The organism is Phaeobacter gallaeciensis, from assembly GCF_001678945.1.
Classification (GTDB): Bacteria; Pseudomonadota; Alphaproteobacteria; order Rhodobacterales; family Rhodobacteraceae; genus Phycobacter; species Phycobacter gallaeciensis_A.
Window position 1 is genome coordinate 1547501 of record NZ_CP015124.1, and the last position, 54730, is coordinate 1602230.

Consider the following 54730-nt stretch of genomic DNA (forward strand, 5'->3'; position numbering starts at 1 on the left):
TGCGCCATCGCGATCATCGGGGTGACGCCGATGCCGCCGCCCATCAGGAAGGACTTCGCAGCGCCCTCCTCCAACGGGAAATGGTTGATCGGCTTTGAAATGAAGATCCGGCGCCCTTCGGTAAAGATCCTGTGCAGCAGTTTAGAGCCGCCCCGCCCGGCATCCTCGCGCAGAACACCGATCTGATACTTTGACCGGTCGGCGGGATCGCCCGACATGGAGTATTGCCGCAGGAATTCCGGCGCCACGACGATGTCGAGATGCGCTCCGGCGGTCCATTCCGGCAGGTCGCTGCCATCGGGGCTGCGGAATTCATACTTGTTGACATCGGCGCTCATATCTTCGACCTTGGAGACGATCACCTGCAGCACGGGACTGTCCGCGTCGTTGGAATAGATGTGATCCCAGGCCCCGGTTTCCCCGCGCGCCCGGCGGGATCGATATTCTTCGGCGGTGACCATCGCCTGATAGGCCTCGATCCCGGCCTCCCGGTCCATCGGGAACGGATAGGGCCAGGGGTGCGGCGCCAGCGGCGCGGGATAGACCGCAAGAGTCTGATCCTCGTACTTCAGATCGAGATCCTTTTGCAGACCGCGGGCATTGACCGGGTGACGAGTCGGGCGATAGCCACCGTCCTCTTCCAGCTCCAGATCCCACCACCATTTCTTGGCCGGGTTCATCTCGCCATTGCCGAGCGCATCGTCCAGTTTCGCCAGCGCAGGCGCCGCCTTGGGCAGCTTCATCGCCGCCCAGCGGAAGGGTTTTTCGGCAAAGATCCCCTCAAGATTCCACGGACAGGTCTTCATGCAGCGCCCGCACATGGCGCCGCCCGGCGTGGTGATCCGATATGTGGTGCATTTCTGGCTGTCGCTTTTCCAGATCTCATAGCCGTTGAACATCAGCTTGGGTCCGGCCGTGATCGCCCCCGAGGGGCATTCGCGGGCGCATTTGTTGCAGCTCTCGCAAAAGGACTGCAGGCCAAAGTCGATCGGCTTGTCATGCGCCAGCGGCATATCGGTGGTCACCACCCCGGATTTCAGGCGCGGGCCAAGGAAGGGATTCAGGATCACCTCGCCAATGCGACTGACTTCCCCCAGCCCCGACAGCAGCAAAAGCGGCGGTTGCAGGACTTCGCCATCCATCACGGTGTGTGCCTTGGCCTTGTAGCCAAGGTTGCGGATCTGCCGCGCGATCACCCCGCCCAGCAGGGAAAACCGCAGATAGGCCCGCATGGATTGCGCCACCGCGATCCAGTCATCACCCGATGTGCCCTCGGTGGTGTCAAAGCCCTGATCGACGATCATGCTGATCGCCTGATCGTGGTCGGGCACGATGGGCGTGCCGGTCGCGTCATGGCTGTACCAGGTCCAGTCGGGGCAGCGGCTGATGCCGACCGCGTCGATCCCCAGCCAGTAACTGGCCGCCTTTACGTTGGCGGCGTTGCGCTCTGCATCCACGGGGCGCGGTCCTCGCGCGGGTTCACCATCCTGCAAAAGGACAAAGGCCCCCAGCATCCGCCGCTGTGCCATCGATGGCGCCGCCTTGCGCGCATAGAGCCCACCGGTCGCGGCCTTCTGATTTGCCTTGCCCATGTCGCCGAACTGGCTGCGGGCAAACATGTCGGCGCGTTTGGGAACGCGGGCGACGCGCGCCTCGTCGATATAGGTGGTCGGCGTATCGACCCGCTTCAGGGTTTCAAAGGGATGCGGCCCATCCTTGAAATCCCGCGCCGCAAAGGGATCGCCATTCAGCGCCGAACGTTCCGAACCAACGCCCAGCCACCATTTCGGCCCCTTGGTAGAAAGGCCCGGCTGCTGGTCTTCTGGCGCCAGCGGACGATCCATCGCAAGATCGAAATCGGTGGTCACCACCGCAAGGCCAAAGCGATCCCCCAGATAGGGATTCTGCAAACGGGAGCCCTTCACCGTTGCCAGCCCCGCAGACACAGCCAACTGATTGAGATCAACATCTGCAGAAGTGCCGGTATGCGCCTTGGCGTCCCAGCCCAGAAGGCGAATGTAATTGGCCAGCACCACGGCGGTTTCGCTGGCCCGCAGGCAGGCGCGGTGATGTTCCGCATCGTGCAGCCAGTCGCAGCCATCCTCACCCGGATGCGGGTCGCGCGGCATCTCGTAAAGGAAGGTGATCGCACGGGTATGCCCGCCGATCCCACTGGGCGGCGCCTGCATGGCATCGCGCAGATCCGCCATGATCATATCAATGCCCGAAGCCAGCGTCTTGGTCTGCTTGGTCTTCAGATCATGGGCCAGCCGGTCGATATCCGGATTGCGATAGGGTTGCTGCAGATGCGCCGACTGTGGCACCGGGCCGATCCCGACCATCGCAGCATCAGCAAAATAGCCAAACGCCTTGATATGATCTGCCCGCACCTGGGGATCCTCCGGGCAGCCTGCCTGCACCTTGTTGACCAGTCCATCCCGGATGGCGTCCATCATCGCCTGATAATCGCCCATGGCGTTGACGATCGACCCCGGCAGATCCGGGCGGCTGAAGGTCAGCGGCTGAAACGGAGGCACCGCAGTGAGATCCGGCATCCTGCCCCGCGCCAGCCGCTCAAGCGGGAAAGGCCCCAGATGAACGGGCCGGTCACGAGTAGAGAAGAAACGCATCGCCATAACACCGGATCCTGCTGTGAATGAAAAAGCTGCGCAGTCTATACCGCAGGTACAGGCCTATCGGTAGCAGCCAATATCCAATTTCACATAAAATCCACTTAAGTCACTGAATAATTTAAGAACAATAATGAGAGACGCGCTAGGTAACGCAGCTCTCCACTTCTTATCAGGCCGACAGCCAAGCGACGGATCAGCCCGTGCGGCCGTCGAAACGGCGGACATCCACTCCGCCTTCGGTCAAGCTGGCGCGCACCGCGCGGGCCAGAGACACCGCCGTCGGTGTGTCCCCGTGCAGGCAGATCGTGTCGATGGCGGTCGGGATACGCTTGCCGCTTTCGGTGATGATCGCGCCTTCCGTGACCATCTGCAGCATGCGCGGACCGGCCAGTTCCGGATCATGGATCACCGCACCCGGCTGACTGCGATCAACCAGGGTGCCATCGTCGTTATAGGCGCGGTCCGCGAAGATCTCGCCACACCAGTTGCAGCCCAGATCCCGCACCACCTCTTCCATGGCCGTGGCCGCTAGCACCATGACGATGATGTCCGGATCCACCTCCAGTGCCGCCTGATAGCAAGCCCGCGCCATATCGTAGTCGGTGCAGGCCATGTTGGACAGGGCGCCGTGCAGTTTCAGGTGCCGCACTTCGGTGCCCAGCGCCGCCGCCATGCCGCGCGCTGCACCCAGCTGATAGCGTACCAGATTGGCCAGCGTTTCATGCGGCACATGCATCCGGCGGCGGCCAAAACCCTGCAGATCCGGAAAACCGGGGTGCGCGCCGATTCCGACGCCATTGTCGCGGGCCAGCCCCATGGTACGCGCCATCACATCCGGATCGCCGGCATGGAACCCACAGGCAATATTGGCAGAGGACACCACGTCCAGCAGCGCTTGGTCATCACCCATATTCCACGGGCCAAAGCTTTCGCCCATATCCGCGTTCAGATCGACAGTTTTGCTCATGTATCGCCTCCAGTGGCAAAGGGGTCGGCCAAAGCAGAGACCGCACCGCTGACAAGTTGATAGGACAGAAGGTCCTGAATATCTGCGGGATCCCGCAGCAGAGGATGGCAATCGCCCGGCAAGGCGCGCAGCGCCCGGTCATATGCGTCCTGAATCTGCAACCCCTCCTCCAGCGAGACCCAGCGGAACCGTATCGACGCGCCCGCCTGTGCCTGGGCCACCTTGGGCAGATCGCAAGGCAGGACTGTCCCGATCCGGGGATATCCGCCAGTGGTCTGGGCCTCACGCAGCAGCACGAAGGGTTTACCGTCGCCGGTCATCTGCACATCACCGGGCACGATCACTTCGGACAGGATGTTGAGCTGCCCGGCAGCCGCAAAGCCCTCCCCGTCCGACAGCATCTCAACCCCCATCCGGTTGGCCCGGCTGCCGCGAGTGAACTCTGTCTCCGCGAAGCGGTTGCGCACATCGGGTGGGAACAGCGCGCTCTGGAAACTCTCCACGATGCGTAGCTCGCCGCCCTGAAACCGGTCTTCTGCAGCAAGGGTCAGCCCCGTTTCGCCCGGTGCATCCGGTCCGGCAGGCAACAGATCACCCACGGCGACTGCCCGGCCCAGCCCCGCCGCCACATGGGCGGAGCGGGAGCCAAGCACCGGCTCCGTATCGATACCGCCCCCTAGGTGCAGATAGCCATAAACACCGCGCCGGGCCGGGCCGATGTCCAGCCGCTGTCCAGCCTCAATCCGGTGGCTGGCGTTCCACGCCAACGCCGCCCCATCCAGCGTCGCGGCCATCGGTGCCCCGGTCAGGGCAATGCGCAGGGGCGCTGTTGCTTCGAAAGTGCCGCCCATGCCGCCCATTTCCAGCGCGGCCAGCCCCGGATCCTGCCGCAGCAAGGCAGCGCCCTCAGCCAACGCCAGCACATCCGCAGCGCCGCCGCGCGACACACCTTGATCCAGTAGACCCGGACGCCCGCCGTCCTGCACCGAGGCCGCCGGGCCGATTTTCAGCACTTTCAGCGCGTTCATGCCGGGATCTCCTCTGCGATGGCGCCGCCCATGGCTGCATCACTCTCTCGCAATTTCAGGAAATCAGCGCGCGAGACCGGTTCGAACTGCAACTCATCGCCCGCCTGCAGCGCAAAGGGTGCTTCGGATTCGGGGCGGAAGATCATGAAACCCGTCTGCCCGACATGGCGCCAACCCGTCGGTGTGGCAGAAGAAAACAACACGAACTGACGGATCGCCAGAACCAGCGCGCCGCGCGGCACCATCGGCGTCAGCTCGGTCTGGCGCGGTAGATCCCATTCAGGACCCAGCGGACCCAGATAAGGCTGCCCCGGCGCAAAGCCGATGGTCAGAACCCGCACCCGCGCCGATCCCAGACTGTCGATGGCCTGCGCCTCGCTCATCCCCGCAGCATCGGCGGCCTCTGCCAGTTGCGGCGCCAGATCGGTGCCATAGACGGTGGGGACCCGCCAGAACCTGCGCCCGGGCGGCAGCGCCTGCTGATACCAATCCCGGGTACTCAGCTCTTCCTCAAGCCGGGCCTGTAGCCTGTGATGATCAAGGATCGCGGGATCGAAACGGATATAGACCGAGGCCAGCGAGGTTGCCGTTTCAAGCACGCCATCAAGGCCCAGCGCCTCAAGTCGCTGACGAAAGGCAAGTGTCGCCCGGTTCGAAGGCTCACTCAATGCATCGGCAAAGGTCACCAGCATACCCGTCAGGCCGACCGTGCGGATCATTGGGAAATCCGAAGCTACGTGCGAAGTCATTCATGCCCCCTGTTTTGCGCGCAAACGTTGCGGCGCAGGGCGGGAGTGTCAACACAGCAGTTTCAATCCTCGCCGGGGATCAGGCCCCCGCGAGGGCACCCCCGCCCCCATAACAGGAGACATCTCCGTACCAGCCAAGACAAGGCGGCGCGTGTCGATCAGAGGGTTCAGAAATCTTCCCAGCGCACAGCCTCAGCCGTGGCGGCGTTCCCGACCGCAACCGGCGCGGCTGGCCTTGGCCGGGGGGCGGAAGCCTTGGCCGAGGGGCCTTTCCCAGAGCTCTCACCCTTGGTTTCCATGCCGATATCAGGACGCGTCTTGAAGGACTGCACCTCTTGCATCAGATGCGACGCATCGTTGGACAGAATCTGTGTCGCGGCCGTCGTCTGCTCCACCATGGCCGCGTTCTGCTGGGTCACCTGATCCAGCTGCGAAACGCCGGCGCTGATCTCGACCAGAGTGGTGGACTGCTCTGAAGCGCCGGTGGCGATCTCGGAAATGTGACCGGAGATCGTCCCCACCGCATCGACGATTCGCTTCAGTTCCTCGCCGCTGCGGCCAACCAGATCGACGCCAGTGCCGACGTTGTCCTTGCTCTCGTCGATCAGTTGTTTGATTTCACCCGCCGCCGTCGCCGACCTTTGCGCCAGCGCCCGGACCTCTGCGGCAACAACAGCAAACCCACGCCCTGCGTCTCCGGCACGGGCGGCCTCAACCCCCGCATTCAGCGCCAGAAGGTTGGTCTGGAAGGCGATCTCGTCAATCACAGTGATGATCTTGGCGATCCGCTCGGATGAGTTTTCGATCGCGGACATGGCGCCAATGGCATCGGATACAACCCGCTCACTCTGCACGGCGACAGACTGCGTGTTGCCAACAATTTCCTCGACCTTGCGCGCGCCTTCAGCAGCAGCGCGCACGGTCGATGTCAGCTGTTCCAAAGCCGCCGCCGTCTGCTCCAGCGTGGCTGCCTGGCTTTCGGTGCGATGCGACAGATCGGTGGACGACTGACTGATCTCGGATGCGGTCTGCTCCACCGCGAAGGACACATTCTTGACCGTGTTAACGGCCTTTTCCAGCTGTTCCATGGAGCGATTGAAGGCCTTGGCGATTACCACCGTGTCTTCCGAGCTGCGCACATTGACCCGCTGACGCAGATCTCCCTCGCTCAACGCCTGAAGTCCGGCGGCAACCTCCTGGAGGGCACGGCGGCGGGCGGTGACATCGGTTGCAACCTTGATGACCTTTTCGGTCACACCATCGGCACCAACCACAGGTGCATAGGTCGCCTGGATCCACACCACCGACCCATCCTTGGCAAGCCGGGGATATTGATCCGACATATTGCGCCCGGCTCGCAGCGCCGTCCAGAACTGTGCATAGTCCCCGCTTGCTGCAAATTTCGAATCCACGAACATGGCATGGTTTTTGCCGACAATCTCGTCGAGCTGGTATCCCAGCAACGAAAGAAAATTCTCGTTCGCAGAGATGATGGTTCCGTCAGCTTTGAACTGGATAACCGCCTGAGTTCGCTCGATCATATCCACGAGCACGCGATCCATTTCCGATCTTTCGGGCGCTGCCCGCGTCCTACCTTTAAAAAACACTCCAGCGCTCCGCGATGAGTTGGATTGGTTGTGTACTGAAAGCTCAAACTATCCGGAAATCTCTATCTAAACTTTAACGCTTGCAGAAAATCCGCGGTGCAAAAGAATAGCTCACGCTTCGACGGGATAGATGCCGACGGGAAAATGCGGCATGCCCGCTCCACTGCGACAGGACGTCTCTGCCACACCGGAACAAAGTAAAGGGGAGAAGAGAAGCAGTGGCGGACCGAGGAGGATTCGAACCCCCGACCCCTTGATTCGTAGTCAAGTACTCTATCCAGCTGAGCTATCGGTCCACTGCTGCGGGATTTAAGGCTCCCAGACGAATGCGGATTTACCATTCGTCTAACCTGCGCCGTCCACACCATTTTCAGTGTTTCAGGTAGTGGCGGACCGAGGAGGATTCGAACCCCCGACCCCTTGATTCGTAGTCAAGTACTCTATCCAGCTGAGCTATCGGTCCACTGGTGGCGGGGTTTAATGTGACCCGCAGATAGGCGCAACCCCAAAAACGAAATTAGTTTCAGCGCACCCGCACGGGCGCGTGAGCGACTTAAAACGCTCCGTCTCCTTTGGGCAGGCAGATCTCAAAAACCGTGCCCTCCGGGCCAGTCTGACGCATGTAAACGGCGCCGCCATGGCCCCGCGCCAATTCCTGCGCGATGGCAAGGCCAAGGCCACTGCCCCCCTTGCGCGCGCCACCCTGGAACGGGGTGAACAGGTTGTCCTGCGCCTTTTTTGGCAGCCCCGGCCCGGTATCGGTGATCCGGATTATCCAGGCGTCATCCTCTTCGCTGGCGGTGATTTTGACCTGCCCCGGCTTTCCGGTCGCGGCAATGGCCTGGCGGGCGTTGCGCACCAGGTTCATCACGATCCGGTAGAGCTGCTCCTGATCTGCCCGCACAGTCAGTCCAGCCGGGACCGAGGCCACGATCTCGACCTCTCCACCGCTGGCCGCCAGGGTCTCGCTTTCGGCGACGTCACAGGCGATCTCATGCAAGGAGACGAAAGCAAATGTTGGCGCGGGTTCTTCGGCACGGCCAAAGGCCAGCGTGCCTTCGCACAGCGAAACGGCCCTTGTGATGGAATTCACCAGCTTGGGCGCCAGCCTGCGCACCAGTGGATCCTCGCTGGTTTCGATGCGGTCGGTGAACAGCTGCGCCGAGGTCAGGATATTGCGCAGATCGTGGCTGACCTTGGCCACCGCTCCGCCCAGCTGCGCCAGCCGTTCTTTCTGCTTCAGCGCGTGGGTCAGCTCGGTCTGCAGCTTCATCAGCGCCTCTTCGGCTTCGCGCAGTTCAGTTACGCCTGCGTTTGGCTGGATGATTCCCCGCGCATCCTCGGGCGCGGCTGCATAGCGCTGCATATAGCCCACAACGCCCTTGATCGGGCGCACCAGGAACACCCGCACCGCCATGAACAGCAAAAGCGCCGTAAAGACCGAGATCACCGCCGACAGGATCAGAATACGAACGCCATAATCGATCATCGCCGACCGCAGGGGCGCGGTCTCCATGGTGATTTCGATCAGCAGCCCGGCATCTCGCACCGGCGCGCCAATGACCCGGATAATGCGGTTTCCGGGCGTCACCATACGCGTCATCGCATCGGAAATCAGTGTGAACGGCCCGGCCATGCGCAGATCAAAGGTACCTTCGATCGGCTGCGGAATCGGCGAGGACAGCACCAGCTGGCGCATCTCGTCCCGGCGCAGGACCACGTTGAAGACTCCCGCATTCGCCAGAAGCTCCTTCTCCAGCTCCGAATCCAGCATGTCGTCCGCCAGAAGCGCCAGCGAGGCGAGCTGCGCCCGCTCCAGACGGTCCGACAGGTAATCCAGCCGAAACCGGGAAATGGAGGGCACGAAGATCAGCACCTCGGCCAGCATTACAAAGACCGTGGTCAGAACCAGAAATCTGCCCGACAGCGTATTCAGCATTTCGCCCCTTCCGGCTTAGGGGATCCAGCGCTGTACGAACCGGACCACGCGTTCAACCTTGGGATTATCAAATAGACGAGGAGAGAAATAGGCCCCCGCGACCCGTTTGTTAACCTCACCAATCGTCGGATAGGGCGAGACCATGGCCGCGACCTGGCTCATCTTCATATTATTGGCCAGAACAAGCGACCAGAGGTTGATCAGTTCGCCTGCCTGATGGCCGACAATCGTGACCCCCACCGGACGGCCCTTGACCACCATCGCCTTGATGAAACCCTTCGCCTTGCGCTCGGCAAGGGCGCGGTCGTTGTGGCTGAAATCAAACCGCGCGATCTCCAGCTGGCTGCCGTGTTTCTTCCGCGCCTCTGCTTCGGTCAGGCCGACCTGCGCCAGTTCCGGGTCCGTATAGGTGGCCCAGGGAATATGGGCGGTCTTTGCCTTTGACGGCAGCCCGAACAGGACAGAGCGGATGATCACCCCGGCATGATATCCCGCCACATGGGTAAACTGCAGCCCCCCGGCCACGTCACCGATGGCATAGACGCGGCGATTGGTAGTGCGCAGGCTGTCATCGACCTTGATCCCCGAGCGCGTGGTCTCGATCCCCGCTACGTCCAGGTTTAGCCGCTCCGTATTGGTCTTGCGCCCGACCGCCACCAACAGATGCGTACCTTTGAAGATGCGGCCATCCTTTGCTTCAACTTCAATAGCCCCCGCCGCGCCGCGAATCTCACTGGCCAGGGCCTGTTCGGCAATCTCAACGCCTTCGGCGCGCAGATGATCCAGCACCAGGGTTGCGGCCTCGGGATCATCCTTTGCCAGCGCGGTGTCACCTTCGATCACCGTCACCTTGCTGCCCAAACGCACATGCGCCTGCGCCATTTCCAGACCGATGGGGCCACCGCCGATGATCAGCAGATGATCTGGGCGCTCGCGCAGATCAAACAGGGTCTCGTTGGTCTCATAAGGCACCTGATCCAGCCCGGGGATTGGCGGCACCAGCGGCGACGATCCCGTGGCGATGACAATCCGCCGCGCGGTGATGACGTGATCGCCCGCCTCCACCTCGCGCGGAGAAATAAACCGCCCGAGCGCACGGATCACCCGCACCCCGAACCCTTCGAACCGCTCCTGACTGTCGACCGGTGCAATGGTGTCGATCACATCCTGAACATGATCCTTGGCCGCCGCGTAATCCGCCTGCGGCACCTGATCAGCCACCCCGAAGGCCGCGGAATGCGCGGCGCCATAGGCCGCCTTGGCGCTGGCCAGCAGCGCCTTTGAAGGTACGCAACCGTAGTTGAGGCAATCGCCGCCCATCTTGTGCCCCTCCAGAAGGACCACATCGGCGCCCATCTGGCTGGCCCCGGCCGCGACAGACAAGCCACCTGACCCGGCCCCGATGACCAGCAGATCACATTTAATACGCTGCATGATCATGCCTCCGGCGTTTTGCCTGCACCCTTGCGGCGCAGCGATTTGACGATGATTGGCATGGCCGCCAGCACACAGAGCCCCAGAATCGGGCCGATCACATGCGGCTCCCACAGGAGCGACAGGTCGGGATCCTCGCCTCGGTCGAACACGGCGCCGACACCAACACCGATCCAGGTAAAGACGATGGCGCCGGGGATGATTCCCACCGCCGTCGTCCACAGGAAGTTTCCGAACTTCACCCCGACCATGGCGGGCAGCAGATTAGCCACGAAAAACGGTACCGCCGGAACAAGGCGTAACAGCAGGAGCACCTCAATCTCGTTTTCCCGCAGCGCCTGTTTTAACATTTGCACGCGTCCTTCGGCGGCTTCGAAGCGGGCCGAGAGTGTTTCGCCCAGCCCCCAGCGCGCCGCCAGAAAGATGCCTGCTGCACCGATGGTGGCCGAGACCACATTGAGCGTAGTCCCGGTGGCAAGGCCGAACAGGAACCCGCCGGTCACCGAAGCAACAGCGGCGCCGGGCAGCGAAAACACGACCATGACGATGTAAACGGCCGCAAAAACCGCCGCGAGGCCGATCAGATTCTCATCACGGAACTGCAACAGCGCCTCCCGATTGTCCCGAAGCGTGTCGAAGGTAAGGTAATCCTTCAGCGTCACGGCTCCGATCACCGCGACCACAGCCACGATAATCAAAGGCAGGTGCCGCGCGATGCCCGGCTTTTTGAGGTCTGTCATCTTGCTCTCACCCATGTCTTGGCTGTTCGGCAGGGCACGGACACCGGGGGAGGTCCGCCCCCCTTGATCCGCCTGCCCCGGCGCCTTTTGCTGCTCCGGTGCATTTTTCTATGATCAATATGGCCCCGGCACGAGCCTGACGCATAGCAGTTCACGGGCGCTTGATCACCGGACATTTTTCGTGAGAAATCCACTGGCCCACATGCGCGCTCTGTAACAATCCCACCGGTTTTCGTGACACGACAGCGCCGCAGCCCCCCGAATTTTGACATAAATATTGCATGAGGGGACGAAAAGCGGCGAAAACACCGGCCAATGGGTTTGACTTGCCGCCCGATCCCTTCTAATGACCGGGCTTCGAGATTTGACCCCGGGAGGCGATTCCGCGCCCTGCCCGTAGATACAATGTGGAGACCGGAGCGATGAAACGCACCTATCAGCCTTCGAACCTGGTTCGCAAACGCCGCCACGGCTTCCGTGCGCGCATGGCCACCAAGGCAGGCCGCAAGATCCTGAACGCACGCCGCGCACGTGGCCGGAAAGAGCTGAGCGCATAAACCGCGCTCACTGCTTGATCCGCGTTGACGGTATGACACCGCCGAAGGCCCCCAAAGACGGCTCTGCCGACGACCGGGACACGCCTTCGGCGGTTTCCGTTTGTCCAGATGGCGCCGAATCCCCGCAAGGGATTGAGGTGTTGACCAAGCGCCGCGAGTTTCTTGCGGCTGCGCGCGCGCGTCGTCAGGGCAGCAAGGGCATGATGGTCCAGGGTCGCAACCGCCGGGATACCGGCGGCATTCGCGTTGGCTTCACCTGCTCAAAAAAGGTCGGCAATGCCGTTGCCCGCAACCGGGCCAAACGCCGACTGCGCGAGGTGGCTCGGATGATTCTGCCCAGTCACGGTCGCCCCGGCTGGGATTACGTGCTCATTGGCCGCGCCAATGAAACCGCCCAGCGCCCGTTCGAAGAACTGAAACGCGACCTGATCTACGCCCTGAAGAAGATTCACGGCTGATCCTGTCTGCGGGGCCTTCCCCGGGCCCAACCTGCTTCCTATCTTGATCAACATGACCTTCTTTGCCCGCATCCTTGCCCTGCCCGTGCGCGCCTATCGGCTGATCTTCAGTCCCTGGGTCGGTTTTAACTGCCGGTATCAACCCACCTGCTCGGCCTATGCGCTGGAATCGCTGGAAAAACACGGCGCAGTAAAGGGAACATGGCTGTCTCTGCGGCGAATCGGCCGCTGCCATCCCTTGGGCGGAGATGGCTACGATCCGGTACCGGGCAGCGATCCACAGCACGAGACCGAACAAAAGAGCAAGTCACAGGGTTAAGGGGCTGCTATTCCCCACCCAGCGCCCACGACAGGCACTCTCGGCTCAAAACCTTGTGCCCCGCTTTTTTCTTGGCAAAGCCGTTTTGACAGGCTACGGGGCCGTCATGCTTGATGATGATCTGGACGAAATCCATCCGCTCTTTGCCGGTGCGCCCTCCACCACCGAATTCAAGAAGCTGCGCAAACGCATAGTCCGCTATGCCCGCGAAGCGATTGATCAATACGGCATGGTGGAACGACGCACGGACGGCACCACGCCGCGCTGGCTGGTCTGCCTGTCCGGCGGCAAGGACAGCTACACCCTGCTTGCGGTTCTATATGAACTGAAATGGCGTGGGCTGTTGCCGGTGGACCTTCTGGCCTGCAATCTGGATCAGGGTCAGCCCGGTTTTCCGGCAACGGTTCTGCCGGAATTCCTTGAAAAGATGGGCGTTCCGCACCGCATCGAATATCAGGACACCTACAGTATCGTCGTCGACAAGGTGCCACAGGGGCGGACCTATTGCGCCCTGTGCTCCCGCCTGCGCCGGGGTAACCTTTATAGGATCGCGCGCGAGGAAGGCTGCTCCGCAGTTGTGCTGGGGCATCACCGCGATGACATCCTTGAGACGTTCTTCATGAACCTGTTTCATGGCGGGCGACTGGCTACCATGCCGCCCAAGCTGGTCAATGAAGAGGGCGACCTCTTCCTGTTCCGCCCCCTGGCCCATGTGGCCGAGGCGGATTGCGAGAAATTTGCCAAGGCGATGAACTACCCGATCATCCCCTGCGACCTGTGCGGAAGCCAGGACGGCCTGCAACGCCAGCAGGTCAAACAGATCCTGGATCAGTGGGAATCAAACAGCCCCGGGCGCCGCCAGGTTATGTTCCGGGCCCTGATGAATGCACGTCCTTCGCATCTTCTTGACCCGAAACTGTTCGATTTTGTAGGGTTGAGCGTGAAAAACCCATCAGAAACAGAAGATTTGGACAAGATTCCCGTATTGCGTTAACTCCGCAGTTAGAAGCGGATCATAGTCTTTGCATGCACCCCTGTGCAGAAGGTGAAAGGTCCGCTCATGCCAAAACTCAATTCAGGTCTGCTGACGCACATCCGGAGAAAGATCGCTCCTGCGTTGTTCACGCCTCCTGTCTTGGCGTTTCTGCCTGCCCTGACACTGGCGACCTTCTGGATTGGCGGCGAGGCTGCGCTGCTTTGGGTGGCCCTCGGCCTTCCCATTCTCTTCGCAGCCCTTGGCGGCTTTGACCGCTCACGTAATCGCGGTACACCCCGGGATAGCATCACCGGCATGATGCTGCGCGAAGGGTTCGAACTGGGTGTGCGCGACGTGTTCGAGGACACCTCTGATACCGGGCTGCGCTCGGTGATCTACATCATCGAAATCGACGATTACAAAAACGTGGTGGATCGCTACGGTCAGGAAGCCGGCGATCAGATCATGCAGCGTTGCGGCGACCGCATCGCCAGCACCCTGCGAAATAAGGATATCGTGGCACGGATCGGCGACAGCAAATTCGGCATCTGCCTGACACCCGTGTTGCAGCTGGACCTGGAATCCTGCGTGCAGCTGTCCGGCCGCATGCAGGCCTCGGTCGAAGAACCGATCTCGCTTGATGGCACATCGGTTTATATCTCCTGCTCCATCGGGTTCTGCCTGCGCAGCCGTGCGCCGGGCACCAAACCTTCCGACTGGGTCGCTGCCGCCGCCACCGCGCTGGCCGAGGCGCAGCAAAATGGCCCCTCGGGCATCCGGGTCTATTCCGCAGATATCTATCACCGCACCAAAGCGCGCTGTAATCTGCGCGACGAAGTTGCCGAGGCGCTGGAAACCGGTCAGATCATGCCCTGGTTCCAGCCCCAGATCTCAACGGATACCGGACGAGTGTCCGGGTTTGAGGCGCTGGCCCGCTGGATGCATCCGGTCCGCGGCCTGATCCCGCCGCATACTTTCCTGCCCGCGCTGGAAGAAGCCGGGCTGATGGAGCGGCTGAGCCAGGTCATGCTGTTCCACTCTCTCACCGCCATCAAGGCATGGGACGCGGCTGGTGTGGAGGTTCCCTCTGTCGGGGTGAACTTTGCCACCCAGGAGCTGCGCAACCCCGGCCTTGCCGACAATATCCGCTGGGAACTGGAACGCTTTGGCCTGTCGTCGGACCGCCTGTCGGTCGAAATTCTGGAAACCGTCATGACGGACCAGCCCGACGATGTGGTGACCCGTAATATCGCAGCGCTGAGCGCCATGGGCTGCCGGATTGAGCTGGATGATTTCGGTACCGGCCATGCCTCGATCTCGGCGGTGCGGCGCTTCAATATCTCCCGGATCAAGATCGACCGCTCTTTCGTGATGAAATCGGACCGCGATCCGGAGCAGCAGAAACTGATTGCTGCGATCCTGACCATGGCCGAACGTCTGGACCTGGAAACCCTGGCCGAAGGCGTTGAAACCGTGGGCGAGCACGCGCTGCTGTCGCAACTGGGCTGTGACCATGTTCAGGGCTTTGGCATCGGCCGCCCGATGCCCTTTGACCAGACTCTGGACTGGATCACCGCGCATCAGTCCAAACTGCAGGACGCACCGGCCATTGGACGGCAAAACCCCTGATTTTTTGGATTTCCCGGCGCCGGGGGCGGAATGCCGCCCCTGTTTTCCCGGATTCCGCTTGACCTTTGGGGTCCACCTCTGTTGAACCACACCCTGTCATTCCATGCACGAGGTGGCGGTCCCCAATGGACGATCAGAACAAGAATCTCATTCTCGCAACAGCACTCAGTTTCCTGGTGATCCTTGGGTGGTACAGCTTTTTCCCGCCGCCGGAACCGGAGCCTGCTCCGGAAACCGTGGCGAATGAAACGGCTCCTGCGGGAGACACGGCAGCTGCGCCCGGCGCAGCCCAGCCCGATACCGCAGTCAGCACCCAGCCCAGCGAAGAGGCCCAGGCCCCCGACGCTCCGCGCCTGACCATCGATACCCCGCGCCTGGCGGGCAGTATCTCGCTTCAGGGTGGGCGGATCGATGATTTGGCGCTGAAAGACTACCACGTCGAGCTGGCAGAGGACTCCGACATCGTGCGGGTCCTGTCCCCGGTGGGCGAGGACAATGCCTTTTACGCGCTTTATGGCTGGGCACCGGGCACCGGGCTTGGCTTTGACGATGTTCCGGGCGCCAATACCGTCTGGTCTGCGGACGAAGGCCAGGTTCTGACACCGGACAGCCCGGTGACCCTGACCTGGGACAACGGCAAGGGCCTGACCTTTACCCGTACCGTCGCAGTGGATGAGGATTATCTGTTCTCGGTCACCCAATCGGTTCAGAACGCCACCGGCGCCACCGTGGCCCTGGCCCCTTATGGCACCCTGGCGCGTCACGGCGAACCTGCGAATCTGAAAAACTTCTTCATCCTGCACGAAGGCGTCGTCGGCATGGCCGACGGAGAGCTGGCGGAAATCGACTATGGCGACATGGCCGATTTCGACCCCGATCCGCGTGATGGATCGCGCGCCGAGGTCAAGCAGGTCGAATCCAACGGCTGGCTCGGCTTCACCGACCACTACTGGATGTCCACGCTGATTCCCGAACCCGGTCAGGGCTTCCGCTCGATCGCGAAATACGACGAGCGGCGCGAGATCTACCAGACCGACGTCGTGCTGCCGACCGCGACCCTCGCCGATGGCGAAAGCAGCGAAGTCACCACCATGCTGTTTTCCGGCGCCAAGGAATGGGCGACCATCCGTGGCTACCAAAAAGACGGCATCGAAGGCTTCCTCGACAGCATCGACTGGGGCTGGTTCTTCTTCCTGACCAAACCGATCTTTGCCGTCCTGCACTGGCTGCACGCGATGATCGGCAACATGGGCTGGTCCATTATCGGCCTCACCATCTTCATCAAGATCCTGGTCTTCCCGCTGGCATATAAATCCTATGCGTCGATGGCGAAGATGAAGGAACTTCAGCCGCAGATGGAAAAGCTGAAAGAGCGCGCAGGCGACGACCGTCAGAAGCTCCAGAAAGAAATGATGGAGCTCTACAAGAAGGAAAAGGTGAACCCCGCTGCGGGCTGCCTGCCGATCCTGATCCAGATCCCGATCTTCTTCTCGCTCTACAAGGTGATCTTCGTCACGCTGGAACTGCGGCACGCGGCCTTTTTTGGTCCCTTCCAGGACCTCAGCGCGCCCGATCCGACCTCGTTGATGAACCTCTTCGGCCTGCTGCCGTTCTCTGGCCCCGAGCCCGGAACCATCTTTGCCACCGTGTTCATCGGGATCCTGCCCATCCTTCTGGGTGTGTCCATGTGGCTGCAGCAGAAACTGAATCCGGCGCCCACCGATCCGACGCAAAAGATGATCTTTGCCTGGATGCCTTGGGTGTTCATGTTCATGCTTGGCGGTTTTGCTTCGGGTCTGGTGGTTTACTGGATTGCGAACAACACCATCACCTTTACGCAGCAGTATCTGATCATGCGCAGCCACGGGTATAAACCGGACGTGTTTGGCAATATCAAATCCAGCATGAAACGCGCACCCAAGACGGAAGACAAATGACAGACACCGTTACAGAGATCTGGCGCCACCCGGTCAAATCACACGGCCGGGAAGCGCTGGAAACGGTAACACTGACCGCCGGGCAGACCATGCCCGGCGATCGTGTTTGGGCGGTGGCGCATGAGGCCTCTACCGCCGATGGCAGCGCATGGGTGCCCTGTTCCAATTTCAGCCGTGGCGCCAAGGCGCCGCAACTGATGGCGATTGATGCCAGCTACGACGAGGCCACCGGCCACGTCACGCTGCGCCATCCCAGCCGGGGCGAACTGACCTTCGACCCCGACGCCGCAGAGGACCTGCCCCGGTTTCTTGATTGGGTGGCCCCGCTGATGCCCGCAGAGCGCGCCGCCTCGGCGCATATCGTTCGGGTGCCGGGGCGTGGCATGACAGACACCGATTTCCCCTCGGTGTCGCTGTGCAACCTTGCCTCGCACCGCGCGGTCGAGGCGGCGATCGGTCATGAGCTGTCGCCACAACGCTGGCGTGGCAACATCTGGTTCGATCTGGGCACGCCCTGGGTGGAAAACGAATGGCTCGGCCGTGAGGTGCAGATCGGGGAAGCGGTCTTTGCGGTGCGCGAACGCACCCGCCGCTGCATGGCGACAACCGCCAACCCGGCCACCGGCGAACGCGATGCCGAAACGCTGAAGACCCTGAACAGTGCCTTTGGCCATCAGGATTTTTCAGTCTATGCAGAGGTCGTGCGCGGCGGAACTATCCGCCTTGGCGATCTGGTAAAGGTGCTCTGATGCAAATGCAATTTTCCCTGGCCGAAGCGCCGGACGAGGCAACCGCCGAAAAGGGCCGCAAACTCTTTGCTGGCCAGTCCGAATTCCTGAAAGGCGTGGTCGCCATGTCGGGCCTGCCCGAAGCTGACCGGGTCGAGGTCTGCTTTGCCGGGCGCTCCAACGTGGGCAAGTCGAGCCTGATCAACGCGCTGACCGGCACCAAGGGGCTGGCGCGCGCCTCCAACACCCCGGGCCGCACGCAAGAGATCAACTATTTCACCCAAGGTCCCGATCTCTACCTCGTCGACCTGCCCGGCTATGGCTATGCCAATGCGCCGCTGGCGGTGGTGGAGAAATGGCAGAAGCTGCTGAAACGCTATCTCAGCGGGCGTCAGACCCTGCGCCGCGCCTTTGTGCTGATCGACAGCCGCCACGGCATCAAGAAGGTCGATGACGAGATCATGGCGCTGCTGGACAGCGCTGCGGTGACCTTCCAATGCGTGATGACCAAGGCCGACAAGGTCAAGGCGAAGGATCTGGATAAGGTGATGGAGCAGGTACGTAGCGCCCTGTCCAAACACCCGGCGGCCTATCCTGAAATCGTGATGACCTCTTCTGAGAAGGGCGAGGGAATCGCCACGCTGCGCTCGATCATCTCCGGCATCGACTAAGCCATTCGGCGCCCGTCAAACATGCTGGGCGCCGTTCACTTCGATCTCCGCCCCGGAGATATATGAGCTCCCTTCAGAGCAGAGGAAGTAGATCGCAGAGGCGACTTCCTCGGGCTGGCCCAGACGCTGCATCGGCAGTTTTTCCACGATATGTTCGGTCCCCGGTGACAGGATTGCCGTTTCCACCTCTCCCGGCGCGATGGCATTGACCCGCACGCCGAGCGGGCCGAAGTCATGCGCCATCTCCCGCGTCAGTGCTGCCAAGGCTGCCTTTGACGTGGCATAGGCCGCCCCAGCGAAGGGATGCACCCGGCTGCCCGCGATTGAGGTCACGTTGACCACGGAGCCCTTGGCGGCTGCCAGTTCATCCTTCAACCCCCGCGCCAGCACCACCGAGGCAAAGAAATTGACGTGGAACACCTTGCCCCATGTCATCAGATCAGTGTCGAGCGTGTTCAGCCGTTCGCCATCCGGCCCTTTGGGGGAAATCCCCGCATTATTGACCAGTGCATCCAGCCGCCCGTTCAGACGCTCCTGAATGACCCCAACCGCATTAATGGTGTCCGAGGGGTCCGACAGGTCCAGTTGCACGTGATTCTCTTCTCCGCCGCCCCAGGGGCATTCCTGCGGAAACGGGTGGCGGGAACAGGTGATCACCCGCCAGCCTTCGGCATTGAAATGCCGCACGGTGGCATGGCCAATGCCGCGGCTGGCTCCGGTCAGCAAAAGGGTCTTCTGGCTCATTGGGTGGGTTCCGGTCTGAGGGCTCTACGGCCTGACCCTATCATTCCCGCACCGCGCTGCAACGGCGCACTTGGCACAGGGCGCAGAACCGCGTAACACCACTTGCCAGAGGGACCCAGCCATGAAGAAGCAAGATATGAACCGCGATTGGATTGCAACCGCCGAGACACTGTCCAGCGCCCTGCCCTATATGCAGCGCTATGACGGTGCCATCGTCGTGATCAAGCTCGGCGGACACGCCATGGGCAGCGACGAGGCCATGGAAACCTTTGCCCGCGATATCGTGCTGATGCGACAGGTCGGAGTGAACCCGGTCATCGTGCATGGCGGCGGTCCAATGATCAACGCAATGCTGGACAAGCTTCAGATCAAGTCCGAGTTCGTCAACGGCAAGCGGGTCACCGACAAGGCCACGATGGAAGTGGTCGAAATGGTCCTGTCCGGTCTGGTCAACAAACGCATCGTGCAGGCGATCAATGCACAGGGCGGTATGGGTGTTGGCCTGTCAGGCAAGGATGCGGATCTGATCACCTGCGAAGAGACCAACCCGGATCTGGGATTCGTCGGCACACCGGTAGAAATGAATCCGGCGGTGCTGCACCACCTGTTCGAGAATGACATCATTCCTGTCATCGCTCCGATCGGCGCGGGCCGCAACGGCGAGACGTTCAACATCAACGGCGACACCGCCGCCGGGGCGATTGCCGAATCCCTCAACGCCGATCGCCTGCTGCTGCTGACGGATGTCTCTGGCGTGAAAAACGCCAGCGGCGAAGTGGTTACCGAATTGAAGGCCGCCGATGTCGAGGAAATGACAAAGGCAGGCGTCATCGCAGGCGGCATGATCCCGAAGACGGAAACCGCCCTATCAGCGGTCCGAAACGGTGTCCGGGCCTGTACCATCGTCGATGGACGGGTGCCGAATGCGGTGCTGCTGGAGCTGTTCACCGATCATGGCGCCGGGTCGATGATCCGGGCCTAACCCGCACGGGTGACATCAAGACAGTATTGAAACCGCCCCTTTCCCGGGCGGTTTTTCTTTGGGATCACGGGTCCAGAGGCTACATTTGGTTACCATCACCCAGGGAAGCCTATGACATCCGCACCCAGTTATCAGGAGATCGAGCGCGCCGCCAAAAACCGCGACCTTGCTGTGCTTGGCGCCCTACACCCGCGCCATAGCCCAGTTCAGGACCTGACGGGCGGTACGCTGGTCCTCTTGGGCCTTCTGGGGCCGGAATGCTGGACCCGCATCACCGGCGCGCCGGAGTTCAGCGATGCTGCGACCGATCCGCTGGACCGATGGTCTAAGCGGATCATCGACGCCTTGGCGACAGATACCGGAGCCACCGCCCACTACCCCTTTGGCGGGCCGCCCTATACGCCCTTCATCAACTGGGCGCTGGCCTCGGGGCGGGCTTTCACATCCCCGTCGCACATGCTGGTCCATGATACGGTTGGCATGATGATCTCGTACCGGGGAGCGCTTCACTTGCAGCAGGAGATCGATCTACCACCGCCTCCTATGGCGCAGTCCCCCTGCGACAGCTGCGTGGCCAGACCCTGCCTCAGCACCTGCCCGGCGCAGGCGTTGGTGGCCGGTGGCCCCTACGGTGTTACCGCCTGCCACAGCCATCTGGACACCCCGGAGGGCGCTCCTTGCCTTGAAAACGGCTGCCTTGCCCGGCTTGCCTGCCCCCTCAGCCAGGGGGCCAGTCGCGACCCGGTTCAATCGGCCCATCACATGAGCTATTTTCACAAGACATGACCTGCACACTTATTCTGACCCGCCACGCTAAATCCGCCTGGGACACCAGCGCCCCCAGCGACCATGCCCGCCCCCTGAACAAACGGGGCCGCGCCTCGGCCAAGGCATTGGGCGACTGGCTGCGGGACATCGATCAGTTGCCGGGACAGGTGCTTTCTTCCTCTTCGCAGCGCACGCGGGAAACCTATCAGCTGATGGATCTCTTCGCACCGGCTGTCTTTACCGAACGGCTGTTCCACGCCAGCCCGGAGATCATCTTTGAGGTTCTGAAACAGGCCGAACATCCGCGAACCATGATCCTGTGCCACAACCCGGGCATTGCCGCATTTGCCCATGCCATCGTAAGCCATCCGCCAGACCATTCGCGATTTGACGACTACCCCACCGGCGCCACGCTGATCGCCCGCTTTGACATCGACCGCTGGAGCGATCTGACCTGGGGCAGCGGCAAGGTGGTGGATTTCATCGTGCCACGCGAACTTCTGGGCGCCTGACCCCCCCCCCAAAAAAACCCGCCGGAATATCCGGCGGGTTTCTTATTGGCGCAATGATCGGGAAGATCAGTGACCCAGGATCTGGCTCAGGAAGAGCTGGGTACGTTCGCTTTGCGGGTTGTTGAAGAAGGCCTCCGGCTCATTCTGCTCAACGATCTGACCCGCATCCATAAAGATAACCCGGTTCGCCACCTGACGGGCAAAACCCATCTCGTGGGTCACGCAAAGCATGGTCATGCCCTCTTCCGCCAGTTCGATCATGGTGTCGAGCACCTCTTTGATCATCTCGGGGTCAAGCGCCGAGGTCGGCTCATCGAACAGCATGATGCGCGGCATCATGCAAAGCGAGCGCGCGATCGCCACACGCTGCTGCTGACCACCGGACAGCTGGCCCGGGAACTTGTTGGCCTGATCGGGGATCTTGACCTTTTCAAGGAAATGCATCGCCCGCTCTTCGGCTTCCTTCTTGGGCGTCTTACGAACCCAGATCGGCGCCAGCGTGCAGTTTTCCAGAATGGTCAGATGCGGGAACAGGTTGAAGTGCTGAAAGCACATGCCAACCTCGGACCGGATCTTGTCGATGTTCTTCAGATCCGACGACAGCAGCGTGCCATCCACGGTGATCGAGCCCTGCTGGTGTTCTTCCAGCGCGTTGATGCAGCGGATCAGTGTCGATTTACCAGAGCCGGACGGGCCGCAAATCACGATCCGTTCGCCCTCATAGACCGTCAGGTTGATATCGCGCAGCACGTGAAAGGACCCGTACCACTTGTTCATTCCGTCAATGGTGATCGCGACTTTGTCGGATACCTGCATTTGTGAAGTGCCAGTCATGTCTTGGCCTCCTTATCGGTGATCGGTCGCAAGGCGGCGTTCCAGCCATTGCGAGTATTGTGAGATGCCGTAGCAGACGACAAAGAACAGAGCGGCAGCGAAGCCCAGAAGCTCCCAGTAGACGCCATTCCATTCGGTCGAAGCGAGGATCGGTCCGCGGATCATACCCACCAGGTCGAACATCGAGATGACCGACACCAGAGTGGTATCCTTGAACAGGCCCACGGCCACGTTGACGATGCCCGGGATCGAGATCTTCAGCGCCTGCGGCAGGATGATCAGACGCATCGCCTGCGGGTAATCAAGCCCCAGCGAATCCGCAGCCTCATACTGCCCTTTGGGCAGGGCCGCGAGACCACCACGGATCACCTCGGCGATGTAGGCCGCGGAGAACATAGTGATCATGATGACCACACGCAGGAACAGGTCCACGGTGGCATCAGGCGGGAAGAAATAGGCCAGCATCACCGACGCCACGAACAGCAGCGTGATCAGCGGCACACCGCGCACGAACTCGATGAAGACCACGCAGATCCATTTGATCAGCGGCATGTCAGACTGACGGCCCAGCGCCAGGGCAATGCCCAGCGGCAGGGACAGCGACACGCAGGTCACACCCAGCATCAGGTTCAGCATGAAGCCACCCAGATCACGCGAAGGCACCGCTGGCAGCATCGCATTGTCCGACGCCCCTTCGGGGATCAGCAAGCTGCCCAGCCACCAGATGATCAGGGCTGCAGCAATGCCACCAAAGAAGCCCGCGGCGAAGGAACCCCGTCCATAGATCTGGAACACCACGCCGCCAACGATGAACCCCAGAAGGGCCAGGATCGGCGCCATGATTGTGCCACCCCAGATCAACCAGAAGGCAATAAAGGGATAGAGCGCGGTGAAGATCAGCATCTTACGGGGCAAATCGAAGAACAGCACTGGCGCAATCGCCACCAGCAGCAGAACCAGCGCCAGGTTCGGGCGCCAGTAGAACTCCGCCGGGTATTTGAACCCGTAAAGAAGCTGGTGCCAGCGTTCGGTCAGAACCGAGAAACAGGCCCCGACCTTGCCATCCAGAACCTCGCGGCACTCATTCAGCGAGTTGGTCGTCCACACGCCATTCACCAGCCAGGGCACGGTGTTCTGCAGGATCATGTAGATCAGGGTCAGCGCCACAAGGGTCAGGATCCCGTTGGGAATGCTGGAGAACAGGTTTTCCCGCAGCCATTTCACCACGCCGGTTTCGTTGGCCGGCGGTGGTGAGGGCGGAATGGTGCCTTCGGCGACAAAGGCAATCGGGTTGGTTGTCTTGTCACTCATGGCTTAGCGCTCCTTCAGCTTCACGGAGGCGTTGTAGATGTTCATCACCATCGAGATGACCAGCGATGCCGTCAGATAGAACAGCATCAACAGGAGCACGCATTCGATTGCGCGTCCGGTCTGGTTGAGGGTAATGCCGCCCAGGGTCGCGGTGATATCCGCATAGCCCACGGCGATCGCCAGCGAGGAGTTCTTGGTGATGTTGAGATACTGCGAAATCAGCGGCGGAATGATCACCCGCAGCGCCTGAGGCAGAATCACCAGGTTCATGATGCGTCCAGGACGCAGTCCCAGCGCGGCCGCCGCTTCGGTCTGGCCCTTGGAGATCGCCTGGATCCCTGCCCGCACGTTCTCGGCGATAAAGGCACCGGTGTAGATCGAAAGTGCGAACCACAGTGCGATCAGCGGACCGCCGATCTTGATACCGCCCTGGAAGTTGAACCCTTTGAGTGCGGGAACTTCCCAGGTCAGCCCCATGATGAGCATCAGCAGGATGAATGGCACCAGCCAGACGCCCAGCACCATCAGCAGCGTCTTGGGGCGCACGCCGGTGGCTTCCTGTTTCGCGGTCGCCCAGGTCTCGATCCGGCGGGTGACGAACAGGGAGCCGATCAGAACCGCCAGCACCAGAACCCAGTTGAGGGCGGTGGAAGCAAACAGACCGCTCTCGAACCACGGCATCGGAATGTAGACACCCCGGTTAGTGAAGGCGAAGAGATCCAGCAGCATCGTCGAATCCGGATTGTCACCGCGGAAGGCCCGCGGTCCCGGCAATACGGCGGTCATGATCGTAAAGATGATGATGATCCAGATAAGAACCGGAATGTTGCGGAAGATCTCGACGTAGACCGCCATCAGCTTGGAGACGAGCCAGTTGTTGGACAGACGCAGAACGCCGGCGATCACGCCGAAAATCGTCGCCGTAACGCAGGCAAGGAAAGCAACCAGAAGCGTATTCAGAACGCCCACAAGGGCGGCACGCCCGTGGCTGTCCTGGTTGTCATATTCGACAAGCCGCTGGTTGATATCATAGCCGGCGGGATTGCCCAGAAAGTCATAAGAGATGTTGAGGCCCGCGGCGCGCAGGTTCTGGATCAGGTTATTCCCCAGATACCAGATCGAAAGTGCAAGCAGGAGCGCGGCAATCGCCTGAAAGGTCAATGAACGATAGCGGGTATCGTTGATCAACATAGACAGCCGGAACCCGTCCTGTGGAGGGTCAGAGAGAGTTGACATGTAAAGAGATCCCCGAGGCTACAGATCTGTGTCCCGGCAGAGTTTTCCCCTGCTCCGCAGAAATCCGAAGCTCATTTTTTTCAGATAGGAAAAGGGCGCAGGATGTCCTGCGCCCTCTCCGTTTTGTGCTTACCGGAACGGCGGCGAGTACAGCAGACCACCTTCGGTCCACTGTGCGTTCAGACCACGGGCCAGACCGATCGGGGTGTCTTCACCGATGTTCTTGGCGAAGACTTCACCGTAGTTACCGCCAGCGGCGATTGCGTTCTTGGCCCAGTCAGCCGACAGACCCAGCATCTCGCCCAGGGTACCTTCGGTGCCCAGCAGACGGTTGATTTCGGGATTGTTGGTGCCTGCGGACATCTCAGCCAGGTTGGCCGAGGTCACGCCCAGCTCTTCGGCGGTGATCAGAGCGTTGAGGGTCCAGCGGACCACGTCGCCCCATTCGTTGTCGCCGTGGCGGACAAGCGGACCGAGCGGCTCTTTGGAGATGATCTCGGGCAGCAGCACGTGGCCTGCCGGATCGTCAAAGGTTGCGCGGGTCGCGGCCAGGCCGGATGCGTCGGTGGTGTAAACGTCACAGGCGCCAGCCAGATACTGCTGCTGTGCTTCGGCGTTGGTTTCGATCGGAACCGGCTCGTAGCTGATGTTGTTGGAGCGGAAGAAGTCCGCCAGGTTCAACTCGGTGGTGGTACCGGTCTGGATGCAGACGGTTGCGCCGTCCAGTTCCTTCGCCGAGGAAACACCCAGGTCTTTCGGAACCATGAAGCCTTGGCCGTCGTAGTAGTTCACGCCGGTGAATTCGAACTTCAGATCAACGTCGCGCGAAAAGGTCCAGGTGGTGTTACGCGCCAGCATGTCGATTTCACCCGAGGCCAGAGCCGTGAAGCGGGTTTTGCCGGTGGTCGGCACGAATTCAACAGCGGTCGAGTCGCCCAGAGTGGCCGCAGCAACAGCGCGGCAGACGGCGACGTCAAAACCTTCCCATTCCCCATTCGCATTCGGAGCAGCAAAACCGACCAGACCGGTGGTGACGCCGCAGTTCAGTTTGCCGCGGGCTTTCACATCGTCCAGCGTACCGGCAGCAGCTGCACCAGCTGCAATCCCGGCCACGGTCAGCGCGCCCAAAAATACGGATTTGTTCATTTTTACCTCTTCCTGATGTTCCACCTGTACTGGTGGTTTTTTTCCGCCGTTAGCCATATCGGAACGACGGGATCTAGGGAAAACACCTAAATCACAGGGAAGTTTGGGCGGATTCATAAACAAACGTCAAGGGTTGGATCACCAAATTCGATGGACGCATAGCGAACAGGGGGGCGATTGTTAAAATTTTTCGCTCAACCGTCCCGCTGTGATATTTCCTGTCTCACGTCCTATCCCGGCGGCTGTCTCAACCCGAGAAATCGTAGAACCGTTTAGCGTGCAAAAAAGAATCACGCTTCAGCTCTGCTGTGGTTTGCGCCTCTTCATCGACACCCCACTGCTCTTCCTGCCAGCGTTCATCCAGCCGGGACATCTGCCAGATCTCCTCGGCGTCGCGCCAGTCCATGGCGGCAGCAAAGCCCAGGATCAGAGACCCCGACATCCCCACGAGATCGTGAAACCCAGCGAGCTGAAATGGGGTCATCCCATGCACCCGGGCGCGCAGGTCAGCAATAGTGGCCGCATCCTGCGGCTGATGAAGAACACCGCTGCGCGGATGCAAGCGTGCGCCCAGCGCCTCATGCGCCCAGTCGAGCGCCGGATCCCATTCCTCGGCCTGACGGGCGACCAGTTCCTTCGGGCTATCGGCCCGGTAGCACAGCAAATCGGAATCGCCATATTCAGCCAGCATATCGGCCACTTCGGCGTGCTGATGGGTCACCTTGTCGATGGCAGCATTGGCCGAGCGGGTAAAAGGCATGGTGGCGGGATTGACCGATTCGGTCTGCGCGTCCCACTCCGCTGCGATGGCTTCGGCCATCTGCTGCGAGGGGACTTCAAGCAGAGCCTTTGCCGGGGTTTTGACCCGGCGCCCGTCCAGTTCAACGGTATAGCCGTCATCCGTCTCGGCGACTGCCGTGGCTTTCCAGAATCGTTTCGGTGCCCATTCGCTCATTGTCTTATGCCTTCCAGATCTTCTCTAGCAGCGGTTCCAACTCGGTAAAACTGCCGATCATATGGTCTGCCTGCAGCCGCTCTGACGGGTGATAGCCCCAGTCCACCGCGATGGTGGTGACCCCGGCCGCGCGGCCCATATCCATATCAAAGCTGGTATCGCCGATCATCACCGCATGGCGCGCGTCCACTCCGGTTTCAGCAAGCGCCGTCAGCACCATCGAGGGATGCGGTTTGGACGGGTGGTGATCGGCCACCTGCCGGGTCACGAAACAGTCCAGATCATGCGCCGCGATCAGCGCATCGAGGCCCCGCTGTGATTTCCCGGTCGCGACACCCAACAGGTATTCGGGCACCGCGTGCAGGGCGTCCAAAGCCTCCCGTGCGCCCGGAAACAGCGGCGAGTGCCCCGCCCCTGCAGCCTGGCGCGCCGACATGTAAGCCTGCTTGTAACCGTCCACCAAAGCAGCCTGCGCCGTCGCGCCAGCCTCGGGCGCCAGCTGCGCCATGGCCTGCGGCAGCGACAGCCCGACAATCGACAGGACCGCATCGCGCGAAGGTGCGGGCAGATCCACCGTCGCAAAGGCCGCGCTCATCGCGCCAGTGATGGCCGCCTGACTGTCGGCAAGGGTGCCATCCACATCGAACAGTACCAGCCGCAGCGGGGCACTCATAGGAGGCCCTCGAACGGATCCTCCGCCGCCAGATCCTCGGTCCAGCCAAAGGTATCCCAGCTGTCTTTCATATGCTCGGGCAACGGCGCGGTGACCGAGATCTGCTTTTTCGTCACCGGATGCTCAAACGCCATCCGGCGGCAATGCAAATGCAGCTTCTTGCTGATGATACCGCCCAGTTGTGCGCCCCAACCGTCGCCCAGGTTTTCCTGACCCGAGCCGCCGTATTTGCCATCGCCGACAATCGGATGGCCGATCTCGGCCATATGCGCGCGCAGCTGATGGGTGCGGCCGGTGACCGGCTCCATCGCCACCCAGGACGCGCGCCCCGCCACCCGGTAGAGCGTGGCATAAAAGGTATGCGCCCGCTTGGCGCCTGGCGTGCTGTCGATCTCGGAAGGGTGCACCGCAATCATTTTTTCGCCTTCGCCGCTGCGACCATGGCCGCCCGCCTTTACAAGACCAGCCTTGATTTCGCCCAGGTACGGCGTCGGAACGCCGGCAACCAGCGCCCAGTAGATCTTGCGCGTGTTGCGATGGCGGAAGGCGGCGGTCAGCGCCTGCGCGGCTGCCCGCGTTCGCGCCAGAACCAGTACACCCGAGGTATCCTTGTCCAGCCGGTGCACCAGTCGGGGCTTTTCATCATAGCCAAAGCGCAGAGCCTCGGACAGGCCATCCACGTGTTTGGTGGTGCCACTGCCGCCCTGCACTGCCAGCCCGTGGGGCTTGTTCAGCACGATGACATCGTCGTCTTTGTAGATCACACAGGACTGGATCATCTTTGCGTCAGCATCCGAAATCCGCCGCTTTTCCGGCGTGATCGGCTGGTGATCAGCCGACGGCAGCGGCGGCACGCGCACGGACTGCCCGGCCTCAACACGGGTGCTGGCCTTGACCCGGCCACCGTCAATGCGAAGCTCACCCTTGCGGCACATCTTCTCGATGCGGCCCTGGCTGACATGCGGAAAAAGGCGCCGCAGCCAGCGGTCCACGCGCTGGTCCGCATCCTCTTCGGTGACGGTGATTGTCTGAACGCCGCTCATGCGAAAACTCCTCTGGCGGCCATCAGGCCCAAAAACAGACCGCCAACAGACAGTCCCACAGACAGCACAATATAGAGAGCCGCCTGCCCCATTGCACCCCGTTCGATCATATTCGCCGTCTCAAGCGAGAAGGCCGAGAAGGTCGTGAAGCCACCCAGCATGCCAGTCATCACAAAGGGGCTGAGATGGGTCAGCCCCTTGTGTGCGGCGGTGACAGCAAAGACCCCCATGATGAAGGAACCGATCACGTTGACGGTGATGATCGCCAAGGGAAAATCGCCATGGCCGAACAGTCGGACCACGCCAAGCCCGGTCAGATAGCGGCAGGCGGCCCCAAGGGCGCCGCCGAGGGCGACATATAGAACGGTGAGATACATGCGCGGTCTGTCGCGCGGCGGGCCACGGATGTCAAGTTTTCAACGCGCAAGGCGGCCAAACGCAAAATTCATGCCAACCTTCCAGTGGGTGGATGTCTTGTCAGACCTGCAGGCCCCCTTAGTTTGTCAGCCATCCACTGGGAGGAGACCCTGATGCCATCTCGCCGTTCCTTTCTCGCCAGCCTTGCCGCGCTGCCGCTTTTGCCCCGCAGTGGCTGGGCCGCGACGCCGGTTCAGCTTGCGCTGGCGCCCCTGCAGCAACAGATCGCGCCCGCGCAATACGGCAAGACAGATCTTTGGGGGGTGAACAGCAGCATGCCGGGACCGACCCTGCAGGCCCGGCAAGGGGACCGGCTGAAGGTTCAGGTCAACAACGGGCTGCCGCAAGAAACCTCGATGCACTGGCACGGCATCCGCATCGAAAACGCCATGGACGGCGTGCCGGGACTGACGCAGGCCCCCATCGCGCCGGGCGCAGAGTTCACCTATGATTTCGCCCTGCCGGATGCCGGGACCTATTGGTACCATTCCCACGCCCAGTCGGTCGAACAGGTGGAGCGCGGCATTCAGGGCCCACTGATCGTGGCCGAACACGACGCCCCCGATGTGGATCAGGATCTTGTTCTAATGCTGGATGACATCCGCCTCATGCAGGATGCCGCGGTCGACCCGGTGTTCGATCACCCCCACGACATGTCCCACGCCGGGCGCATGGGCAATGTGATGCTGACCAACGGACAGATCGAGGCGCGCTACCCCGTGCAGCAGGGCGACCGGCTGCGCCTGCGGCTGATCAACAGCGCCAATGCCCGGATCTTTGCCCTTGGGCTGCAGGGGCTGACAGGTTGGATCATGGCCTATGATGGCATGCCTCTGACGGCGCCGGAAGAGATCCCCGACCAACTGCTGCTGGCACCCGCACAGCGGATCGACCTGATCGTCGATGTGACGGCCGACGCGGGCGAGGATGCCTTTCTGGTGCAGTTCGAACGCGATGGCGGTTACGCGCAGGCGAGCTTTCCGGTCTCAGCCGGAACCAAGAGCACCCGCAACATGCCCGCACCGCTCCCACCCAACCCGGACCATGCGATCACCCTCGGCAATGCGCGCAGTGCGACCCTGCGCATGGAGGGCGGCGCCATGGGCGGCATGCGGGCCGCTGAGTGGCAGGGAGAGACGCAAGGCATGCGCTCGCTAGCGCAGGCGGGTCAATTCTGGGCGCTGAATGGCGTGGTCGGCCGACCGAACGCCCCGCTTGTGCGCGCGTCCATTGGCGAGACGGTCAAACTCACCATGGTCAACGACACCGCCTTTCCCCATGCGATGCATCTGCACGGCATGCATTTTGCCGAAGTCCTGCCGGGCGGCGGGCTTGGTCCCCTGCGCGATACGCTGCTGATGATGCGCGGGGAGACGCGGACCGTCGCATTCAACGCCCACAACCCCGGCAAATGGCTGCTGCATTGCCATATGCTATCGCATCACGCGGCGGGCATGGGCACCTGGGTCGAGGTCACCGCCTGACCTGATCCGCCCGTCACCCGGTCAACTGTTCCGCTGTAGCCGCAGCTTGGCAAAGAACTCGGTCCGCCGTTTCAATTCCCGTTCAAACCCGCGCTCGACGGGCTGATAGAGAACCGGGCGTTTGACGCCTTCGGGGAAATAGTTCTGCCCGGAAAAGCCATCCTCGGCATCATGATCATACTGGTAGCCCGCGCCATAGCCCTGTTCGGTCATCAGCTTAGTCGGGGCATTCATGATATGTTTCGGTGGCGGCGTGCTGCCCGTTTCCTTGGCCAACCGTCGGGCGGCCTTGTAGGCCATGTAGCCCGCGTTGGTCTTTGGCGCGAGTGCCAGATAGATCACCGCCTGCGCCAGCGCCAGCTCCCCTTCCGGGCTACCGAGCCGTTCGTAGGTCTCCCAGGCTTGCAGACAGACGGCCTGCGCCTGCGGGTCCGCCAGCGCGATATCCTCGACCGCCATCCGGGTCAGCCGCCGGGCCAGAAAACGCGGATCCTCGCCGCCCTCCAGCATGCGCGCATACCAGTAAAGCGCCGCATCGGGATCCGAGCCGCGCACGGATTTGTGCAGCGCCGAAATCAGGTTGTAATGCTCTTCGCCGGATTTGTCGTATTTCGCCGCCCGCCGCATCAGCCGGGTCGCCAACGCCTCGCGCCCGAGCGGCGACTCGACCCGCCAGGCAGAGACCTGTTCGATCAGATTGAGCAGCGCACGCCCATCGCCATCCGCCATTTCCTGCAGCGCGTCGCGCGCATCGCCGGTCAGCGGTAGCGCCCTACCCAGTTCCTTCTCGGCGCGCTGGGTCAGCAGTTCCAGATCCGCCAGCGGCAGGCGTTCCAGCACCAGCACCTGCGAGCGCGACAACAGAGCGGCGTTCAGCTCGAAGCTGGGGTTTTCGGTGGTGGCCCCGACCAGAAGGATGGTGCCATCCTCCATGTGCGGCAGGAATCCGTCCTGCTGCGCCTTGTTGAAACGGTGGATCTCATCAACGAACAGCAGCGTCCCCTGCCCGTTAGCGCGCCTGTGCTTGGCCGCCTCGAACACCTTCTTCAGATCCGGTACGCCAGTGAAGATGGCCGAGATCTGCACGAAATGCAGATCGGTTTCCTTAGCAAGAAGCCGCGCGATGGTGGTCTTCCCCACGCCCGGCGGCCCCCAGAACACCAAAGAGGACAGCGATCCCGAGGCCAGCATGACACCCAGCGGTGCCTCCGGTCCCAGCACCTGCTGCTGGCCAATCACCTCGGACAGGGAGCGCGGGCGCAGACGGTCCGCCAGCGGCCTGTTCGGTTCTTCGCCGCCCGTGGGCTGTGGCGCGTCGCTGTCAAAAAGATCTGCCATGGATCAGAGCCGGAAGCGCAGGCTGACGCGCTGCCCGCGCCGCAACAGGTCGAGAACCAACCAGCCCTGCGTGCGGCCCATCAGATCGACCACATCCTGCGGCGCCGTGACCGCTTCGCCGTTGATCCCGAGCAGGACATCGCCCCGCTGCAGCCCTGCCCGTGCGCCATAAGGCCCCGGATCGGCGATCACCACACCTTCGGCCGTCAACGGCAATTGCAAATCCACGATGAGCCGCGGATTGATGCGCGCCACCGTCAGCCCGGGCAGTGGGCTGCGTTCGCCCAGTTGCACTGGGTCGGCCGCAGGACTGTCCGGGGCGCTGTACATCTCGACCCGCACCACTTTTTTCTCACCGCCGCGCCAGCGCGCCACGTCCGAACTGCCGCCCAGACCGGCAATGGTCATGCGGAACACCATCTCGGAGGGTGAATTTACCGGCTCGCCGTCGACCTCGGTCACCACATCGCCGACTTCAAATCCCGCCTTGGCAAAGGGGCTTTCGGGGTGGAGTTCGGAGATTAGCATGCCTTCAGGGCGTGGCATCCCCAGCGAGGCCGCCAGATCCGCATCCACCGGCTGCCCGGTCATCCCCGCCCAGGGGCGCTGAAAGCTTTCCGCGCCCGTGCGGGCCTGATGCAGGAACTCCCGCACCAGATTGGCCGGAATGGCAAAGCCGATGCCGTTGGATCCGCCCGAACGGCTAAGGATCCGTGTGTTGATCCCGATGAGCTCGCCATTCACGTCGATCAGCGCGCCGCCGGAGTTGCCGGGATTGATCGGTGCGTCGGTCTGGATGTAATAGCCAAAACCTTCTCCGGTGCCGGTGCCCGTGCGCGCCAGCCCCGAAATGATACCGCTACTGACCGTCTGCCCCACACCAAAGGGATTGCCGATGGCCAGAGCCAATTCGCCGACCTCAACCTGATCGCTGTTGCGCAGATTGAGGAACGGCAGGCCCTCTGCATCTTCAAGCCGCAGGATCGCCAGATCGCTGGCCTGATCTGCGAGGACCACGCGGGCGTCATATTCGTGCCGGTCAGTGGTCACGACGCGGATTTCCGTCGCCATGCCAACCACGTGGTAATTCGACACAACGATGCCATCCTCGGCAAGGATCACCCCCGACCCCAATGAGTTCTGCACCCGGGGGCGCGGATTGGAAAAACTGCGGAAGAAATCGTCAAAGAAGGGATCGCCCGCAAAAGGCGATGCCTGCGGCGCCTCGGTCACGATCTTGGCGTAGATATTGACCACTGCGGGGGCCGCCTGTTTCACCAGCGGCGCAAACCCAAGTGAAATCTCAGCCTGCGACTGCGGCACCCGCGTTTCGGCAGGGGCTTGCGTCCCCAAAGCAAGAGCCAGCATCAGAGCGGTCAAAACAGCGCGGATCATATCGCCTCCATTCCTCGGTCAGAACAGGATATGCGGAGGCTGGCGGCGGAATGCAAGCGCAGCAACGGCGCCAGTCGCGGTCCCCTGCCGGACCGGCACGCGAGGACAGAAATGAAAAAGCCCCTGCAGGCACAGCTGCAGGGGCCAGAATGACAGACCATTGTGGCCTGTAATTTATTATTCGTCGTCGGCAGCCGCTTCGGCTTCGGCAACGCGCGCCTTGTCGGCAGCGCCCTTGGCATTTACGTCGCGATCAACGAATTCGATGATCGCCATCGGCGCCATGTCGCCATAACGGAAGCCGGCTTTCAGGATACGGACGTAACCGCCCTGACGATCCTTGTAGCGCGGGCCCAGAACGTCGAACAGTTTCGACACATACTGGTCTTCCTTCAGACGCGAGGCGGCGTTCCGGCGGGAGTGCAGGTCGCCTTTTTTCGCCAGCGTGATCAGTTTTTCAACGATCGGACGCAGTTCTTTTGCCTTGGGCAGAGTGGTTTTGATCTGCTCATGCTCGATGAGCGAGCCAGCCATGTTTGCAAACAGAGCCTTGCGGTGCTCATGGGTGCGGTTCAGGCGGCGATATCCACGTGCGTGACGCATTTTCTAGTTCCTTCTAAAGGTTTTGCTTTGTCTGTCAGCCGATGCGTGTCAGCTGCTCTCCTTGGGGCGGGTTTGCCCTGATTGTCCCCACCAACGTGGGCATTTGTAGTTGGGGAGGACTTACGCCCTCCCCTTATTCTCAGAACGAATCTTCGAATTTCTTGGCCAGATCTTCGATGTTGTCCGGCGGCCAGTCCTCGACATCCATGCCAAGATGCAGGCCCATGCCCGACAGCACTTCTTTGATCTCGTTCAGCGACTTGCGGCCGAAGTTCGGCGTACGCAGCATCTCTGCTTCGGTCTTCTGGATCAGATCGCCGATGTAAACGATGTTGTCGTTCTTCAGGCAGTTTGCCGAACGCACGGAAAGCTCCAGCTCGTCCACTTTCTTCAGCAGAAGCGGGTTGAACTCGAGACCATCGTCCTCGTCCTGGCGGCCAGCCGATTCCGGCTCGTCGAAGTTGACGAAGATCGACAGTTGGTCCTGCAGGATGCGCGCAGCATAGGCCACGGCGTCGTCCGGCGTAACGGAACCATCGGTTTCAACCTTCATGGTCAGCTTGTCATAGTCCAGAACCTGACCTTCACGGGTCGGCTGAACGTCGTAGGAGACCTTTTTCACCGGCGAGTAGATCGCATCAATCGGGATCAGACCGATGGGTGCGTCTTCCGGTTTGTTCTTCTCTGCCGAAACGTAGCCTTTACCGGTGTTGACGGTCAGTTCCATGAACAGGTCCGCACCATCGTCGAGGTGGCAGATCACGTGATCACGGTTCAGAACTTCGATACCGGCGCTTTCCGAGATATCACCAGCGGTGACAACTGCGGGGCCTTTGGCATTGATCGACAGGCGCTTGGGGCCTTCGACTTCCATGCGCAGCGACACACCTTTGAGGTTCAGGATGATGTCGGTGACATCTTCGCGAACGCCGGCGACGCTGGAGAATTCGTGCAGAACATTGTCGATCTGAACGCTGGTGATGGCCGCGCCTTGCAGCGAGCTCATCAGGACGCGGCGCAGTGCGTTGCCCAGTGTCAGACCAAAACCACGCTCAAGCGGCTCTGCAACGATGGTTGCCTGCCGTGCGGGGTCATTGCCCGGCTTCACGTCAAGCTGTGTCGGCTTGATCAGTTCTGCCCAATTTTTATGGATCATGCAGTCCCTCCATTCCTGTCCGTACCCCATGTCCGAAGGTGCAGACGCCCGAGGTTTAAAATGACGTACTGGGGCCCGACAAATCAAGCGGGGCCCCAGCGAAAGTCGTAAATAATTAGACGCGGCGGCGCTTTGGCGGGCGGCAGCCGTTGTGCGCGATCGGGGTCACGTCACGGATCGAGGTGATGTTGAACCCGATTGCGGCCAGGGCGCGCAGTGCGGATTCACGACCCGAACCGGGGCCCTGAACTTCGACTTCGAGGGTTTTAACACCGTGATCCTGAGCTTTCTTGCCTGCATCTTCTGCAGCCATCTGCGCCGCATAGGGCGTGGACTTACGGGAGCCCTTGAAGCCCATGGTGCCAGCGGAGGACCAGGAAATCGCGTTACCCTGAACGTCAGAGATCAGGATTTTGGTGTTGTTGAACGAAGAGTTCACATGTGCAACGCCGGTGGCGATGTTCTTGCGCTCTTTACGCTTCGTGCGGGATTTATCGCGTGCCATTGATCAAACCCTCCCTTACTTCTTCTTACCAGCGATGGCCTTTGCGGGGCCTTTGCGGGTGCGAGCGTTGGTGTGGGTCCGCTGACCGCGAACGGGCAGGTTACGACGGTGGCGCAGGCCACGGTAGCTACCCAGGTCCATCAGACGCTTGATGTTCATGGTCACTTCACGACGCAGGTCACCTTCAACGGTGTAGTTTGCGTCGATGTGCTCACGGATGGCCAGAACTTCGGAGTCGGACAGCTCGTTGACGCGACGGGTTGCGTCGATGCCAACGGCTTCACAGATGGCTTTCGCCGAAGTGTTGCCGATTCCGGTGATATAGGTGAGGGCGATGGGGACCCGTTTGGCAGTCGGGATGTTTACGCCGGCAATACGTGCCACGTGTCACTTTCCTTTTCGTTGCGGTTCCGTAACTCCAGAACCTTTTTTCACAACACCTGATGACGCCCCGAGAGGCTTTTCATCAGATAATGTATCGAGGTACTCACGCGGCACGGAATCGGGCCGCCTGGATTGATTCCCAAGAGGGATGGGCTTCCCTATTGAGAATTCCGCATGTCGTCAACCCGGCGCCCGGCGGAAACGTCAAAGTTTATGGGCCCAGGGGCAACATCCTCCCACATCGCCTGCATCCTGCCCGGACGACGTCAATCGGTGCAGGAATAAAACCGCGTCGTGTATTCGTTGCTGTCGAACAGTGCGATCTCCCCCGGGGCTTCTTCAGTCATCACGAAGGTAAACAAGGTTGGCATGAAAACCGGCCCGGGCGTCTGGCAATGCCCCACATGGGTCGTGACCTGATAGCCGTCCCAATGATACTGCAGATCCGGCTCGAAGCTGCAGAAATACTCCATTGAGCTGAAGCCGTCCTCCTCCAGGATCAGCCCACCGTCATTGGCAAAATCCATCAGCTGGTCCTGCTCCTCCGCGTTTGTCGGGCAGGCGGCGGGATCATTGACGAAATACCGTTCGGCAAATCCGGGGGACGTCGTCGCCATACAGAGAACAGCCGCGGCATTGATCACGGAACGGGTGGGAGACGTCATTGGCAAGGTCCTTTTAAAAGATCCGCCCATCCTTCCCTGCTCGCCTTACCAAAACGAAAAGAGCCGGGACAAGCCCGGCTCTTTTTTCATTCTGTACCGACTTTTCAGATCAGTCGAGAACCTTGGCGATAGAGGCCTGAACCTCGTCGATGGATGCCAGACCGTCGATCTTGTTCAGCTTGCCCTTGGCATAATAGTAGCCGATCAGCGGCGAGGTCTTCTTGTAGTATTCCATCAGACGGGTCTTGAGGCTTTCCTCGTTGTCGTCCGCGCGCCGCTTGATGTTGCTGCTGCCGCAGTTGGCGCATTTGCCATCGGCGGGCCAGGGTTTGGTTTCATCGTGGTAGACTTCACCACAATCGCCGCAGGTCGACCGGCCGGTAATCCGCGCCACCAGCGCTGCATCGTCCACCGCCATTTCAACAACGGCGTCCAGGCTCTGCCCCATCTCGGCCAACAGGTCGGTCAGGGCATCTGCCTGCCCCAGCGTGCGCGGGAAGCCGTCAAAGATGAAACCACCCTCGGCGCCTTCGGCAATCTTTTCGCGGATCAGACCAATTACGATCTCATCCGTGACCAGCTCACCGCGGGCGATGACCTCGGCCACCTTCTTGCCCATCTCGCTGCCGCTAGCCTGCGCATCGCGCAGCATGTCGCCAGTGCTGAGCTGTACCATGCCCCGGGTTTCGACCAGATGACGGGCCTGCGTGCCCTTACCCGCGCCCGGCGGGCCCAAAAGAATAATATTCATCGACGAGCGGGCCCCCGTTTTGTGCGTTTCTTACTGCGGCCACGCAGCTGGCTTTTCTCGATCAGACCTTCGTACTGGTGCGCCAGCAGATGGCTTTGCGCTTGCTGGATCGTGTCCATGGTGACCGAGACAACAATCAGAACCGAGGTGCCGCCAAAGTAGACCGGAATGGCGAACTGACCGCGCAGGATTTCCGGCAGCAGGCAGACAGCCGCCAGATAGGCCGAGCCCAGAACCAGAACGCGGTTCACAACGTATTCGATGTACTCAGCGGTTTTTTTGCCGGGACGGATGCCAGGGACAAAGCCGTTCTGGTTCTTCAGGTTCGTCGCCACTTCATCAGGTTTGAAGGAGACGTTGAAGGTGTAGAAATACGCGAAGAACACGATCATCGACACGAAGAACAGCAGGTAGAGCGGCTGACCGGGGCCGAAGTTGGCCAGCAGCCAGGACATTACCGGACCAGAGGCCGAACCCGACGAGAAGGTAGAGATCGTGGTCGGCAACAACAGCAGCGAGGAGGCGAAGATCGCCGGGATCACGCCCGCCGGGTTCACCTTGACCGGCAGGTGCGACGAGCCGCCATCATAGACCTTCATGCCCACCTGACGGCGGGGGTATTGAATGTGAATCTTGCGCAGGGCGCGTTCCATGAAGACCACGAACATGATTACCGCGACAACCATCACGATCACGCCGATCAGAACCGCCGGGCTGATGGCACCGGAGCGGCCGGAGGCAAAGAACTGCGCGATGGCTGCGGGAACCTCAGCGATAATGCCGACAAAGATGATCAGGGAGATACCGTTACCGATGCCCCGCTGGGTGATCTGCTCGCCCAGCCACATCAGGAACATGGTGCCGCCCACCAGGGTAATCATGCAGGCCAACCGGAAGTACATGCCAGGGTCGGTCGCAAGATCGCCGGACTCCAGCGACACCGCCAGACCGTAGGCCTGCGCCGTTGCCAGCGCGACGGTGCCGTAACGGGTGTACTGGTTGATTTTCTTGCGACCCTGATCGCCTTCTTTTTTCAGCTGTTCCAGCGCCGGAACCATGGAGGTGAGCAGCTGAACGATGATCGATGCCGAGATGTAAGGCATGATCCCGAGGGCAAAAATGCCCATCCGTCCAAGCGCACCGCCGGTAAACATCGACACCATGCCGCCGATGCCCTGCCCCGCCGACTCCATAAATTCGCGCAGTGCCGAGGCATCAATGCCCGGGACCGGAATGAATGTGCCAAGACGGTAGACGATCAATAGGCCGAGGGTGAACAGGATGCGGTTGCGCAGATCCTTGGCCTTGCCGAGCGCGGACCAGCTGGTGTTCGCCGCCATTTGTTCTGCTGCTGATACCATGAAATGGGTCTCTTTTTGCGAAAACGCCGCCCGGAACCGTTTTCCGGCTCGGGCGGCGTATGGAAAAACTGTGACCTATGTAAGCGGCATCGGCGCCGCTCACAAGCCGTTACTCAGCAGCAGCTGCTGTCGCCACGGTCAGGGTGCCGCCCGCTTTTTCAACTGCCGCGATGGCAGATTTGGACGCGCCGGTCACGGTGATGTTGGATTTGGCCGAGAAATCGCCTTTGGCCAGAATCCGCACACCGTCTTTTTTGCGGCGCAGCAGGCCCGATTCGACCAGCGAATCTTCGGTGATGGTTGCCGCGTCCAGCTTGCCCGCGTCGATGAACTTCTGGATCAGGCCCAGGTTCACAACAGCGAAAGTCTTGCGGTTCGGCTTGGTGAAGCCACGCTTAGGCAGACGCTGGTAGAGGGGCATCTGGCCGCCTTCGTAGCCATTGATCGAAACACCCGAACGGGATTTCTGACCTTTGATACCACGGCCACCCATTTTGCCTTTGCCGGAACCCGGGCCACGGGCCACACGGGTGCGTTTCTTGGCGGCGCCGGGATTGTCGCGCAGTTCATGAAGTTTCATATCGCTTCTCCTTGCCGGATGTGACCCCTGAAGCGTAAGCGGGCCAACCTCGGCTCTTCTTGATTGTTGATTCTGTGGCTTGGATTGCCACCGGGGGCGTATAGACGCTGTGCCGGGCGATATCAAGCCCTGCCTCCCGGCGCGGAAGCCCCCAGTCCGCCCCAGGCTCCCCGCGCAAGGCGACGCCGGACAAATTAAAAACGCCCCTGCGCAGGGCAGAGGCGTCTTTCGATCCCGGCCAGTCCGGGGGAGGCAATAAATCAGGCCGGGCTATGGTGTCCGATCAGTTGCCGTAGGCGTGCAGCCGGGCAATGTTGCTGATATCGCAGCGCCGCACGCCGATATCGGCCAGCTCGCGGTTGGACAGGTTTTCCAGTTCCGCATAGGTGCGCCGATATTCGGACCGGCGGGCCAGAGTGGTGCGGAAGTTCGCAACTGCAGCGCGGATGCGGGCGCCAAAGGAATAGGTCTGGGTAGCGGAAGTTGTATAAGCCATCGTCGTCGTCCTTGATCTCGGCAAAACCGGGATCCCTTCCCGGCTGGTCGTTCATGTCTGTTTTGTGACACCGGGGAGATAGGTCGCATTTCATGACCTAACAACCGACACTAGCGTTTGACCGCTATGCGTTTTCGGAATGGCTATAAAACAGGCGATAGTGGGGATTTTGCCCCCATCCGTGCAGATAATCGCAAATCTCCCGAGAAATCCGCCGATTTACGTGAACTGCTTCACACTTCGCGCTTGCGCATCGTGATAGCGGGCAGCGAATTGTAACAGTTTTTTAACAAGGCGGTTTCGGAATGATTGCGAGTCGGGACCTCGGTATAGCTACCTCTTATCTCAACTCAGGCGCCTACAAACCGGCCCTGAAGATTGCAAAACGCCTGCAAAAGACGACTCCGCGGGATCCACATCCGTTTAACATCGCTGGCATCTGTCTTTCGGCCATGAACAAGCTGCCCGAGGCGATCGCACAGTTTCAGCGCGCGATGAAGATTGATCCGGGCTTTATCGACGCGCGGCACAATCTGGCACAGACCCTGATTCTGGCAGGGCGCCACGCGCAAGCTATCAAGATTGTCGAACCCCTGCGGGACAGCGACCCGACCGCCTGTTTTTTCCTGGCGCAGGCGCATGTGCACCTTGGCGATCTCACCGCGGCAGAGGTTGCGATCAATCAAGCGGTGACCTTGCGCCCGTCATTTGCGCCTGCCCAGAATCTGCGCGGCCTGATCCTTGCCAACCTTGGCGAAGAGACGGATGCAATCGCGGCCTACGAAGCGGCGCTAGCGCTTGATCCGAACAACGTGGAGACCCTCGTCAACATCAGCCTCCCGCTGGCCCGCCAGAACAGACACGCCGAAGGCCACGAGATGGTTGAACGTGCCGTACAGCTCGCGCCCGAGCACATTGGTGCCCGGCTCCGGCTCGGAACCTCATTCATCGAGGCCGGACGGTTCGAAGAGGCCAAAGAACAATTCCGGGCTGTCCTGGCCCTGCACCCCGCGCAGACACAGGCGTTTGAACAATTGTCGCTGTTGCTCGACAGGGACGAGATGAAAACCCTGGCCCGCCCCGCACAAAAGGCGCTCGGCAAACTCCGCTCAGGCTCGGTCGAAGCTGCCGAACTGCAGTTTGCCTTGTCCCGGATCGAAGATGCCATGGGGGACCGGCAGGCCGCCGCCAAGGCGCGCGAGCGTGCAAACGGTATCCTTGCAAAACAATTGCGCTATGACGAAGAGGAAGACACCCGGCAGACTGAGCGCATCCTGAGCCGCTTTCCGGACATCACTCCCTCTCCGACCGACAAACCCGACGGACCATATCCCATCTATGTCCTCGGCCTACCCCGCTCCGGCACCTCGCTGGTCGAGGCAATGCTGAGCCGCCTGCCAAATGTGGAAACGTTGGGCGAACGCGCGGCAACCGGGTTTCTGGTTCAGGATTTCGTGAGCAGCGACATTCCGTTTGATGCCGAGGCGGCGCGTATCTTTACCAATAAAGATGCAGCGCGGCTGCCCCCCTACCCTGACGATACGCGCGCCTATGTCGACAAGATGCCGGAAAACTACCGCTACATCGGGTTTCTCAAAACGGCCTATCCGCATTGCAAGATCGTGCACGTACGGCGTGACCCACGCGACGTGGCCTTGTCGATGTGGAAATCGCACTTCACGGGTACAGCCCTGTCCTACACCTACGACCAGACGGCCTTGGCGTGGCGCGTCGGCCTATATGCGCGCCTCATGCAGCACTGGCAAACCGTATTCCCGGATCAGATCCTGACTGTCGACTACGAAGACCTTGTTGCAGACCCGGTGACGGGCAGCCGCGCAATTGCAGATTATTGTGGGCTGGAATGGTCACCGGAAATGGCCGCGCCGGAAGGCAGCAGCGCACCGACCCTGACGATGAGCGCCTCGCAAATCCGCCAGCCGGTTCACCAAAGATCCATTGGCGGTTGGCGTGCGCAGGCCGCTGAATTGGCTGAATTCCTTGAGGCCCTAGACACGAGCCTGTGGCCGGATCTCGCGGACTGATCTGACGCCTCCGCGCCATTTCACTTTTCGCAAAGCCCAGCAGAGACCGTTCAAACGAAAAACGCCCCCGCAATGCGGAGGCGTTTGTCAGACTATGCCGGGTAAGGCTTAGCCTTTTTCTTCAACGATCTCGACCATGTGCGAAATCTTGTTGATCATGCCACGCACGGCCGGGGTGTCTTCCAGCTCGCGGGTTTTATGCATCTTGTTGAGGCCCAGACCGATCAGCGTCTGACGCTGTTTGGCGGGGCGACGGATCGGGGAGCCGATCTGCTTTACAACGATGGTTTTAGCCATGTGTCCGTCTCCTTACGCTTCAGCGGCTTCGGCAGCCGGTGCTTCGTCCCGCTTGGGCAGGATGTCGGCGACCTTTTTGCCACGACGCTGTGCAACGGCACGCGGGCTCTGCTCTTTGGTCAGGCCGTTGATGGTTGCGCGGATCATGTTGTAGGGGTTCTGCGAGCCGATCGACTTGGACACAACGTCCTTGACGCCCAGCATTTCGAACACGGCACGCATCGGACCACCGGCGATGATACCGGTACCTTCCGGAGCGGTGCGCATGACGACCTTGCCGGCACCGTGACGACCGTTCATGTCGTGGTGCAGGGTGCGGCCTTCTTTCAGCGGCACACGGATCATCTGACGCTTGGCCTGCTCGGTCGCCTTGCGGATGGCCTCGGGCACTTCTTTCGCCTTACCCTTGCCAAAGCCGACGCGGCCTTTCTGATCGCCTACGACGACGAGCGCGGCAAAGCCGAAGCGCTTACCGCCTTTAACGGTTTTCGACACGCGGTTGATCGCAACCAGGCGATCTGCAAATTCCGGTGTTTCTTCTTCGCGGCGGCCACGGCCACGGCGGTTTTCACGTTCTGCCATGAGGCATTCCTTTCTGACTGGCGCGTCCAACAGGCGGGGCGCCGGTTATCTCAATCCTGGTGAGGGACCCCATGCAGGCTCCCTCCCGGATCATCGGGGCGGCGAAATCGCCGCCCGCAAGTCTTAGATCTTCAGACCACCTTCACGCGCAGCGTCGGCCAGAGCCTTCACCTTGCCGTGGAACAGGAAGCCGCCACGATCGAAATAGGCCTCGGAGACGCCTGCCGCCTTGGCGCGCTCGGCGATAACCGAACCCACTTTGGTGGCTGCTTCGACGTTGTTCTTGCCAACGAAGCCGAGATCTTTTTCCAGGGTCGAGGCCGCTGCCAGGGTCTTGCCCTGCACATCGTCGATCAGCTGAACCGAGATGTTCTTGTTCGAGCGGTGCACGGACAGGCGTACACGGCCTGCGTTGACCTTGCGAAGTTTGTTCCGGACGCGCAGGCGACGCTTCAGAAACAGGGTACGTTTGCTGTTTGCCATTTTGCTTGTCCTTACTTCTTCTTGCCTTCCTTGCGGAAGATAAACTCACCCTTGTAGCGGATGCCTTTGCCTTTGTAGGGCTCGGGACGGCGCCATTCGCGGATTTTCGCCGCGACTTCGCCCACCTGCTGCTGGTCGTTACCTTCCACAACGATTTCGGTCTGCTTCGGTGCGGTAATGGTGATACCTTCCGGAGCAACGAAGTCGACGTCGTGGCTGTAGCCGAGGTTCAGTTTCAGGGTGTTGCCCTGAACCTGCGCCCGGTAACCCACACCCTGGATCTCCAGCTCTTTTTTGAAGCCGGTGGTCACGCCGGTCACGAGGTTCGCGACCATGGTGCGGGACATGCCCCACTGCTGACGGGCACGTTTGGACTTGCCGCGCGGCTCGACCATTACAACGTTGTCGTCAACGGACAGGGTGACGTCGTCGGTGGCGGTGAAGCTACGGGTCCCTTTCGGGCCTTTCACTTCTACGGTCTGGCCGGATACCGAAGCGGAAACGCCGCTGGGCAGTGCGACCGGTTTTTTACCAATACGGGACATCTGTAAGCCTCCTTAGAAGACGGTGCAGAGCACTTCGCCGCCGACGTTGGCTGCGCGTGCGTTTGCGTCCGACATCACACCCTTGGGGGTGGAGACAATCGACACGCCCAGGCCCTGACGGACCGACGGGATGTCATTGACGCCCATGTAAACGCGACGACCGGGTTTGGAAACCCGCTTCAGTTCACGAATGACAGGTTCGCCATCGAAGTATTTCAGGCTGATTTCAATAGCCGGGTGGCCATTTTCACCAGTGGTCTTCTCATAGCCGCGGATGTAGCCCTCGTCCGCCAGCACATCCAGAACCCATGCCCGCAGCTTGGAAGCCGGGGTCAGGACGGTGGATTTACCGCGCAGCTGAGAGTTACGGATACGGGTGAGCATATCGCCGATAGGATCGTTCATATCTGTCTCTCCCTTACCAGCTCGATTTCACCATGCCGGGGATCTGGCCGTTCGAGCCCAGTTCCCGCAGAGCGATACGGCTGATCTTCAGCTTACGATAGTAAGCGTGAGGACGGCCGGTCAGCTGGCAGCGATTGTGCAGACGAGTTGCCGACGAGTTGCGCGGCAGTTTCGCCAGTTTCAGACGCGCTTTGAAACGCTCTTCCATCGGGCGGTTTTCGTCATTCGCGATTTCTTTCAGCTCGGCGCGCTTTGCGGCATATTGTGCCACCAGGCGCTCGCGCTTCTTTTCGCGTTCGATCATGCTTTTCTTAGCCATGTCTCTTCCTTCCCGCGCTTAGCTGTTGAAGGGCATGTTGAAAGCTTTCAACAGCGCCTTTGCTTCCGCGTCGGTTTTCGCGGTGGTGGCAATCACAATGTCCATGCCCCAGGGCTCATCGATCTTATCGAAATCGATTTCCGGGAACACCATGTGCTCTTTCAGGCCCATGGCGTAGTTGCCACGACCGTCGAACGAGTTACCCGATACGCCGCGGAAGTCACGGATACGAGGCATTGCGATGGTGATCAGGCGGTCCAGGAATTCGTACATCCGTTCGCCGCGCAGGGTCACCTTGGCGCCCATCGGCATGCCTTCGCGAACGCGGAAGCCGGCGATGGAGTTCTTGGCCACAGTGGTCAGAGCTTTCTGGCCCGCGATTGCGGTCAGGTCAGCCTGGGCCGACTTGGCTTTCTTGCTGTCTTTGACGGCAGCACGACCACAGCCGATGTTCAGAACGATCTTGTCCAGCTTGGGGATCATCATCTCGTTCTTGTAGCCGAATTCCTCTTTCAGGGCGCCACGGATGGTGTCCTTGTAGAGATCCTTCAGACGCGGGGTGTAGTTAGCGGAATCAAGCATCGATCACGTCCCCCGTGGTCTTGGCAAAACGCACTTTCTTGTCGCCTTCCATGCGGAAGCCAACGCGGGTTGCTTTGCCGTTTGCGTCCAGCAGAGCCAGGTTCGACAGGTCGATCGGCAGAGCCTTGGGCAGGCGGCCGCCCTGTGCAGTCTGGGACTGACGGGTGTGACGGATCGCCATGTTCACGCCGTCAACAACGGCTTTACCGGCTTTGGGGTCAACGGAGGCGATGGTGCCTTCCTTGCCCTTGTCCTTACCGGCCAGCACGACGACCTTGTCGCCTTTGCGGAGTTTAGCAGCCATGATTACAGCACCTCCGGAGCAAGCGAGATGATTTTCATGAAGTTCTTCGCGCGCAGCTCACGAACAACCGGGCCAAAGATACGGGTACCGACCGGCTCGTTGTTGTTGTTCAGGATAACGGCAGCGTTGCGATCGAAACGGATCGCGGTACCGTCTTCGCGGCGGACTTCTTTGGCGGTACGTACGACGACGGCCTTACGGACGTCACCTTTCTTTACGCGACCGCGCGGGATGGCTTCCTTGACCGAGACGACGATGATGTCGCCAACGGATGCGTATTTACGCTTGGAACCACCCAGAACCTTGATGCACTGAACTCGGCGAGCGCCGGAGTTGTCAGCAACATCCAGATTTGTTTGCATCTGGATCATGTGGTTTCTCCCGACCTTTGGGGCAGCGATGCGTGCTGTGATCCCCCAGGGTTTCGACTGTGCTAAAAAGCCTAGTCGCCAGGAGCCTCAAGTGAGGCTCTTAGGCTTCCAGAACTTCCCAGCGTTTCGTTTTCGATTTCGGCGCGCATTCGATGATGCGTACGGTGTCGCCGACCTTGAAAGCGTTCTTTTCATCGTGAGCCCGATACTTCTTGGACTTACGGATGGTTTTCTTCAGAACCGGATGCGTAAAGCGGCGCTCGACGGAAACGGTAACGGTTTGTGCGTTTGCGTCGCTGGTCACAACGCCTTGCAGGATACGTTTGGGCATCTCAGAGGCTCCTTATTCAGCTGCCGCAGCGGCTTTTTCGTTCAGGATGGTTTTAACACGGGCTGCGTTACGGCGCGCGTTGCGCACTGCAGCGGTGTTTTCCAGCTGACCGGTTGCCTGCTGAAAGCGCAGGTTGAAGCTCTCTTTTTTCATGGATGCAAGCAGATCGCGGAGTTCATCCACGGTCTTTTCGCGCAGATCATTGGCGTTCATCGCCTTTGTTCCTTTTCCTTGGCACCAGAGGGCCCCTTTTGACGGGTCACCCTTACGTCTGGTGGGTTATGTAGCCCGCGCCCGAAGAGTTCAGGGCACAGAAAATGGATCACCGCGACTCATCACTGAGCGCGGTGATGGGTTCATATAGGAGAGTTGGTGGTTGGGGGCAAGGGAAAGATGCAGCTTGTGCCAAACGGGCGGCAGAGAACCACACATGTCTATGCGCACAACTCAGTACGCCGTTTAAAGTCAGCCTGGAACGGGCTGACTGCCCGGGCCGCGCCCGACCCTCCCGACAGGGAGGCGCTTCACGCCCGCCCAGGGTCAGGCACTGCACTCATGTTGCGCAAATCCCAAGCAAGCAATGGACTCCGCCCGTTCGCGCCTGAAGTGATCCCCCGGATCATTTCCAAGACGGCGCTCACTCCCACTTGTAGTTAAAACTCACCGAAATCCGCTCTTCTTCGGCCATATTCAGCGGCACCTCGTGGCGGATGAAACTTTCCCAAAGCAGCACATCGCCCACCTTGGGAGACTGATAGACGAATGTCTTCAGCTCCTGACGGCAGTCCTTGCGGCGCGGCGGGTGGGCCATCATCATCGCGTGGCGCGGGTCTTCCAGCTTTAGGGCGCTAGCGCCTTCGGGCATCGACACATATGTGGTGCCGGAGATTACCGAATGCGGGTGGATATGGCTGGCGTGTGTACCGCCCTCGGGCAGGATGTTGATCCAGAGATCCTCCAGCACAAGCGCACGATCATCCAGATCCAGTTCCAGGTCCTCAGCAAAAGCCGCCACATGGGCATCCAGCGATTTCACCAAATCGGCGAAGATCGGGAACCGCCAGGGCAGATCCGTCAGCGAGGCATAGGAGGTATAGCCGGGATAGCCGTTCTCCTCGCACCAGTCCTGCCCGGCTTCATCATCACCGGCGATGACAAGGCAGGAGTTTTCAAGTTCGCCTGCGTCGATGCTCGGTCCGTGTTCGGACAAAGCAGCGCGGTAGAGACGGGTAACGAAAAGAGAGTCGATCTGTGCCATAGCTGCCTTTTATCCTCGCCCGGCGCACTATTGCGAGTCCCAATTGGCTGCACCCCGCGCAATGGAACCCACTCCGGACAACGTCCGCCACATCGGGACATATATCAGCACGGCCAGCCATGACACTCTGGCAAGTCTGCCATGCCCAGACCGCCACTGGGGCGCAACACAATATTAGCGCGGCACTGCTACCCTGACCCAGTATGACCTGAGTTCCGGTTGTCACCTAGCATCCCTATCTACCGAGTGCCCCACCATGAAGTTCAAAGTATCCATCAATCTCGCCATCCTGTCGATCATCGTGCTGGCCGCCGGCATCATGTTCACCTTGGCGGGCATTTCTCTTTATACCCATCAGGTTCGCGACGACATGCAAGTCCGGGCCGCGCAGATCGAAGCGGTCGACATGTCTCTTGTCGATCTGGAGCAGCAGTTTCTTTCGGCCCGCCGTGCTGAAAAGGATTTCCTACTGCGCAAGGACGAAAAGTACACTAAGCGCCATGCCGCGATCATGGATCAACTGGCGTCGACCTTTGACGGCCTGAAGCAAAATATCGCGCAGGTTCCCGAGCTGCGATCTACTGCCGTCACGCTGCCTGAACTGGAAACCGCGATCGCCGCTTATGGCGCAGCCTTTCTAAGTCTCGCGGCCAGCAACCGGCGCCTGGGGCTTGATGAGAACGACGGACTGCAGGGCAATCTGCGGACTGCGGTGAAGAACGTCGAGACCGAGTTGCAGGGCCTCGAACAGCCCGAGATGCAGGTCAAGATGCTGATGATGCGCCGACACGAGAAGGACTTCATCATGCGCAAGGATCCGAAATACCTGGATCGGTTGAATGCACGTGTCGATGAGTTCCACGCCTTTCCCGAAAGCTATTACGCGGATCGCGCGCAGTTTCAGCAGATATCGGACCTGATGGACACCTATCAGACGTCTTTTGCGGCCTATGTTGATGAGACCCTGAAAGAACAGGATCTCCGGAAACAGATGTCAGAGACCTATGCAGCTGCGGAACCTTTGGTCGAAGCCCTGCATAAAGAGTCCCGTATCGTCATGAGTCAGATCCTTGCCGACACTGCCGCGATCAGCGAACAGGCCGCCAGTAACTCGACCCGCGCAGGTCTGGGCGGCGCCGCTGTTTTCATTGTGCTCGCGCTGCTTCTGGCGCGCGGGATTTCCCGGCCCCTGAAACGCACTGACAGGGTTCTGAAAAAGATGCGGGAAAACGATTTCACCCCTGCACTCCCCGTGACCCCTATCCGAGAAATCTCGGCAATCGCCGAGGCGGTTGGTGACTTCCGCAAGGACGAAGAGATCAAGCACCGTATGACCAAGGACATTGCCCGCGTCATCGACGCCTGCGCCGAAGGTGACTTTTCCAAACGGGTCGATACCGCTGGTAGCAGCGGCATGTTCGCAGAACTGGGTAACGGAGTGAACGCCATTGGCACCGTCGCCGAAAAAGGATTGAAGGACGTTCAAGAGGTGATCGGCGGTCTTGCAACCGGTGACTTGAACCAGGCGATGCAACCGGGGCAAAAGGGCGTGTTCCGGGAAATCTCTGATGCGATTGACCACCTGACCAACAGCCTTGATGGCATGATCCGGCAACTGACCGGGAGCAGTGAAATGCTGAACAACACCGCCAACGAGATTTCATCCGCCATGAACGATGCCTCGCGGCGCGGCGAAACCTCAGCCGCCGCGCTGGAAGAAACCGCCGCCGCGCTGCAGACCGTCAGCGACACGGTGCGTGACACGGCCTCCAGCGCGCAGGACGCCAAATCGCTGGTCGACAATGCGCAGAACAATGCAGAGGGCACCCGCTCGATCGCTGAGCAGACCGTCACAGCCATGCAACGGATCAAGGACTCCTCGGATGCGATTTCCAAGATCACCGACATGATCGACGATGTCGCATTCCAGACCAACCTGCTGGCGCTGAACGCCGGGGTCGAGGCCGCCCGCGCCGGAGAAGCTGGACGCGGCTTTGCCGTGGTTGCCTCTGAAGTCCGCGCGCTGGCACAGCGCTCATCGGATGCCGCTCAGGAAATCAACAACCTGATCAACACCAGCCGGGGCGAGGTTACCGTCGGCGTGAAGCTGGTCGACGAGACTGGCGAGTCCCTTGCAAAGATCGTTCAGACCATCATCCAGGTCGTGGAGCGCATGAATACGATTGCCGACAATACGGTGGAACAGTCCAACGGGCTGACTGAAGTCAATGTCGCTGTCGACTCGCTCGACAAAGACTCCCAAAAAAGTGCGGCCATGCTGGAGCAAACATCCGCTGCAGGTCAGATGTTGCAACAGGAGGCCCACCGCCTGTTCGAGGCGATCTCGGGCTTCCGCCTAAAAGGCAGCCCCGCGCACCATGGCTCTGCCCCAGCCGCCCAGCAGCAAGACGATTGGGCCGCATAGGCCGGACGCTCTGGTCCTGCCCCCCGCCTTGACGCGCAAAACGATGGCCCGCTCTGCACTCCGCCGAGCGGGCCATTTACTGCCTTCCCGACACTACGCAGCCCCCACGCCATACTGCCGTTCGCCCCAGGAAGGCAGACGGATTTTCCGGAAGTGACCACAAAGAAAAACCCCCGCCAATTTCTCGACGGGGGTTTCTGATTTTCCAAAGAGCCTGGGCTTACCAGTCTTCGCGAACCACGACGCGGGTCTTGATCGGCAGCTTCATCGCAGCAAGGCGCAGAGCCTCGCGGGCGATGTCGTCATTGACGCCATCGATTTCGAACATCACGCGACCGGGCTTCACTTTGCATGCCCAGTAGTCAACGGACCCTTTACCTTTACCCATACGAACTTCGACGGGCTTGGAGGTTACCGGGGTATCCGGGAAGATCCGGATCCAGACACGACCCTGACGTTTCATGTGACGGGTCATGGCGCGACGTGCAGCTTCGATCTGACGGGCGGTTACGCGCTCGGGCTGCAGAGCCTTGAGACCGTAGGTGCCGAAGTTCAGGTCAGAACCACCTTTGGCGAGACCGGAAATCCGGCCTTTGTGCATTTTGCGGAATTTCGTACGCTTTGGTTGAAGCATCTCATCCCCTCCTTAGCGACGACCGCCACCAGCACCACGGGGTGCAGGGCCGTCCTGGATTTCCTGAGACTTACGATCACGCGCCTGCGGGTCATGCTCCATGATCTCGCCTTTGAAGATCCAGACCTTGATCCCGATGATCCCGTAGGGGGTCATGGCTTCGGAGTGAGCGTAATCGATGTCGGCGCGCAGGGTGTGCAGCGGCACACGACCTTCACGGTACCATTCGGTACGGGCGATTTCAGCACCACCCAGACGACCCGCGACGTTCACCCGGATACCCAGGGCGCCCATGCGCATTGCGTTCTGAACGGCACGCTTCATCGCGCGACGGAAGGACACACGACGTTCCAGCTGCTGAGCGATGGACTCGCCAACCAGCTGTGCGTCCAGCTCGGGCTTGCGCACTTCAACGATGTTGAGGTGCAGTTCCGAGTCGGTCATCGCTGCCAGCTTCTTGCGCAGGACCTCGATATCGGCGCCTTTTTTGCCGATGATCACGCCCGGACGCGCGGTGTGAATGGTCACACGGCACTTCTTGTGGGGGCGTTCGATGATCACGCGGGCCACACCGGCCTGCTTGCACTCTGCCTTGATGAACTCACGCAGTTTCAGATCTTCCAGCAGAAGATCACCGTAGTCCTTGGTGTCGGCGTACCAACGGCTGTCCCAGGTGCGGTTCACCTGCAGGCGCATGCCGACCGGATTGACTTTATGTCCCATTAGGCTTGCTCCTCAACTTGACGCACCTTGATGGTGATCTCAGCGAACGGCTTCAGGATCTTGCCGAAACGACCACGGGCCCGCGGGCGACCGCGTTTCATGGTCATGTTCTTGCCAACCCATGCCTCGGCGACGATCAGTTCATCGACGTCCAGGTTGTGGTTGTTCTCGGCGTTCGCGATGGCGGACTGAAGGCATTTCTTCACGTCCTGCGCGATCCGCTTGTTCGAGAAAGTGAGGTCGGTCAGAGCCTTGTCCACTTTCTTGCCACGGATCATCTGAGCCACCAGGTTCAGTTTCTGCGGGCTGGTCCGAAGCATGCGGGTTTTCGCCATTGCTTCGTTGTCGGCCACGCGGCGGGGATTTTGTACCTTGCCCATGACTTACTTCCGCTTCGCTTTCTTGTCCGCAGCATGACCATAATAGGTCCGGGTCGGCGAATACTCACCGAACTTCTGACCGATCATGTCTTCCGAGACGTTGACAGGGATGTGTTTCTTGCCGTTGTACACACCAAACGTCAGACCCACGAACTGGGGCAGAATGGTGGAACGACGCGACCAGATCTTGATCACTTCATTGCGGCCCGATTCACGCGCAGCTTCGGCTTTCTTAAGCACATAGCTGTCGACGAAAGGACCTTTCCATACAGAGCGAGACATAGATTAACGTCCCTTCTTCTTGGCGTGACGCGAGCGGATGATCAGCTTTTGCGACGCTTTGTTTTTGTTGCGGGTGCGCTTACCCTTGGTCGGCTTACCCCACGGGGTCACCGGGTGACGACCACCCGAAGTCCGGCCTTCACCACCACCGTGCGGGTGGTCGATCGGGTTCATAACGACACCACGGACCGAGGGACGCTTGCCCTTGTGGCGCATACGGCCAGCTTTACCGTAGTTCTGGTTGCTGTTGTCAGGGTTGCTGACGGCACCAACGGTGGCCATGCATTCCTGACGGACCATGCGCAGTTCGCCCGAGGACAGGCGGATCTGAGCGTAGCCACCATCACGACCAACGAACTGAGCGTAAGTACCGGCTGCACGGGCGATCTGGCCGCCTTTGCCGGGCTTCATTTCGATGTTGTGAACGATGGTACCGATCGGCATGCCCGAGAACGGCATTGCGTTGCCCGGCTTGATGTCTGCCTTCGCGGAGGCGATGACCTTGTCACCCACTGCCAGACGCTGCGGAGCGAGGATATAGGCCTGCTCGCCGTCTTCGTACTTCACCAGTGCGATGAAGGCAGTACGGTTGGGGTCATATTCAATGCGCTCGACGGTCGCGGCGACATCAAATTTATTCCGTTTGAAGTCAACGATCCGGTAAAGACGCTTTGCGCCACCACCACGGCGGCGAGAAGTGATCCGTCCGGTGTTGTTCCGGCCGCCCGATTTGGTCAGACCCTCAGTGAGAGATTTGACCGGACGCCCTTTCCAAAGCTCCGAACGGTCGATCAGAACCAGCCCACGCTGGCCCGGCGTCGTCGGTTTATACGACTTAAGTGCCATGCTTTCTGTCTTCCGTTTAGCGTGCAGTGCCTTAGGTTCTTGTCTTTGGCACCGCTATGTTAAAGCCCCCTGACGTGCCGCGTGCGGCGGTTCAGGTGACCGATGTAGAGGGCCCCGAAGGTCCCAGGTTCGTCAGCATCCCGACAAAAGTAACAGCCCCGGACGAATCCGAGGCCTTCAGGATTGGAGCCATGTAGCAGCGTGCGCTCAAAGAGGCAAGCGATACTCTCAGTCCACTTTAGCCTTTTAACGTCTGGCCCTTTGGATATTCCAGCCCCCACCCCGCAACCGCTCAGAAACACCTTGGAGTTGAGCGGCGACTGTGGAATTCTAATAAGCATTCAGCCACCCACCGTCAAATGAGCAACATGAGCAATAAGATAATTTTTTCACCGGAATCCAGCATCGGAAACGTGTCTGCGGAAACAGATGATGAATTCCTCTTCAAGTGCTTCGTCGACCATCCTGCACTTGCATCCATTAGGGACATGGGGAATGCAAAAATGTTCCTGCTCGGCAGTACTGGTGTCGGCAAGACCGCCTTCCTCCGTATGATCGAAAAGAATGAAAATGCGAAATTTCTTGAGCTGCAAGAACTCTCGATGAGTTACCTCTCCAACAGTGATACGATACAGTTCTTGAGAAAGATTGACGTTGATATTTCTTTTTTTCTTCAGGCGTTATGGCGCCATGTGATCTGCATTGAACTAATAAAAATGGCTACCAATATTGAAGGCCAAAGTGATGCAAAGGGTTTCCTCTCAAAACTATTCAACCGTGGACAGGAAGATGCGACGCGAAAATTTTTCCTAGACTTCGTTGAGAAAAATCAAGGTAACTTTTGGAATACCATCGATGAAACCGTGATTGAAGTTGCGAACAGACTTGAAAAAGACATCAACGCAGAGTTTGGTGTCGAAATTCAAAAAGCTTCCGCACGGGCCGGATATTCGCGGGGGCTAAGCGAAGAAAAGAAAACTCAATTTCAGCAAAGAGCAAAGAAATTTGTCAACCCGTCGCTCCTCGCTGAGTTATCTAAAGTCATCAACGGACTTTCCCAATACCTTTCGGAAAGACCTGACAAATACTACATTCTGATTGATGGACTTGATGAACACTGGATAGAACCAGAAATCAAGAACACGATCATTCACTGCTTATTCGAAGCATGCAAAGGCCTACGAAAGATTCGAAACCTCAAAGTAGTGGTGTCCATTCGGAATGACGTATATGAAAAAATGAACATGGAATACCCACCTTCGCAAGGGCAGCTCGAGAAAAATGAGGACTATATTGTTCGCATTAAGTGGACTCGGGAACAACTTTGGGAACTAGTCGAGAAGCGGATCGGCCATCTATATCGATGGAAGTACACCAAGGACAACGTACACTTTGTAGACCTTTTTAAGACTAGCTACGACAACAAGAAACGCAGCTGGGTTTACATTGTAGAACGTTCTTTGATGCGTCCACGCGACGTAATCAAGTATGTCAACTTTTGCTTTAGCACCGCAGAAGGAAAGTCAGAAATTAGCAAGACTGATTTCAGAAATGCAGAAAAGGTATATTCGGATGATCGATTGGAGGCTCTGATCTCTGAATGGTCTCCTGTTTTCCCCGGAATATCGATTATCCTCAACCTACTCTCAAACAGAGCGACATACTTTCAGATTAGCGACTTTTGCCACACAAAATTTGTGGAGGAACTTGCATTAATTTTTGCCGAAAATGAAGCAGCTCAAAGAGACGAAATGTGGGGGATCATAGAAGACGCGGTAAAAGCCGATGGATCATTTGACCCTTTAGAGTTTTGCCGTGAGATATTTCATAGGCTTCACTTAGTTGGGGCCGTTGGACTGAAGTTGTCTTCCTCATCTGCTTGGCACTGGGTCCACCTTACACATAAACCAATACCCAAAAACTCAATCACTACAGACACCAAAGCCACAATCCATCCAATGCTCTGGCGTGCATTTGAGAACACAGAAACCAAAGAGCATAAGTCATAGCACCCCCAACGAAAAAGACCCCCGCTTTCGCGAGGGCCTTCGATCTTTTTTAAAGGAACAGATCTCAGAGTCCGGTGGACACGTCGATGGTGTTGCCTTCTTCCAGGGTCACATAGGCTTTCTTCACGTCCTTGCGACGGCCGATCTGGCCGCGGAAACGCTTGACCTTACCCTTGGTGATGGTGGTGTTGACCGCTT

General features: G+C 60.0%; 61 protein-coding genes and 2 tRNA genes (2 of these 63 cut by a window edge). 15 read left to right on the forward strand and 48 right to left on the reverse strand.

What is annotated here, in order from left to right; translation table 11 throughout:
- The 10 genes from JL2886_RS07390 to JL2886_RS07435 all read right to left on the reverse strand — a co-directional run.
- Positions 1–2636 carry the 5' portion of a 2Fe-2S iron-sulfur cluster-binding protein gene (locus JL2886_RS07390; protein WP_065271418.1) on the reverse strand. The gene continues 577 nt to the left of window position 1, outside the view, so the window shows 2636 of its 3213 coding nt (coding positions 1–2636); its start codon is at positions 2634–2636; the stop codon falls past the left edge of the window.
- Between the two features lie 190 nt (positions 2637–2826).
- The gene (locus JL2886_RS07395) at positions 2827–3600 is read right to left on the reverse strand and encodes a LamB/YcsF family protein (RefSeq protein ID WP_065271419.1); all 774 of its coding nucleotides are present in this window, start codon (positions 3598–3600) and stop codon (positions 2827–2829) included.
- Complete coding sequence (locus JL2886_RS07400; protein WP_065271420.1) at positions 3597–4628, reverse strand: biotin-dependent carboxyltransferase family protein; 1032 nt, start codon at positions 4626–4628, stop codon at positions 3597–3599. The genes JL2886_RS07395 and JL2886_RS07400 overlap by 4 nt, the downstream gene beginning before the upstream one ends.
- The gene (locus JL2886_RS07405; protein ID WP_065271421.1) at positions 4625–5377 is read right to left on the reverse strand and encodes a 5-oxoprolinase subunit B family protein; all 753 of its coding nucleotides are present in this window, start codon (positions 5375–5377) and stop codon (positions 4625–4627) included. Before JL2886_RS07405 ends, JL2886_RS07400 begins: the two co-directional genes overlap by 4 nt.
- 167 nt (positions 5378–5544) lie before the next feature.
- Positions 5545–6984 carry a methyl-accepting chemotaxis protein gene (locus tag JL2886_RS07410; protein WP_420480635.1) on the reverse strand — a complete coding sequence of 480 codons (1440 nt, stop codon included), beginning with the start codon at positions 6982–6984 and terminating at the stop codon, positions 5545–5547.
- 219 nt (positions 6985–7203) lie between these two features.
- A tRNA-Arg gene (locus JL2886_RS07415) sits at positions 7204–7280 on the reverse strand.
- A 90-nt stretch (positions 7281–7370) separates the two neighbouring features.
- Positions 7371–7447 (reverse strand) — tRNA-Arg (locus JL2886_RS07420).
- 90 nt (positions 7448–7537) lie between these two features.
- Entirely contained in the window at positions 7538–8923 is a 1386-nt protein-coding gene (locus tag JL2886_RS07425) for a sensor histidine kinase (RefSeq protein ID WP_065271423.1), read from the reverse strand.
- A gap of 15 nt (positions 8924–8938) precedes the next feature.
- On the reverse strand, positions 8939–10357 hold the full coding sequence (locus tag JL2886_RS07430) for a dihydrolipoyl dehydrogenase family protein (RefSeq protein WP_065271424.1): 1419 nt from the start codon (positions 10355–10357) through the stop codon (positions 8939–8941).
- 2 nt (positions 10358–10359) lie between these two features.
- Complete coding sequence (locus JL2886_RS07435) at positions 10360–11097, reverse strand: TVP38/TMEM64 family protein (protein WP_335645307.1); 738 nt, start codon at positions 11095–11097, stop codon at positions 10360–10362.
- Between the two features lie 422 nt (positions 11098–11519).
- On the opposite strand from JL2886_RS07435, the gene rpmH reads away from it, so the two are divergent.
- The 8 genes from rpmH to yihA all read left to right on the forward strand — a co-directional run bounded on the left by rpmH (position 11520) and on the right by yihA (position 18372).
- Positions 11520–11654, forward strand: a complete 135-nt coding sequence (gene rpmH / locus JL2886_RS07440) for a 50S ribosomal protein L34 (RefSeq protein ID WP_008554144.1) — start codon at positions 11520–11522, stop codon at positions 11652–11654.
- Between the two features lie 32 nt (positions 11655–11686).
- Positions 11687–12112 carry a ribonuclease P protein component gene (rnpA, locus tag JL2886_RS07445; protein ID WP_065271426.1) on the forward strand — a complete coding sequence of 142 codons (426 nt, stop codon included), beginning with the start codon at positions 11687–11689 and terminating at the stop codon, positions 12110–12112.
- A 52-nt stretch (positions 12113–12164) separates the two neighbouring features.
- Complete coding sequence (gene yidD / locus JL2886_RS07450; RefSeq protein ID WP_065271427.1) at positions 12165–12431, forward strand: membrane protein insertion efficiency factor YidD; 267 nt, start codon at positions 12165–12167, stop codon at positions 12429–12431.
- A 106-nt stretch (positions 12432–12537) separates the two neighbouring features.
- Complete coding sequence (ttcA, locus tag JL2886_RS07455) at positions 12538–13425, forward strand: tRNA 2-thiocytidine(32) synthetase TtcA (RefSeq protein WP_065271428.1); 888 nt, start codon at positions 12538–12540, stop codon at positions 13423–13425.
- Positions 13426–13491: 66 nt separating this feature from the next.
- Positions 13492–15036 (forward strand): putative bifunctional diguanylate cyclase/phosphodiesterase, encoded by a 1545-nt coding sequence (locus JL2886_RS07460; RefSeq protein WP_065273587.1) that lies wholly within the window; start codon positions 13492–13494, stop codon positions 15034–15036.
- Positions 15037–15161: 125 nt separating this feature from the next.
- Positions 15162–16973 (forward strand): membrane protein insertase YidC, encoded by a 1812-nt coding sequence (gene yidC, locus JL2886_RS07465; RefSeq protein WP_065271429.1) that lies wholly within the window; start codon positions 15162–15164, stop codon positions 16971–16973.
- The gene (locus JL2886_RS07470; protein WP_065271430.1) at positions 16970–17722 is read left to right on the forward strand and encodes an MOSC domain-containing protein; all 753 of its coding nucleotides are present in this window, start codon (positions 16970–16972) and stop codon (positions 17720–17722) included. The genes yidC and JL2886_RS07470 overlap by 4 nt, the downstream gene beginning before the upstream one ends.
- Positions 17722–18372 (forward strand): ribosome biogenesis GTP-binding protein YihA/YsxC, encoded by a 651-nt coding sequence (gene yihA, locus JL2886_RS07475; protein WP_065271431.1) that lies wholly within the window; start codon positions 17722–17724, stop codon positions 18370–18372. The genes JL2886_RS07470 and yihA overlap by 1 nt, the downstream gene beginning before the upstream one ends.
- A gap of 15 nt (positions 18373–18387) precedes the next feature.
- On the opposite strand, the gene JL2886_RS07480 is transcribed toward yihA, so the two are convergent.
- Positions 18388–19116, reverse strand: a complete 729-nt coding sequence (locus JL2886_RS07480) for an SDR family NAD(P)-dependent oxidoreductase (protein WP_065271432.1) — start codon at positions 19114–19116, stop codon at positions 18388–18390.
- Positions 19117–19237: 121 nt separating this feature from the next.
- Here JL2886_RS07480 and argB point away from each other — a divergent pair, with 121 nt between their 5' ends.
- The 3 genes from argB (at position 19238) to JL2886_RS07495 (ending at position 21378) form a co-directional block, all read left to right on the forward strand.
- Positions 19238–20098, forward strand: coding sequence for an acetylglutamate kinase (gene argB / locus JL2886_RS07485; protein ID WP_065271433.1), 861 nt, complete (start codon positions 19238–19240; stop codon positions 20096–20098).
- 111 nt (positions 20099–20209) lie between these two features.
- Entirely contained in the window at positions 20210–20884 is a 675-nt protein-coding gene (locus JL2886_RS07490) for a ferredoxin (RefSeq protein ID WP_065271434.1), read from the forward strand.
- On the forward strand, positions 20881–21378 hold the full coding sequence (locus JL2886_RS07495; protein ID WP_065271435.1) for a SixA phosphatase family protein: 498 nt from the start codon (positions 20881–20883) through the stop codon (positions 21376–21378). The genes JL2886_RS07490 and JL2886_RS07495 overlap by 4 nt, the downstream gene beginning before the upstream one ends.
- A gap of 66 nt (positions 21379–21444) precedes the next feature.
- Here the strand turns inward: JL2886_RS07495 and JL2886_RS07500 are convergent, their stop codons facing one another.
- From JL2886_RS07500 to crcB, 8 genes are all read right to left on the reverse strand, one after another.
- Positions 21445–22194 (reverse strand): amino acid ABC transporter ATP-binding protein, encoded by a 750-nt coding sequence (locus JL2886_RS07500; protein WP_082996035.1) that lies wholly within the window; start codon positions 22192–22194, stop codon positions 21445–21447.
- Positions 22195–22224: 30 nt separating this feature from the next.
- A complete protein-coding gene (locus tag JL2886_RS07505) occupies positions 22225–23523 on the reverse strand; it encodes an amino acid ABC transporter permease (RefSeq protein ID WP_065271437.1) in 1299 nt (432 codons plus the stop codon).
- Positions 23524–23526: 3 nt separating this feature from the next.
- The gene (locus JL2886_RS07510; RefSeq protein ID WP_065271438.1) at positions 23527–24759 is read right to left on the reverse strand and encodes an amino acid ABC transporter permease; all 1233 of its coding nucleotides are present in this window, start codon (positions 24757–24759) and stop codon (positions 23527–23529) included.
- A gap of 129 nt (positions 24760–24888) precedes the next feature.
- Complete coding sequence (locus JL2886_RS07515) at positions 24889–25905, reverse strand: amino acid ABC transporter substrate-binding protein (protein ID WP_065273588.1); 1017 nt, start codon at positions 25903–25905, stop codon at positions 24889–24891.
- Positions 25906–26152: 247 nt separating this feature from the next.
- Positions 26153–26860 (reverse strand): ATP12 family chaperone protein, encoded by a 708-nt coding sequence (locus JL2886_RS07520; RefSeq protein ID WP_065271439.1) that lies wholly within the window; start codon positions 26858–26860, stop codon positions 26153–26155.
- Between the two features lie 4 nt (positions 26861–26864).
- Entirely contained in the window at positions 26865–27533 is a 669-nt protein-coding gene (locus tag JL2886_RS07525; protein WP_065271440.1) for an HAD-IA family hydrolase, read from the reverse strand.
- Entirely contained in the window at positions 27530–28576 is a 1047-nt protein-coding gene (locus tag JL2886_RS07530) for an RluA family pseudouridine synthase (protein ID WP_065271441.1), read from the reverse strand. The genes JL2886_RS07525 and JL2886_RS07530 overlap by 4 nt, the downstream gene beginning before the upstream one ends.
- Positions 28573–28953 (reverse strand): fluoride efflux transporter CrcB, encoded by a 381-nt coding sequence (gene crcB, locus JL2886_RS07535; RefSeq protein ID WP_065271442.1) that lies wholly within the window; start codon positions 28951–28953, stop codon positions 28573–28575. Before crcB ends, JL2886_RS07530 begins: the two co-directional genes overlap by 4 nt.
- 153 nt (positions 28954–29106) lie before the next feature.
- On the opposite strand from crcB, the gene JL2886_RS07540 reads away from it, so the two are divergent.
- Positions 29107–30477 (forward strand): multicopper oxidase family protein, encoded by a 1371-nt coding sequence (locus JL2886_RS07540; RefSeq protein ID WP_065271443.1) that lies wholly within the window; start codon positions 29107–29109, stop codon positions 30475–30477.
- A gap of 21 nt (positions 30478–30498) precedes the next feature.
- On the opposite strand, the gene JL2886_RS07545 is transcribed toward JL2886_RS07540, so the two are convergent.
- From JL2886_RS07545 to JL2886_RS07595, 11 genes are all read right to left on the reverse strand, one after another.
- The gene (locus tag JL2886_RS07545; RefSeq protein ID WP_065271444.1) at positions 30499–31815 is read right to left on the reverse strand and encodes a replication-associated recombination protein A; all 1317 of its coding nucleotides are present in this window, start codon (positions 31813–31815) and stop codon (positions 30499–30501) included.
- A gap of 3 nt (positions 31816–31818) precedes the next feature.
- On the reverse strand, positions 31819–33210 hold the full coding sequence (locus JL2886_RS07550; RefSeq protein WP_065271445.1) for a trypsin-like peptidase domain-containing protein: 1392 nt from the start codon (positions 33208–33210) through the stop codon (positions 31819–31821).
- Between the two features lie 177 nt (positions 33211–33387).
- Complete coding sequence (gene rplQ, locus JL2886_RS07555; protein ID WP_065271446.1) at positions 33388–33813, reverse strand: 50S ribosomal protein L17; 426 nt, start codon at positions 33811–33813, stop codon at positions 33388–33390.
- Between the two features lie 139 nt (positions 33814–33952).
- Positions 33953–34969 (reverse strand): DNA-directed RNA polymerase subunit alpha, encoded by a 1017-nt coding sequence (locus tag JL2886_RS07560; protein ID WP_065271447.1) that lies wholly within the window; start codon positions 34967–34969, stop codon positions 33953–33955.
- A gap of 115 nt (positions 34970–35084) precedes the next feature.
- Positions 35085–35474, reverse strand: coding sequence for a 30S ribosomal protein S11 (gene rpsK, locus JL2886_RS07565; protein ID WP_065271448.1), 390 nt, complete (start codon positions 35472–35474; stop codon positions 35085–35087).
- 15 nt (positions 35475–35489) lie between these two features.
- Entirely contained in the window at positions 35490–35858 is a 369-nt protein-coding gene (gene rpsM, locus JL2886_RS07570; RefSeq protein ID WP_065271449.1) for a 30S ribosomal protein S13, read from the reverse strand.
- A gap of 266 nt (positions 35859–36124) precedes the next feature.
- Positions 36125–36523 carry a hypothetical protein gene (locus JL2886_RS07575; protein ID WP_065271450.1) on the reverse strand — a complete coding sequence of 133 codons (399 nt, stop codon included), beginning with the start codon at positions 36521–36523 and terminating at the stop codon, positions 36125–36127.
- Between the two features lie 109 nt (positions 36524–36632).
- The gene (locus JL2886_RS07580) at positions 36633–37274 is read right to left on the reverse strand and encodes an adenylate kinase (RefSeq protein WP_065271451.1); all 642 of its coding nucleotides are present in this window, start codon (positions 37272–37274) and stop codon (positions 36633–36635) included.
- Positions 37271–38635 carry a preprotein translocase subunit SecY gene (secY, locus tag JL2886_RS07585; RefSeq protein ID WP_065271452.1) on the reverse strand — a complete coding sequence of 455 codons (1365 nt, stop codon included), beginning with the start codon at positions 38633–38635 and terminating at the stop codon, positions 37271–37273. Before secY ends, JL2886_RS07580 begins: the two co-directional genes overlap by 4 nt.
- A 109-nt stretch (positions 38636–38744) precedes the next feature.
- A complete protein-coding gene (gene rplO, locus JL2886_RS07590; protein WP_065271453.1) occupies positions 38745–39215 on the reverse strand; it encodes a 50S ribosomal protein L15 in 471 nt (156 codons plus the stop codon).
- A gap of 283 nt (positions 39216–39498) precedes the next feature.
- The gene (locus JL2886_RS07595) at positions 39499–39711 is read right to left on the reverse strand and encodes a DUF1127 domain-containing protein (RefSeq protein ID WP_065271454.1); all 213 of its coding nucleotides are present in this window, start codon (positions 39709–39711) and stop codon (positions 39499–39501) included.
- 305 nt (positions 39712–40016) lie between these two features.
- Between JL2886_RS07595 and JL2886_RS07600 the strand changes: the two genes are divergently transcribed.
- Complete coding sequence (locus tag JL2886_RS07600; RefSeq protein WP_065271455.1) at positions 40017–41756, forward strand: tetratricopeptide repeat-containing sulfotransferase family protein; 1740 nt, start codon at positions 40017–40019, stop codon at positions 41754–41756.
- 108 nt (positions 41757–41864) lie between these two features.
- Here JL2886_RS07600 and rpmD read toward each other — a convergent pair whose 3' ends face one another.
- The 12 genes from rpmD to JL2886_RS07660 all read right to left on the reverse strand — a co-directional run bounded on the left by rpmD (position 41865) and on the right by JL2886_RS07660 (position 47233).
- The gene (gene rpmD, locus JL2886_RS07605) at positions 41865–42053 is read right to left on the reverse strand and encodes a 50S ribosomal protein L30 (protein WP_065271456.1); all 189 of its coding nucleotides are present in this window, start codon (positions 42051–42053) and stop codon (positions 41865–41867) included.
- A 12-nt stretch (positions 42054–42065) separates the two neighbouring features.
- The gene (gene rpsE / locus JL2886_RS07610; RefSeq protein ID WP_065271457.1) at positions 42066–42635 is read right to left on the reverse strand and encodes a 30S ribosomal protein S5; all 570 of its coding nucleotides are present in this window, start codon (positions 42633–42635) and stop codon (positions 42066–42068) included.
- Positions 42636–42758: 123 nt separating this feature from the next.
- Entirely contained in the window at positions 42759–43118 is a 360-nt protein-coding gene (rplR, locus tag JL2886_RS07615) for a 50S ribosomal protein L18 (RefSeq protein ID WP_065271458.1), read from the reverse strand.
- An 11-nt stretch (positions 43119–43129) separates the two neighbouring features.
- The gene (rplF, locus tag JL2886_RS07620; protein ID WP_065271459.1) at positions 43130–43663 is read right to left on the reverse strand and encodes a 50S ribosomal protein L6; all 534 of its coding nucleotides are present in this window, start codon (positions 43661–43663) and stop codon (positions 43130–43132) included.
- A 12-nt stretch (positions 43664–43675) separates the two neighbouring features.
- Complete coding sequence (gene rpsH, locus JL2886_RS07625) at positions 43676–44068, reverse strand: 30S ribosomal protein S8 (RefSeq protein ID WP_065271460.1); 393 nt, start codon at positions 44066–44068, stop codon at positions 43676–43678.
- 13 nt (positions 44069–44081) lie between these two features.
- Positions 44082–44387 carry a 30S ribosomal protein S14 gene (gene rpsN, locus JL2886_RS07630; protein ID WP_065271461.1) on the reverse strand — a complete coding sequence of 102 codons (306 nt, stop codon included), beginning with the start codon at positions 44385–44387 and terminating at the stop codon, positions 44082–44084.
- 18 nt (positions 44388–44405) lie between these two features.
- The gene (gene rplE, locus JL2886_RS07635; RefSeq protein ID WP_065271462.1) at positions 44406–44969 is read right to left on the reverse strand and encodes a 50S ribosomal protein L5; all 564 of its coding nucleotides are present in this window, start codon (positions 44967–44969) and stop codon (positions 44406–44408) included.
- Entirely contained in the window at positions 44962–45273 is a 312-nt protein-coding gene (gene rplX / locus JL2886_RS07640) for a 50S ribosomal protein L24 (RefSeq protein ID WP_065271463.1), read from the reverse strand. Before rplX ends, rplE begins: the two co-directional genes overlap by 8 nt.
- 2 nt (positions 45274–45275) lie before the next feature.
- On the reverse strand, positions 45276–45644 hold the full coding sequence (gene rplN / locus JL2886_RS07645; RefSeq protein ID WP_005621870.1) for a 50S ribosomal protein L14: 369 nt from the start codon (positions 45642–45644) through the stop codon (positions 45276–45278).
- Positions 45645–45744: 100 nt separating this feature from the next.
- A complete protein-coding gene (gene rpsQ / locus JL2886_RS07650; RefSeq protein ID WP_008555996.1) occupies positions 45745–45975 on the reverse strand; it encodes a 30S ribosomal protein S17 in 231 nt (76 codons plus the stop codon).
- 12 nt (positions 45976–45987) lie between these two features.
- Positions 45988–46188, reverse strand: coding sequence for a 50S ribosomal protein L29 (rpmC, locus tag JL2886_RS07655; protein ID WP_065271464.1), 201 nt, complete (start codon positions 46186–46188; stop codon positions 45988–45990).
- A 424-nt stretch (positions 46189–46612) separates the two neighbouring features.
- Positions 46613–47233 carry a TIGR02466 family protein gene (locus JL2886_RS07660; protein WP_065271465.1) on the reverse strand — a complete coding sequence of 207 codons (621 nt, stop codon included), beginning with the start codon at positions 47231–47233 and terminating at the stop codon, positions 46613–46615.
- 256 nt (positions 47234–47489) lie between these two features.
- Between JL2886_RS07660 and JL2886_RS07665 the strand changes: the two genes are divergently transcribed.
- The gene (locus JL2886_RS07665; protein WP_065271466.1) at positions 47490–49658 is read left to right on the forward strand and encodes a methyl-accepting chemotaxis protein; all 2169 of its coding nucleotides are present in this window, start codon (positions 47490–47492) and stop codon (positions 49656–49658) included.
- 220 nt (positions 49659–49878) lie between these two features.
- Here JL2886_RS07665 and rplP read toward each other — a convergent pair whose 3' ends face one another.
- From rplP to rplB, 5 genes are read right to left on the reverse strand one after another with little or no spacing between them, the layout of a single operon-like run.
- Positions 49879–50292: a 50S ribosomal protein L16 gene (gene rplP, locus JL2886_RS07670; RefSeq protein ID WP_065271467.1), complete on the reverse strand. Its 414-nt coding sequence runs from the start codon at positions 50290–50292 to the stop codon at positions 49879–49881.
- A gap of 12 nt (positions 50293–50304) precedes the next feature.
- A complete protein-coding gene (rpsC, locus tag JL2886_RS07675) occupies positions 50305–51015 on the reverse strand; it encodes a 30S ribosomal protein S3 (RefSeq protein ID WP_065271468.1) in 711 nt (236 codons plus the stop codon).
- The gene (rplV, locus tag JL2886_RS07680; RefSeq protein ID WP_065271469.1) at positions 51015–51395 is read right to left on the reverse strand and encodes a 50S ribosomal protein L22; all 381 of its coding nucleotides are present in this window, start codon (positions 51393–51395) and stop codon (positions 51015–51017) included. Before rplV ends, rpsC begins: the two co-directional genes overlap by 1 nt.
- Positions 51396–51398: 3 nt before the next feature.
- Entirely contained in the window at positions 51399–51677 is a 279-nt protein-coding gene (gene rpsS / locus JL2886_RS07685) for a 30S ribosomal protein S19 (RefSeq protein ID WP_065271470.1), read from the reverse strand.
- 3 nt (positions 51678–51680) lie between these two features.
- Complete coding sequence (rplB, locus tag JL2886_RS07690) at positions 51681–52523, reverse strand: 50S ribosomal protein L2 (protein WP_065271471.1); 843 nt, start codon at positions 52521–52523, stop codon at positions 51681–51683.
- Positions 52524–52891: 368 nt separating this feature from the next.
- Between rplB and JL2886_RS07700 the strand changes: the two genes are divergently transcribed.
- Complete coding sequence (locus JL2886_RS07700; RefSeq protein WP_133245408.1) at positions 52892–54532, forward strand: P-loop ATPase, Sll1717 family; 1641 nt, start codon at positions 52892–52894, stop codon at positions 54530–54532.
- Positions 54533–54596: 64 nt separating this feature from the next.
- Here the strand turns inward: JL2886_RS07700 and JL2886_RS07705 are convergent, their stop codons facing one another.
- Positions 54597–54730: the 3' portion of a 50S ribosomal protein L23 gene (locus JL2886_RS07705; RefSeq protein WP_065271474.1), read on the reverse strand. 163 nt of this gene lie beyond the right edge of the window; the window shows 134 of its 297 coding nt (coding positions 164–297); the start codon falls outside the window, past its right edge — the gene reads right to left on this strand; it ends in the stop codon at positions 54597–54599.

Excerpts from the sequence above, each read along its gene's own strand:
- JL2886_RS07395 (WP_065271419.1), bottom strand. The coding sequence starts at position 3,600 with ATGAGCAAAACTGTCGATCTGAACGCGGATATGGGCGAAAGCTTTGGC.
- JL2886_RS07400 (WP_065271420.1), bottom strand. The coding sequence starts at position 4,628 with ATGAACGCGCTGAAAGTGCTGAAAATCGGCCCGGCGGCCTCGGTGCAG.
- JL2886_RS07405 (WP_065271421.1), bottom strand. The coding sequence starts at position 5,377 with ATGACTTCGCACGTAGCTTCGGATTTCCCAATGATCCGCACGGTCGGC.
- JL2886_RS07425 (WP_065271423.1), bottom strand. The coding sequence starts at position 8,923 with ATGCTGAATACGCTGTCGGGCAGATTTCTGGTTCTGACCACGGTCTTT.
- JL2886_RS07430 (WP_065271424.1), bottom strand. The coding sequence starts at position 10,357 with ATGCAGCGTATTAAATGTGATCTGCTGGTCATCGGGGCCGGGTCAGGT.
- JL2886_RS07435 (WP_335645307.1), bottom strand. The coding sequence starts at position 11,097 with ATGACAGACCTCAAAAAGCCGGGCATCGCGCGGCACCTGCCTTTGATT.
- rpmH (WP_008554144.1), top strand. The coding sequence starts at position 11,520 with ATGAAACGCACCTATCAGCCTTCGAACCTGGTTCGCAAACGCCGCCAC.
- rnpA (WP_065271426.1), top strand. The coding sequence starts at position 11,687 with ATGACACCGCCGAAGGCCCCCAAAGACGGCTCTGCCGACGACCGGGAC.
- yidD (WP_065271427.1), top strand. The coding sequence starts at position 12,165 with ATGACCTTCTTTGCCCGCATCCTTGCCCTGCCCGTGCGCGCCTATCGG.
- ttcA (WP_065271428.1), top strand. The coding sequence starts at position 12,538 with ATGCTTGATGATGATCTGGACGAAATCCATCCGCTCTTTGCCGGTGCG.
- JL2886_RS07460 (WP_065273587.1), top strand. The coding sequence starts at position 13,492 with ATGCCAAAACTCAATTCAGGTCTGCTGACGCACATCCGGAGAAAGATC.
- yidC (WP_065271429.1), top strand. The coding sequence starts at position 15,162 with ATGGACGATCAGAACAAGAATCTCATTCTCGCAACAGCACTCAGTTTC.
- JL2886_RS07470 (WP_065271430.1), top strand. The coding sequence starts at position 16,970 with ATGACAGACACCGTTACAGAGATCTGGCGCCACCCGGTCAAATCACAC.
- yihA (WP_065271431.1), top strand. The coding sequence starts at position 17,722 with ATGCAAATGCAATTTTCCCTGGCCGAAGCGCCGGACGAGGCAACCGCC.
- JL2886_RS07480 (WP_065271432.1), bottom strand. The coding sequence starts at position 19,116 with ATGAGCCAGAAGACCCTTTTGCTGACCGGAGCCAGCCGCGGCATTGGC.
- argB (WP_065271433.1), top strand. The coding sequence starts at position 19,238 with ATGAAGAAGCAAGATATGAACCGCGATTGGATTGCAACCGCCGAGACA.
- JL2886_RS07490 (WP_065271434.1), top strand. The coding sequence starts at position 20,210 with ATGACATCCGCACCCAGTTATCAGGAGATCGAGCGCGCCGCCAAAAAC.
- JL2886_RS07495 (WP_065271435.1), top strand. The coding sequence starts at position 20,881 with ATGACCTGCACACTTATTCTGACCCGCCACGCTAAATCCGCCTGGGAC.
- JL2886_RS07500 (WP_082996035.1), bottom strand. The coding sequence starts at position 22,194 with ATGCAGGTATCCGACAAAGTCGCGATCACCATTGACGGAATGAACAAG.
- JL2886_RS07505 (WP_065271437.1), bottom strand. The coding sequence starts at position 23,523 with ATGAGTGACAAGACAACCAACCCGATTGCCTTTGTCGCCGAAGGCACC.
- JL2886_RS07510 (WP_065271438.1), bottom strand. The coding sequence starts at position 24,759 with ATGTCAACTCTCTCTGACCCTCCACAGGACGGGTTCCGGCTGTCTATG.
- JL2886_RS07515 (WP_065273588.1), bottom strand. The coding sequence starts at position 25,905 with ATGAACAAATCCGTATTTTTGGGCGCGCTGACCGTGGCCGGGATTGCA.
- JL2886_RS07520 (WP_065271439.1), bottom strand. The coding sequence starts at position 26,860 with ATGAGCGAATGGGCACCGAAACGATTCTGGAAAGCCACGGCAGTCGCC.
- JL2886_RS07525 (WP_065271440.1), bottom strand. The coding sequence starts at position 27,533 with ATGAGTGCCCCGCTGCGGCTGGTACTGTTCGATGTGGATGGCACCCTT.
- JL2886_RS07530 (WP_065271441.1), bottom strand. The coding sequence starts at position 28,576 with ATGAGCGGCGTTCAGACAATCACCGTCACCGAAGAGGATGCGGACCAG.
- crcB (WP_065271442.1), bottom strand. The coding sequence starts at position 28,953 with ATGTATCTCACCGTTCTATATGTCGCCCTCGGCGGCGCCCTTGGGGCC.
- JL2886_RS07540 (WP_065271443.1), top strand. The coding sequence starts at position 29,107 with ATGCCATCTCGCCGTTCCTTTCTCGCCAGCCTTGCCGCGCTGCCGCTT.
- JL2886_RS07545 (WP_065271444.1), bottom strand. The coding sequence starts at position 31,815 with ATGGCAGATCTTTTTGACAGCGACGCGCCACAGCCCACGGGCGGCGAA.
- JL2886_RS07550 (WP_065271445.1), bottom strand. The coding sequence starts at position 33,210 with ATGATCCGCGCTGTTTTGACCGCTCTGATGCTGGCTCTTGCTTTGGGG.
- rplQ (WP_065271446.1), bottom strand. The coding sequence starts at position 33,813 with ATGCGTCACGCACGTGGATATCGCCGCCTGAACCGCACCCATGAGCAC.
- JL2886_RS07560 (WP_065271447.1), bottom strand. The coding sequence starts at position 34,969 with ATGATCCATAAAAATTGGGCAGAACTGATCAAGCCGACACAGCTTGAC.
- rpsK (WP_065271448.1), bottom strand. The coding sequence starts at position 35,474 with ATGGCACGCGATAAATCCCGCACGAAGCGTAAAGAGCGCAAGAACATC.
- JL2886_RS07575 (WP_065271450.1), bottom strand. The coding sequence starts at position 36,523 with ATGACGTCTCCCACCCGTTCCGTGATCAATGCCGCGGCTGTTCTCTGT.
- JL2886_RS07580 (WP_065271451.1), bottom strand. The coding sequence starts at position 37,274 with ATGAATATTATTCTTTTGGGCCCGCCGGGCGCGGGTAAGGGCACGCAG.
- secY (WP_065271452.1), bottom strand. The coding sequence starts at position 38,635 with ATGGTATCAGCAGCAGAACAAATGGCGGCGAACACCAGCTGGTCCGCG.
- rplO (WP_065271453.1), bottom strand. The coding sequence starts at position 39,215 with ATGAAACTTCATGAACTGCGCGACAATCCCGGCGCCGCCAAGAAACGC.
- JL2886_RS07595 (WP_065271454.1), bottom strand. The coding sequence starts at position 39,711 with ATGGCTTATACAACTTCCGCTACCCAGACCTATTCCTTTGGCGCCCGC.
- JL2886_RS07600 (WP_065271455.1), top strand. The coding sequence starts at position 40,017 with ATGATTGCGAGTCGGGACCTCGGTATAGCTACCTCTTATCTCAACTCA.
- rpmD (WP_065271456.1), bottom strand. The coding sequence starts at position 42,053 with ATGGCTAAAACCATCGTTGTAAAGCAGATCGGCTCCCCGATCCGTCGC.
- rpsE (WP_065271457.1), bottom strand. The coding sequence starts at position 42,635 with ATGGCAGAACGTGAAAACCGCCGTGGCCGTGGCCGCCGCGAAGAAGAA.
- rplR (WP_065271458.1), bottom strand. The coding sequence starts at position 43,118 with ATGGCAAACAGCAAACGTACCCTGTTTCTGAAGCGTCGCCTGCGCGTC.
- rplF (WP_065271459.1), bottom strand. The coding sequence starts at position 43,663 with ATGTCCCGTATTGGTAAAAAACCGGTCGCACTGCCCAGCGGCGTTTCC.
- rpsH (WP_065271460.1), bottom strand. The coding sequence starts at position 44,068 with ATGAACGATCCTATCGGCGATATGCTCACCCGTATCCGTAACTCTCAG.
- rpsN (WP_065271461.1), bottom strand. The coding sequence starts at position 44,387 with ATGGCTAAGAAAAGCATGATCGAACGCGAAAAGAAGCGCGAGCGCCTG.
- rplE (WP_065271462.1), bottom strand. The coding sequence starts at position 44,969 with ATGCTTGATTCCGCTAACTACACCCCGCGTCTGAAGGATCTCTACAAG.
- rplX (WP_065271463.1), bottom strand. The coding sequence starts at position 45,273 with ATGGCTGCTAAACTCCGCAAAGGCGACAAGGTCGTCGTGCTGGCCGGT.
- rplN (WP_005621870.1), bottom strand. The coding sequence starts at position 45,644 with ATGATCCAGATGCAAACAAATCTGGATGTTGCTGACAACTCCGGCGCT.
- rpsQ (WP_008555996.1), bottom strand. The coding sequence starts at position 45,975 with ATGCCCAAACGTATCCTGCAAGGCGTTGTGACCAGCGACGCAAACGCA.
- rpmC (WP_065271464.1), bottom strand. The coding sequence starts at position 46,188 with ATGAACGCCAATGATCTGCGCGAAAAGACCGTGGATGAACTCCGCGAT.
- JL2886_RS07660 (WP_065271465.1), bottom strand. The coding sequence starts at position 47,233 with ATGGCACAGATCGACTCTCTTTTCGTTACCCGTCTCTACCGCGCTGCT.
- JL2886_RS07665 (WP_065271466.1), top strand. The coding sequence starts at position 47,490 with ATGAAGTTCAAAGTATCCATCAATCTCGCCATCCTGTCGATCATCGTG.
- rplP (WP_065271467.1), bottom strand. The coding sequence starts at position 50,292 with ATGCTTCAACCAAAGCGTACGAAATTCCGCAAAATGCACAAAGGCCGG.
- rpsC (WP_065271468.1), bottom strand. The coding sequence starts at position 51,015 with ATGGGACATAAAGTCAATCCGGTCGGCATGCGCCTGCAGGTGAACCGC.
- rplV (WP_065271469.1), bottom strand. The coding sequence starts at position 51,395 with ATGGGCAAGGTACAAAATCCCCGCCGCGTGGCCGACAACGAAGCAATG.
- rpsS (WP_065271470.1), bottom strand. The coding sequence starts at position 51,677 with ATGTCTCGCTCTGTATGGAAAGGTCCTTTCGTCGACAGCTATGTGCTT.
- rplB (WP_065271471.1), bottom strand. The coding sequence starts at position 52,523 with ATGGCACTTAAGTCGTATAAACCGACGACGCCGGGCCAGCGTGGGCTG.
- JL2886_RS07700 (WP_133245408.1), top strand. The coding sequence starts at position 52,892 with ATGAGCAATAAGATAATTTTTTCACCGGAATCCAGCATCGGAAACGTG.